Origin of the sequence: Viridibacillus sp. NPDC093762 (assembly GCF_050279675.1) — a bacterium.
In the GTDB taxonomy this organism is placed as follows: domain Bacteria; phylum Bacillota; class Bacilli; order Bacillales_A; family Planococcaceae; genus Viridibacillus.
In genome coordinates this window covers 1-57,671 of record NZ_JBNNUK010000013.1, presented here as the reverse complement: position 1 = coordinate 57,671, position 57,671 = coordinate 1, and the positions used below count along the sequence as shown (strand labels likewise).

The window sequence follows — 57,671 nt, the reverse complement described above, 5'->3', positions numbered from 1 at the left end:
CGCTATTAATAAGAAAAACCCGTTCTACTTATTGAAGACGATGGCACCGGCATACTTCACAGCTCTTGGTACACAATCATCAGCTGCGACGATTCCGATTACATTAAAGCAAGCACGTAAGGCAGGTGCTTCTGAGCGAGTAACAGGTTTCACTGTTCCACTATTTGCAACAATTCACTTATCAGGTAGTACAATTACATTAACAACATGTTCAATGGCCGTAATGATGTTAAATAATCATGCTTATACATTAACTGAAATGATACCTTTCATTTTCATGTTAGGTATTGTAATGGTTGCAGCACCAGGAGTACCGGGTGGTGCAGTAATGGCAGCGACAGGAATTCTTCAATCAATGTTAGGTTTTGATGAAACTATGGTTGCGTTAATGATAGCTCTATATCTCGCGCAAGATAGTTTTGGTACAGCTACAAACGTAACAGGTGACGGGGCACTTTCAATGATCGTTGACCGCTTCAGTAAAAAAGAACAAGCGTAGTTAGAAAATAACCATGCAATATAAAAAGGCCTTCCGAATATTTCGGAGGGCTTTTTATTATTTAAACTGAGTCAACAAAGAGAAGAAGTTATTTACAAAATTTAAGAAAACTTGTTCAGAAGGAGCTATATCACGATTAGTAGGAGAAATAATACCGACCGTTCGTGTAAACTCTGGTGAAACTAGTGGTAACTTTACAGTACGTCTAGGTGTGGAGTCATAAAAGGCGCTTTCAGGTAACAAGCTTAAGCCTATTCCAGCAGCTACTAAACCTTTTAAAGCATCCATATCTTCACCCTCTGAAGTGATTTTAGGTGTGAAACCAACAGATTTACAAGCTTCAACAGCCACTTTGTTGAGAATATAACCTTCGGGGAAAAGAACAAAATCCTCATTCCGTAAATCAGATAAATGAATGGAGTCCTTTTGTGCTAAAGAATGAGTAGCTGGCAATAAGGCTGCAATATTTTCTGTGAATAAGATCGTCGTATTGATGGCATCGTCTTTTGGTGGAAGTGGACCAAGGAACGCTAGGTTTAGTTCTCTGTTTTTCACTGCATTTATTAAATATCGGTAAGAGCCTTGGCGCAAGTGGAATGATACATTCGGGTGCTCCTTTTTAAACGCTGAAATAACAGTTGGCAACAAGAAACTTGCTAAGCTCGTAGGAAAGCCGATTTTAATCGTTCCTTTTTCTGGATCCAAGTATTCATCGATTTGCTTTTTGGCAAAATCGATTGCTTGTAAGGCTGCGATGCTATGTTCGAGAAATGTTTTACCAATTGGCGTCAGTTTGACATTTCGTCCAACTCGCTCAAACAGCTTTGTGCCGAGTTCTTCTTCTAAATTTGCTATTTGGCGACTTATCGCAGATTGAGCAACGTGTAAGTTTTCAGCAGCTTCTGAAATATGTTCAAGCTCCGCAACCGCGACGAAATAGCGTAATTGGCGTAGTTCCATTGTATATCATCTCCCATTCATCTAATTTATAGATTAATAATATATAAATTATATATTGTTTATATCAATTTGGAAAACTAAAATAAATTTAAGTCACTTTTTAAGTGAAGAGGGAGGGATTTACATGACATTTCATCAACTTCCAACAGCACAGGGATTATACTCCCCACAATTTGAGCATGATGCCTGTGGTATTGGTTTATATGCTCATCTAAAAGGTAAAGCCACACATGACATAGTAATGAATGGGTTAGAAATGCTGTGCCGTTTGGATCATCGTGCAGGGCGAGGTAGTGACGGCAAAACGGGTGATGGTGCAGGATTAATGGTCCAAATTCCGGATGCATTTTTCAGAGCGATTTGTACTGAGTGGACTTTACCTGATCAAGGACGCTATGGTGTCGGGATGTTATTTTTCACTCAAGATCATACTGAACGACAAGATATAGAGAATAAGATGAATGAATTGATTGCTGAGGAAGGCCAAGAGTTATTAGGCTGGAGGACAGTACCAATCAACACAGATCCTTTAAGTGACACTGCTAAGGAAACAGCGCCAGTTGTACGCCAAGTGTTTATTAAAGCGGCTAATGTCAGTAATTCCCTCGCCTTCGAGCGTAAGTTGTATCTAGTTCGTAAGCAAACAGAGCACTGGGCAACAAAAAATGACAAAAAGTTTTATTGTGCAAGTTTTTCGAGCCAAACATTGGTTTTCAAAGGATTGCTGACACCTCAAGAGGTGGATGAATTTTACATGGATTTGCAAGATGAGCGATTTGCATCGGCATTTTCATTAGTTCATTCACGTTACAGCACGAATACATTCCCAAGCTGGGAACGAGCGCATCCGAATCGCTACATTATTCACAATGGGGAAATTAATACATTACGTGGCAATATTAACTGGATGAAAGCACGTGAACAACAATTTGTTTCAGAAGCATTTGGGGATGATTTAGAAAAGCTTTTACCGATTGTTGACCAAAGTGGTAGTGATTCATCAATGCTTGATAACGCTTTTGAGTTTTTCGTTTTAGCAGGGCGCACGCCGGCTCATACGGCAATGATGATGATACCGGAACCTTGGACTGAGAATCCGCATATTTCAGAAGAGAAAAAAGCGTTTTATGCGTACCATAGCTGTTTAATGGAACCTTGGGATGGGCCAACAGCGATTTGCTTTACTGATGGTAAACAAATTGGTGCGATTTTGGATCGTAATGGTTTACGACCAGCACGCTATTATGTCACAAAGGACGACTACATCATTTTCTCATCAGAAGTTGGTGTAGTGGATATAGAGGAAGAAAATATTGCTTATAAAGAACGTTTAAGCCCGGGGAAAATGTTGCTTGTTGATTTAGAACAAGGACGGATTATTTCAGATGAAGAATTAAAATCAGATATGGCAGGGGAAAAGCCATATACACAATGGTTAGAAGAAAACCTTGTGACTGTGAAGACGAAAGAAGATCAACCTGAGGACATGATGGATTTACTATTCCGTCAAAAGGTTAATGGTTACACTTACGAAGATATTCACAAATATATCGTACCAATGGTAGCTGAGGGGAAAGACCCCCTTGGCTCAATGGGGAATGATACACCGCTAGCGGTATTATCAGATCGCCCACAATCATTATTTAATTATTTTAAACAGCTTTTTGCACAAGTGACAAATCCACCAATCGATTCGATTCGTGAGCATATTGTGACGTCTACAATGACGGTTTTAGGGGCAGAAGGTAACTTGCTACATCCAACAGAAAAAAATAGCCGCCGAATTTTTTTGGAAACGCCGGTCCTTTCGAACAGTCAACTACAGCAATTAATAGTAAATGATGATGAAAATTTCAAAAGTGCATTATTGCACCTTGATTTTTCAGAAGAATTAGAAAACGAATTGACTAGATTGACAAAACATGCAGATGAAGCGATTGCAAAAGGTGCTCAACTACTCGTGTTATCAGACCGGCTTTTACATGCTGAGACACCGACTATACCAGTGCTACTAGCTGCTAGCTGTTTACATCAGTATTTAGTGAAAACGGGAAATCGTACAAAGGTGAGTATTATTGTAGAGTCTGCTGAAGTTCGAGAAGTGCATCACTTTGCAACTTTAATCGGCTACGGTGTAGATGCGATTAATCCGTATTTAGCATTTGCTTCAATTTATCAAGCGATTAAAGAAGGTCATCTGTCACAAACATATGATGAGGCTGTTGCCAAATATACAAAAGCTATTGCAGATGGTGTTGTTAAAGTTATGTCTAAGATGGGCATTTCAACTGTTCAGAGTTACCGTGGTGCTCAAGTCTTTGAAGCGGTGGGTATTAGTAAAGAAGTTATTGCTAAATATTTCACAGGAACAGCTTCACAATTAAGCGGCATTGATTTAGAAACAATCGGTAAAGAGGCGCTTCGTAAGCATGCTGAAGCAGTACACTCTACTGAGCAAGTGTTGCAATCGGGCAGTGATTTCCAGTGGAGAAGCACGGGTGAGCATCATGCCTTTAATCCGAAAACGATTCATACATTGCAATGGGCAGCACGTAAAGGGGATATCGGTCTTTACAGACAATATGCTGAAATGGCAAATGAAGAGCGAATTGGTTTCTTGCGTAATTTATTTGCATTCAAAAAAGCACAACGTCGTATTCCTTTAGAAGAGGTAGAATCTGTTGCATCAATAGTAAAACGCTTTAAGACAGGTGCCATGTCATTTGGGTCATTAAGTCAGGAAGCGCATGAAACATTAGCTATTGCGATGAACAGATTGGGCGGTAGAAGTAACAGTGGAGAAGGTGGGGAACACCCTAGCCGCTATGAAATTGATGCTAATGGAGATAATCGTCGAAGTGCAATTAAACAAATTGCTTCAGGTCGTTTTGGTGTGAAGAGCCATTACTTAGTGAATGCAAATGAGTTGCAAATTAAAATGGCACAAGGGGCAAAGCCTGGTGAGGGTGGTCAGTTACCTGGCAACAAAGTATATCCATGGGTAGCTGATGTTCGTGGTTCAACTACAGGTGTAGGATTAATCTCGCCTCCACCACATCATGATATCTACTCTATTGAAGATATGGCTGAGTTGATTCATGATTTGAAAAACGCTAATCGTCATGCACGTATTAGTGTGAAACTTGTTTCAAAAGCTGGGGTTGGTACCATTGCCGCTGGTGTTGCGAAGGGTGCAGCTGACGTAATTGTTGTTAGTGGATATGACGGTGGTACAGGAGCTTCACCAAAAACGAGCATTAAGCATACCGGATTACCATGGGAGCTTGGTCTTGCGGAGGCGCATCAAACGCTGATGTTAAATGGTCTACGTGATCGCGTCATTTTAGAAACGGATGGTAAATTGATGACAGGAAAAGACGTCGTGATGGCGGCTTTACTCGGAGCTGAAGAATATGGTTTTGCAACAGCCCCATTAATCGTCCTTGGTTGTGTAATGATGAGAGCATGTCATTTAGATACATGCCCAGTTGGGGTAGCTACTCAAAATCCTGAGTTAAGAGCGAAATTCATGGGGAATGCGGATCATGTCGTAAATTTCATGCAATTTGTTGCTGAAGAAGTACGAGAGCATATGTCCATACTCGGATTCCGTTCAATGGATGAAATGATTGGCCGCACAGATGTTTTAGAAGTTAGCAACCGTGCTTTGAACCATTGGAAAGCAGGCCAATTAGATCTTTCAGCTTTATTATATCAACCTAAAGGACCTCGTACTCAGCAAGTGATGCAAGATCATAAAATTGAAGAATCTCTTGATATGCGTGAAATTCTTGGCGCGGTTGAGAAAGCAATAATAGATGAAAGTCCTATTAAACTGCACTATCCGATTAAAAACACAGACCGAGTTGTTGGCACTATTATCGGGAGTGAAATATCAAAACGTTATGGTGAAAGAGGTTTAGTTGACGATACAATTTCACTTCAATTCACAGGTTCAGCTGGGCAAAGTTTCGGTGCGTTTATACCTAGGGGAATGTCTATGTATGTAAATGGCGATGCGAATGATTACTTCGGTAAAGGGTTATCAGGAGGGAAAGTTGTCGTTTCCGCACCAATAAAAGGCGATGTTGAGAAAAACGTCATAGCCGGAAACGTTTGTTTATACGGTGCTACGAGTGGTAAAGCATTTATCAATGGCCGTGCAGGAGAACGTTTTGCAGTCCGTAATAGTGGAGCGGATATCGTTGTTGAAGGAATAGGAGATCATGGTTGTGAGTACATGACTGGAGGCCATGTTGTTATTTTAGGTGATGTAGGTAAGAACTTTGGTGCTGGTATGTCCGGTGGTATTGCATACGTATTAGTAGAAGATGAAAAAGCTTTCAAAGAAAAGTGCAACATGGAAATGATAGGATTTGAAGATTTAGAAAATGAGGAAGAAACTAAATTTGTCCGCGCATTAATTGAAGAACATATGTTGAACACAGATAGTTCAACAGCTAAAACGCTCTTAACTGATTGGACGCAGTCGGTTGTTAAATTCTTAAAAGTTGTTCCTGCAGACTACAAGAAAATGATTGATCGTATTAGTGATTTCGAGGCTGAAGGTTTATCTGCAGATGATGCAGCGATGAAAGCATTTTTAGCTACTTCTAAAAAAAAGGAAGTAGTGCTTTCCAATAAATAATGGAGGAGGGGTTCTAGATGGGGAAACCAACTGGATTTATGGAATATAGTAGAGAAAAAACAAAAGAGCAACAACCACTAGAGCGCATTAAGAATTGGAAAGAATATGCTTCAAGATTAACCGATGAAGCTCTTCAAATCCAGGGTGCTAGATGTATGGATTGTGGGACACCTTTTTGTCATATGGGAATTGAGATTCGCGGTACAGCTGCAGGTTGTCCGATTAATAATGTTATCCCCGAGTGGAATGACTTAGTGTATAAAGGTAAATGGAAGGAAGCGTTAGAGCGTTTATTGCTTACAAATAACTTTCCGGAATTCACAGGACGCGTTTGCCCCGCGCCTTGTGAAGGTTCTTGTACATTAGCAATTACAGACCCTGCAGTTGCAATTAAAAGCATTGAACGAACTATTATAGATAAAGGGTTCGAAAATGGGTGGATTCAACCACGTATGCCTAAACTAAGAACTGGTAAAAAGATTGCCGTCATTGGTTCAGGACCAGCAGGACTTGCTGCAGCGGATCAATTAAACCAATTGGGGCACTCGGTTACTATTTACGAGCGAGCTGACCGAGCTGGTGGCTTACTTATGTACGGAATTCCGAATATGAAGCTAGAAAAAGATGTTGTAGAACGCAGAATTCAATTGTTAATGGAAGAAGGCATAGAGTTTGTCTTAAATACCGAAGTAGGTAAGGATATTACGGCTGGACAGTTAAAAGCCGAGTATGATGCAATCATCTTGTGTACTGGTGCAACTAAACAACGTGCGCTTCATATGGAAGGAAGCGATTCAGAAGGGGTTCATTTAGCAATGGACTATTTAACTTCAACATCTAAGAGTTTGCTAGATTCTAATTTTGCAGATGGTAAGTTTATCAATACAAAAGGTAAGGATGTCATTGTTATTGGTGGTGGTGATACTGGTGCTGACTGTGTAGCTACTGCAATTCGTCAAAATTGCAATAGCGTCGTGCAATTCGGTAAACATCCTCAGTTACCTTTCAAGCGTGCTGCCGATAATTTATGGCCAACTGATCCTCATATTTATAAATTAGATTATGCCTATGCTGAAGCGGATGAAAAGTATGGTAAAGACCCGCGAGAATATTGCATCCAAACAAAGAAAATTGTGACGGATAAAAAAGGTCATGTGAAAGAATTACACACAATTCAAATGAATAAAGTTATTAATGATGAAGGTTACGTCTATTTTGAAGAAGTACCTGGTACTGAGAAGGTGTGGCCTGTACGACATGTTTTCGTTGCAATCGGCTTTGAAGGCGTGGAACACGCTTTGCCAGAACAATTTGGTGTTAAAGTAACGAATAACAAAATTGCTTCAATCGGGAAAGGATACGCTACTAATGTAAATGGTGTATTTACAGCAGGTGATGCACGTAAAGGTCAAAGTTTAATCGTATGGGCGATTAAAGAAGGTCGGGGTGTAGCGGAAAGTGTTAATGCATATTTAACGAAATACGCTGTTACTTAATAATAGAGTGTCTAAAAAGCCTGTTACACAGGCTTTTTTTTATGCGGAAAATAGAGTTGTATCGTAAAAAATAGTCAGTATACAATAATATTGGTCGAAAGAATATGTTTAAAAATATATAAATTCACAGAAGAATAAGGTTATCACTATAATGGGAGTGAAATCGATTCTCAATTAGAGTATCTGTATTGAAAATGAATTGATTTTTTACAAATAGCAAAGAATTGCTAGAATACTTGATATAAAGCTAGTGAACATCTACTGTTTAAAAGGGAAGTGAGAATAATTTTCAAAAGGTTTGCAAGCCACTTCTTTTTAAGTTAAGATTAGAATGATATTAAATTAGAAATGGGAAACCATTCATTGAACTTTAAATGGAGGTAATGAAATGTCAACATTAGTAATCACAGATCTTCATGTCGAAATTGACGGAAAAGAGATTTTAAAGGGTGTAAATCTAACACTTAATACAAACGAAATCCATGCAATCATGGGTCCAAACGGTACGGGTAAATCTACTTTAGCATCTGCTATTATGGGTCACCCAAAATATGAAGTAACTTCAGGTTCAATCATGCTAGATGGTGAAGACGTACTTGAAATGGAAGTAGACGAACGTGCAAAAGCGGGTCTTTTCCTTGGTATGCAATACCCATCAGAAATTTCAGGTGTAACAAACGCTGACTTCTTACGTTCTGCTATTAACGCACGTCGTGAAGAGGGTGACGAAATTTCACTGATGAAATTTATCCGTGAATTAGATAAAAAAATGGAATTCCTTGAAATGGATTTAGATATGGCTCAACGCTACTTAAATGAAGGTTTCTCTGGCGGTGAGAAAAAACGTAACGAAATTCTACAATTAATGATGATCAAACCAAAATTCGCTATTTTAGATGAAATTGACTCTGGTCTTGATATCGATGCATTAAAAGTTGTTTCTAAAGGAATCAACGAAATGCGCGGCGAAGGCTTCGGCTGCTTAATGATCACTCACTACCAACGTCTACTTAACTACATCACTCCAGATAAAGTACATGTTATGATGCAAGGTAAAGTTGTAAAATCTGGTGGAGCTGAATTAGCTCATAAACTTGAAGCTGAAGGTTATGACTGGATTAAACAAGAATTAGGTATTGAAGACGAAGAAACTGCTGAACAAGAAGCATAAGAAGGAGGACGAGCAGAATGACGGTTGAAACAAAATTGGCGGTAACCGCTCAAGACGTACGCTCCTTCTCTGAAGCGAACAATGAACCAAGCTGGTTAACTGAGCTTCGTGAAAGTGCACTAGCGAACGTAGAAACGCTACCATTGCCAAAACCAGATAAAACGAATATTACAAAATGGAATTTCACAGAATTCCCAGCACATGTTGTAGAAAGTACAACATATGCATCATTAGATGAACTTCCAAAAGAAGTGAAGTCAATTGTAGATGTTGAAAACCAACATAACATCTATATCCAACACAATAATACACCTGCATACTTGGAGCTTTCAGAAGAGCTAAAAGCACAAGGTGTTATTATGACTGATATTATCACTGCAAGTCGCGAACATAGTGACCTAGTGAAAAAATATTATATGACAGAAGGCGTAAAAGCTGATGCCCACAAACTATCTGCATTACATGCTGCATTAGTAAACGGTGGTGTCTTCGTTTATGTTCCAAAAAACGTCATCATTGAAGAACCTCTTCAAGTTGTGTTCTTACATGACAATGCAGAAGCTTCATTATTCAATCATGTATTAATTGTTGCTGAAGCAAACAGTTCAGTTACATATGTAGAAAATTATCTTTCTACTGTTGACGAAGCAACTGGACAAGCAAACATTATTGCAGAAGTTATCGTAAATGATAATGCTAAAGTAATTTTTGGAGCTGTAGATGTACTTGCAAAAGGTTTAACGACGTATGTTAACCGCCGCGGTATTTTACACCGTGATGCAACTATTGAATGGGCTGCAGGTTTAATGAATGACTGTGATACAATCTCTGAAAATATTTCGCATTTAATTGGTGACGGTTCAAATGCTGATAGTAAATCAGTAGTTGTTGGTCGCGGAAATCAAAGTCAAAACTTCACAACTGAAGTTCGTCATTGGGGTAAAGCATCTACTGGTTACATCCTTACACACGGTGTTATGAAAGATGCTTCTCGTGCTATTTTCAATGGCATTGGCAAAATCGAACACGGTGCTACTAAAGCAGATGCTGTTCAAGAATCACGTGTGTTAATGTTTAGCGAAGATGCTCGTGGTGACGCTAACCCGATTCTATTAATCGAAGAAGACGATGTAACTGCTGGACACGCAGCTTCTGTTGGACGCGTTGACCCAATTCAACTGTATTATTTAATGAGTCGCGGTATTGCGAAAGAAGAAGCTGAACGTTTAGTTATTCACGGATTCCTTGCGCCAGTTGTAAATAAATTGCCTATCGAGGGTGTTAAAAAGCAACTGACGGAGGTTATCGAAAGGAAAGTTCGCTAATGATCAAAGATGACATTCGAAGCTATTTCCCGATATTAAATCAAGAGATTAACGGGCATCCGCTTGTTTATCTTGATAGTGCTGCAACTTCTCAAAAGCCAATTCAAGTAATTGAAGCTATCAAAAATTATTACGAATTTGAAAATTCAAATGTACACCGTGGTGTTCACACACTTGGGAACAGAGCAACAGATTCTTATGAAGGTGCTCGTGAAAAAATTCGTAAATTTATCAAGGCAAACTCAACTGAAGAAATCATCTTCACAAGAGGGACTACAACTGCATTAAATATAGTTGCACAAAGTTATGGTCGTACGCATGTAGGTGAAGGCGATGAAATCGTCATCACTTATATGGAACACCATTCTAACTTAATCCCTTGGCAACAACTTGCGAAGGAAAAAGGCGCGACATTAAAATATATCGATTTAGAGTCAGACGGTACTTTATCATTAGATAAAGTGCGTGAAACAATTACTGACAAAACAAAAATTGTCTCAATGGCATATGCCTCAAATGTCTTAGGTACGATCAACCCAATCAAAGAAATTACTGCGATTGCTCATGAATATGGAGCTGTAATGGTCGTTGATGGGGCACAAGGTGTACCGCATTTTAAAACAGATGTGCAAGATTTAGATTGTGATTTCTTAGCATTCTCTGGGCACAAAATGTGCGGGCCAACTGGTATTGGTGTATTATATGGTAAAAAAGCGCTTCTCGAAAACATGGAGCCGGTTGAATTTGGTGGCGAAATGATCGATTTTGTAGGTCTTCATGAATCTACATGGAAGGAGCTACCTTGGAAATTTGAAGGTGGTACTCCAATCATTGCTGGAGCTATTGGATTAGGTGCAGCTATTGATTTCCTTCAAGAAATCGGCATGGACACGATTGAAAAACACGAACATGATTTATCGCGTTATGCTATTGACCATATGCAAACAATTAAAGGTTTATCAATTTATGGGCCACAAGATCCTGCAAAACGTTCAGGTCTTGTAACATTTAATTTAGATGATGTACATCCACATGATGTAGCAACTGTTCTAGATATGAACGGTATTGCTGTACGTGCTGGACATCATTGTGCACAGCCTCTGATGAAATGGTTACAATGTACTGCAACTGCACGTGCTAGCTTCTATATTTATAACAATGAGGAAGATATTGACCGTCTTGTTGCAGGGTTGCGCACTGCGAAGGAGTATTTTGCTGATGTCTTTGAATAATTTAGATCAACTTTACCGCTCAGTTATTATGGATCACTATAAAAAGCCAAGAAACAAAGGGGCTCTTGAAGGTAGTAATGTCACTATCGATATGAACAACCCTACTTGTGGCGACCGTATCCGTTTAACTTTACAAGTAAATAATGGCATCGTAGAAGATGCTAAATTTGATGGAGAAGGTTGTTCCATCTCAATGTCCTCTGCATCCATGATGACTCAAACAGTCAAAGGGAAGACAGTTGAGGAAGCTCAAAACCTAGCGCATATTTTCTCTGACATGATGCTTGGAAAAGACTATGACGATTCCATCGATTTAGGTGATGTAGAAGCACTTTCAGGTGTTTCGAAATTCCCAGCTCGTATTAAATGTGCAACTTTAGCTTGGAAAGCAATGGAAAAAGGCGTGCAAAACGAATCTGAAAATAAATAAATTATTGAACTCTGAACGGAGGAGAAACGATGGCTAAAAAAATGCCTGAAATTGGCGATTACAAGTATGGATTCCATGACAAGGACGTATCTATTTTCCGTTCAAAACGTGGATTAACTGCTGATATCGTTAAAGAAATTTCTAAAATGAAAAACGAGCCTCAATGGATGTTAGATTTCCGTCTAAAATCACTTGAGATTTTCTATGAAAAACCAATGCCTCAATGGGGTGGGGATCTATCTGAGTTAAACTTCGATGAGATTACCTATTATGTAAAACCTTCAGAAGCAACTCAAAAATCTTGGGATGAAGTACCTGCAGAAATCAAAGAAACATTTGATAAGCTTGGTATCCCTGAAGCAGAACAAAAATACCTTGCGGGTGTTTCTGCACAATATGAATCTGAAGTTGTTTACCATAACATGAAGGAAGAACTTGAAGATATGGGCGTTGTGTTTAAAGACACAGACTCAGCACTTCGTGAAAACGAAGAACTTTTCAAAGAGTACTTCGGTAAAACAATTCCACCACAAGACAACAAATTCTCTGCATTGAACTCAGCAGTATGGTCTGGTGGTTCGTTCATCTATGTACCAAAAGGTGTGAAACTTGAAACACCTCTACAAGCGTACTTCCGTATTAACTCTGAAAACATGGGTCAATTCGAACGTACATTGATTATTGTTGATGAAGGTGCAAGTGTACACTATGTTGAAGGTTGTACAGCTCCAGTTTATACAACAAGCTCTCTACACAGTGCTGTTGTAGAAATCATCATCAAAAAAGACGCATATTGCCGTTATACAACGATTCAAAACTGGGCTAACAATGTTTATAACCTAGTGACGAAACGAGCTGTATGTGATGCTAATGCTACAATGGAATGGATTGATGGCAACATCGGTTCTAAATTAACAATGAAATACCCAGCATGTGTCCTTAAAGGTGAAGGTGCTCGTGGTATGACATTATCAATTGCCATTGCAGGTCGTGGACAAAACCAAGATACTGGTGCGAAAATGATTCACTTAGCACCAAACACTTCTTCAACAATCGTATCAAAATCTATTTCTAAACATGGTGGTAACGTAACATATCGCGGTATTGTTCGCTTTGGTAAAAAAGCAATAAACGCTCGCGCGAATATCGAATGTGATACATTAATCATGGATAACGAATCGACTTCTGATACAATTCCATACAATGAAGTAATGAATGATCAAATCTCTTTAGAGCATGAAGCAAAAGTTTCAAAAGTATCTGAAGAGCAATTGTTCTACTTAATGAGCCGTGGTGTTTCTGAGCAAGAAGCTACAGAAATGATAGTAATGGGCTTCATCGAGCCATTCACTAAGGAACTTCCAATGGAATATGCAGTAGAAATGAATAGACTTATCAAATTCGAAATGGAAGGCTCTATCGGTTAATCAGAGCTAACTTTTAAGCTTCGGTAACTCAATTTGGATTTCCAAATTGATGCCGAAGCTTTTTTTTATACAATTAGAGTGATTATTACATAAGAAGGTAAGTGTGAATCTGTTCTAACACAGCAGAATGTTATGCTATCATAAACTAAACGTCTGTTAATGAGGGGATATGAGATGATACATATTGGTTTAACTGGATGGGGAGATCATCCAGATCTATATAGTCCGTTGTCTACAGCGCGTGATAAGTTATTTGATTACAGCGGACACTTTCCAGTTGTTGAAGTAGATACGTCATTTTATTCCATTCCGTCTGAGTCTAATGTGCAGAAGTGGATTGCAGAAGTACCAGATCATTTTCAATTTGTTGTAAAAGCTTATCAAGGGATGACAGGTCATTTGAGGCAGGTTAATCCTTATGAAACTAGAGAAGATATGTTTGAGGCATTTAAAGACGCGATTACACCTTTTCAACAAGTAGGCAAGCTTGCGATGATATTAGTACAGTTCCCACCGTGGTTTGACTGCCAATCAAAAAATGTTACTTATATTCGCTATGTGAAGCAACAATTAAAGAATTTTCCTATTGCAATTGAATTTCGAAATCGCACTTGGTATAGCGAAAAATTCATGGACGGTACATTGAATTTCTTACGTCAAGAGGGTTTAATACATACAGTTTGTGATGAGCCACAGGCAGGAGAAGGGTCAGTTCCACTAATACCAAAAGCGACAAATGAACGTGTCCTTGTTCGTATTCACGGTCGTAATGTGTATGGTTGGCGTAACCCCGGAAATAATGATGAATGGCGAAAAATTCGTTTTTTGTATAACTATAATGAAGAAGAATTAAAGGAATTACAAAAACATATTGTATCGTTACAACAGCAGGCAAAAGAGGTGTTTGTGTTGTTTAATAATAACTCAGGAAATGATGCAGCTAAAAATGCAAAACAACTGAAAAAAATGCTGGGCGTACAATATGAAGGTTTATCTCCAAAACAATTAGATTTTTTTGAAGGAGAGTCGTAATGGAATATTTTTTAATTGCTGTAATTGGGTTATGTTCTGGTCTAGTTGGAGCTTTAGTAGGTCTAGGTGGGGGTGTGATATTAGTACCCGCAACACTATTCGTAGGGCTCACACTCGGTTTAATCCCGGATATAACACCACAAAAAGTAGTAGGTCTATCTGTAGTTATGATGATTTTCACTGGATTAGCATCTACATTGTCATATATGAAATCGAAAACAATTGACTATAAAAGTGGCGTAATTTTCTTTGCTGGGAGTGTACCTGGGACGATTTTTGGTGCTTGGGTGAATAAAGGATTAGATTTGCCATCATTTAATTTATATTTTGGCATTTTATTAATTATATTAGCGACAATCTTAATTGTGAAAGATAAATTGAAACCAGTTAAATGGTTTGTAGAAAATGGGCAGAAGAGAACTTTTGTCGACCAAGAAGGTAAAAGTTTTGTTTATGGCTATCCAATTTGGTTTGCATTGTTATTAACTTTTGCAATTGGCTTTGCTTCAGGGTTATTTGGAATTGGTGGAGGATCAATGATTGTTCCTGCAATGATATTATTATTCTTATTCCCTCCCCATGTGGCTGTGGCGACATCCATGTTCATGGTGTTTTTATCGTCTATCGTCAACTCTGCTAGCCATATTTATTTAGGGAATGTTCCGTGGTTGTATACGATTCCTGTCATTCCAGGGGCTTATATAGGGGCGAAATTTGGAGCAGCACTAAATAAGCGTATTAAATCAGATACATTAGTGCTCTTTTTACGAATAATTTTATTACTTCTTGGAATTCGTTCAATCATAGCAGGACTAATCTGAATGTGAAGAGGGGATATTATGTTAGAAACAATCCATTTTTATCATACAAATGATGTCCATAGCCATTTTGAACATTGGCCTCGTACGCACAAATTTCTTGTGACACGAAAGAAGTGGCATATAGATGCAGGTGATAGTTGCTTTGTTCTTGATATAGGGGACTTTATGGATCGTTCGAATGTTTATACTGAGGCGACGTTGGGCAAAGGGAATGTGGAATTATTAAATGAAGCAAATTATGATGCCGTAACGATTGGTAATAATGAAGGTATTACTTTATCGAATAGCGAATTGAATACATTATATAAAGATGCCAAATTCGATGTCTTAGTAGCTAATTTGCACGATAATGATGGTGACATGCCTCATTGGGCAAAGCCATATAAGATTTATAATACAACAGCTGGTATAAAAGTAGGGATAATTGCAGCTACAGCACCTTTTTATTTATTTTATGGGCAACTTGAATGGCAAGTATTAGAGCCACTTACAGTATTGAAAAAACAAGTAGATGAGCTACGTGATCAAGTGGATGTGCTTGTTTGTATGTCGCATCTAGGTTTGTCTGACGATACGTTGTTAGCAGAACAGTGCACTGAAATCGATGTTATTTTCGGAGCACATACGCATCATATTTTGCATGAAGGTAAAATAGTAAATGATGTGATGTTAACTGGTGGAGGGAAATTTGGCTTATTTGTAGGGCATACAGAAATACTATTTGATACGGATCTAAAAAAAGTTGTGAAGAAAAAAACGATGCTTCATAGAACTATAGATCTTGCTGCTGTAGACAGGGAGAAAGAGATAGTAGTAGGTCTTGAACGACGAGGGCGTGAACTACTTGATGTACCTGTATTTTATACAGACCGGTATTATAATAAGGAATGGTACCATCATTCAAATCTATCAAAACTATTTGCCAAAGCGTTATTACAATTTTCAAATGCTGATTGTGCTTTGTTTAATGCAGGAATTTTCTTAAATGGACTTCCAAAAGGTAGAGTGACAGCTAATGATATTCACAGTATGCTTCCACACCCAATCAACGCTTGTGTAATTGAGCTTACTGGTGAGCGTTTAAAAGAAGTTTATATGGAAGCGCAAAATGTAGACTGGCCAAGAAGAGAAGTGAAGGGCTTAGGGTTTAGAGGTGTAGTGATGGGTAAGATGCTAAACTATCAATTTGAAGTGGATGATATGGGGCAGTTAGTAATAGATGGACGTACAGCGGATTTGAAAAAAAGTTACAAGCTTGTGACTTTAGATATGTATACTTTTGGTTATTTCTTTCCCGATTTCAAAAATACACCAAAAACATACTTGTTACCTCAATTTTTACGTGATATTCTAATTCTGTATGGACTTGAATTTTTCAAAGGGGAAAATTCAGAAAGACCTGATTAAAGTTTTATATGAGTCAATATATAGAGAATAGATTATGTTTATGAATGGGGAAATAGTATGAGGCTGATTTCAACTAAAGTGTTGCAACCTGGAATGGTGATCGGGAGAACAATTTGGAATGAGGCTGGAAGACCTTTACTACATGAAGGGGTCGTAGCATCAAATCAAATAGCCGACCGACTTTTACAATTAAATGTTCAATATGTATATATAAACGATGAAATTTCTCATGATATTAATATAGTTGAAGCTGTGCCTTTGCACATAAGGCGAAAAGCTGTTGATAAAATAACAGATTCCTTCAAAATGTTAAAAAATCAAAATAATGTAGATTTAACCTATTGTTTAGATCAACAGTCCAAACATTTTGGATGTATTATAGAGCAGTTACTTGAAAGTATCATAAATAGCGAAGAAATGATTACAGTTTTGAGTGATGCATTTATATATGATGAATATATCTATCAACACTCATTACAAGTGGCAATCTATTCGATTGCGATTGCTAGAGAGATGAAATATACATCAGATGAAATACGCCAAATTGGGATTGGTGCCATGTTACATGACGTTGGTAAGATGCTAATCCCACTTGAGATTTTAAATAAGCCTGGGCGCTTAACAAATGAAGAATACGATACAATGAAACTTCATGCAAAGTATGGCTTTGACTTATTAAGAAACTTACATACTATTTCTTTATTATCAGCACATTGTGCATTCCAACATCACGAAAGACTTGATGGTAGCGGGTATCCACGCGGATTGATTGATTTTGAAATCCACCCATATGCTAAAATTATTGCTGTCGCCGATGTATTTGATGCAGTGACATCTAATCGCGTATATCGAAAGAAAATGTTGCCATCACATGGGATGGAAATAATTAAGCAAGGTATCGGTACATTATACGATGAGAAGGTTGTAAAAGCATTTCAAAAATGCATCGCCATATATCCGAATGGAACTGTGGTTTTACTATCTGATGGTCGACGAGGAATTGTCTCAAAACAAAATCATAAATATACAGATAAACCTTGGGTTCGCATTTTTGAAAAGGATGGTGAAATATTGCCAGCAACATATGAATGTTGTTTGGAAGATGAACCGGCTGCTTACATCCATCAGGTTGAGGTGGAATACCTCGTACATAATGAATAAATATTACCCCTTAGTCATAGCCTATGATTAGGGGGAATTTTTTTGCGTTTACCAAAACAAAGACGTAGATTGTTAGTGCAAAAACGACAAAAACGCTCTCGATTATTACCACTTTTTATCTTAAGCTTTTTGGGGATGATTGCTCTCTTATTTTACCTAGTGAATGTAAGACTGATGCCGATATATTTACGATATGCAGAGGTCCAAACGAATCGAATAGCATCTGAAGTTATTAGTAAGGCTATTAACTCTAGAACTGCAAATGTTCTTGATGTCAATGATATAATAGAAGAAGTACCAGGCGAAGATACTAAAATGACAAAGTTTAATTCAGAAATTATTAATCGTGTTATGGCGGAAACGTATACGCTAGTACAAGACCATCTTGAAGATGCAGAATCAGGAAATTTAAGTAAATTGCCGAAATTCGATGATATTGAATATGATGCCAATGCAATGCAAGAAGATGGTGGCGTTGTCTTTTTTGTTCCAATTGGGCAGGCAACTAACTTGCCTTTGTTAGGGAATTTAGGGCCTAAAATCCCTATTCGTTTTCATGTTATAGGCAAAATAAATACAAATGTAGAAACGGAAATTGAGGAATTTGGTATTAATAATGCACTCGTGAAAGTACAAATTCACTTATCCATAAATGTTCAAGTCATCGTTCCATTTGCTAGTAAATCAACCACTGTAGAGCAAAGAATACCAGTTGCTATTGGTATGCTTAAGGGTACAGTGCCTAATATCTATACAACAGGTGGAGGAACGCAACCATCAGTCGAGGTACCAATTAAAATGAACTAAAAGGTATTTAATTTCCTTTTTTATTTTATTTAAATTAATATTTACTTAGTTCACGGTATAGTAAAATATTTTGACAATATTAGTAATCGAAGGTTGTTTGAAACTATTTATTATGTTACATTGACAAAAGTACTACAATATATAAATAAGCCTTATGATGGGAGACGAATCTTCAATGACATCATGTAAACCAACTAAAGAAGAACATATAAGAAAACCAGATTGGCTAAAAATCAAACTAAATACTAATGACGACTATAAAGGCCTAAAGAAACTGATGAGAGAAAAGAACTTACATACAGTTTGTGAGGAAGCCAGATGCCCAAATATTCATGAATGCTGGGGTGAAAGACGTACAGCGACATTTATGATATTAGGAGCTGTATGTACACGCGCATGTCGCTTCTGTGCAGTAAAAACAGGTCTTCCAAATGAATTAGATACAGCAGAACCAGAACGCGTAGCAGATTCAGTTGAAATTATGAACTTAAAGCATGTCGTTGTAACTGCAGTAGCACGTGATGACTTAAAAGACGGAGGAGCAGAAGTTTTTGCAGAAACTGTTCGTGCAATTCGTCGAAAAAACCCATTCACATCAATTGAGGTATTACCTTCAGATATGGGTGGAATTGAAGGAAATTTACGTATATTAATGGATACGAAACCGGATATTTTAAACCATAATATCGAGACAGTAAAACGCTTAACACCAAGAGTTCGCGCTCGAGCTAAATACGATCGCTCATTAGAGTTTTTACGTCGTGCAAAAGAAATGCAACCTGAAATTCCAACAAAATCATCATTAATGGTGGGACTTGGAGAAACAGAAGAAGAAATTATTGAAGTAATGGACGATTTACGCGCAAATAATGTAGATATAATGACGATCGGTCAATATTTACAACCTTCGAAAAAACATTTACCGGTGAAAAAATATTACTCACCATTAGAATTCGGTAAACTGCGCAAAATTGCAATGAGTAAAGGATTCTCTCATTGTGAAGCTGGTCCACTTGTGCGTAGTAGTTATCATGCCGATGAACAAGTAAATGCCGCAGCGAAACAAAAACAACTGCTAGGCGAAGAAAAAAGCGCTATCACGAATAACTAACGGATGGTGGTAACATGGTCATTGCAGAACGAATGGCGTATGATGTATTAACAGATTATCGTGAGGGTTTCCAAGAAGAAGCTTTTCTTGAACGATTTAGCGATATTTTAACAAAGTATGACTATATTGTTGGTGATTGGGGCTATGGCCAATTACGTTTAAAAGGCTTTTTTGATGACAAAAATCAAAAGGCTTCTTTCGATACGAAAATAAGTACATTACAGGATTATTTATACGAATATTGTAATTTTGGATGTGCTTATTTTGTACTAAAGAAAACCGGTAAAGCGCCGATTCCTGTAAAAGAAGCAGTGCTTGAAGAGGCAGAATCTGAAACAGTAGATGAGCCTGAGATCATTATCACTGAAACAATTCAAGAAGAACAAAAAAACATCGATTCCGTGCTATAAAAGCCGGAATCGATGTTTTTTAGTATTTTTTTGATTTGAAGTGGTTAAGTTAGAGTTATGAGGTAAGGGGTGTTATCTAGCTTCAGGCGCTAACGGCTCGAGGTGACGAGCGCCATCAGCATTAGGGTTTATCCAGCTTCAGCGGCCAGCCCCTCGAGGTCACTTCAGACCCTCAGTCAAAGGCAAAAAGCGCCTTTGATTCAGGCCTTCCAGTGCTAGTCGGGGGCCAACAGGATGATGGTCAGGTAGCCGTTGCCACAGGACGTGGCGAACTTAGGCTATCTTCCACTAAACGAGCGCCATCAGCATTAAGGTTTATCCAGCTTCAGCGGCCAGCCCCTCAAGGTCACTTCAGACCCTCGGTCAAAGGCAAAAAGCGCCTTTGATTCAGGCCTTCCAGTGCTAGTCGGGGCTAAACGGGCCGCTTCAGCATTTAAGTTACCCAATTAATTCATGTAGGTATTCTCGTAGTTCTTGTGCTTCGTCTTCGGGACGGTTGTATACTTGTTCTAAGTATCCTGGCTCTTCTAGGTCGTCTGAGCCGAGAATGGCAAAGCGGCCGAGTTGCATATCTAAAACGAGCACTTTTCCAAAAAAGCGTCCGCTTTGTAAAATAGCTAAATCATAGCGTTGCGATTCGCCTGTGAAGCTAACAAAACGAGTCTTTGTATCTTCGACATCGTCGTATAAGAAAAATCTTTCCATTGCGTGTGCAACTCCTTCCGATTCTAAAGATATGGTACTATAGAAAGGAGTAGACTATCAACTTTTATAATTTGAATGGAGGAAGTACTGTGTATTTCGTTGATCGTAAAAAAATAATAAAAAATCTTGAATATATGAATTCATTAATAGTGGTTTTTGAAGGCCAAAAAGACTGGTTATCAGATGATATCCGTAAATTAGCTTTGGAGCGTATTGCGAATACATTAATCGAAGCAATAATTGATGTGGGTAACTCCATGATTGATGGTTTTATTATGCGTGATCCTGGAAGTTATGAAGATATAATTGATATTTTAGTCGATGAAAAAGTCATTACAGCTGAAATGGATCAACCATTAAAAGAGTTAATTGGCTTACGACGAGCGCTTGTGCGTGATATTTTAGATGTAAATGATGAAGAGTTAGTAGTTGTATTAAATAATAATATGGATGCCATTAAAGCTTTTGCACCAAAAGTAGAGCATTATTTAGTGAATGAGCTAGGTCCAGTATCTGCATTCATTCCAGAGGTACAAAAATGAAAGCGTACAAAGCCTATTGTTTCGATTTAGATGGGACTGTGTATAAGGGGACTGAGCCTATTCCTTCTGCTGTAGCTTTTATACATGCATTACAAAAGAAAGGAGTAGAGCCTTTCTATATCACTAATAATGCACGTATGACGCAGAAACAAGTACAGCAGAAACTACTGAAAATGGGTATATGTGTACCTGAAGCGCATATTTTAACTTCAGCTATCGCAACTGCAAAATATATCAGCAATCATTATCCAAATGCAACAGTGCAAATGATAGGTGGAGATGGCTTAAGAGAAGCTCTACTTGCTGAAAATATAACGTTCACTTCTGAACAACCGGATGTGTTAGTGCAAGGTATTGATCTGGAATTAAATTATTCTAAAATAGAAAATGCTTGCTATGCTATACAAAATGGAGCAGATTTTGTAGCGACAAATGGTGATATTAAATTTCCAAGTGAAAAAGGTTTTGCACCAGGAAATGGATCGATTGCGGAGCTAATTCATAATGTGACAGGTGTGGAACCTACGTATATTGGAAAACCACATCCTCATATGCTAGCGATTTTACAGCAATTGAATGGCTTTGAAAAAGAGGATATGCTTATGATTGGTGATAATTATGATACGGATATATTAGCTGGTATCCGCTTTGGTATAGATACATTACACGTGAATACTGGAGTAACACCTACTGAATCTGTATTGAAAAAGGATATCCAACCCACTTACAGCATTGATAGTTTACTCGATTGGCAATTGTAAAAATAAAGTCGCAAACTATGTAGTTAATTCACATAGTTTGCGACTTTTTTGGTTAAAATAAAGGATTCTCTTCAATAAATTGATAGATTTTTTTTGTTAATTCTTCCGGCGTTTCAGCTTCAACCATTTCGCCGTTTACTAGAGCATATAAAGAATCGGAGCATCTCGTACAATAGCTTAAGCAGCCATATTCTAAAACATCTATATTTGGATCCATTTCTAGCACTTCAAATGTATCTTGGGAGCCATTTGCTAAATTACTAACACAAAACTCAACAAGCGGATTCATGTGCGCTTCACCTCACTACTCGAAATGCTACTATTTTTTTTTTCATTCGTCAATTTTCGGGTCTATATTGTGAAACTTCTCACAATCGTATATACTCTTAGTGGACAGTTTTGAAATGAATCGATATGTAATATTGTAAGAAGAAGGAGATTACTATGAGAAAATTAGTCTTATTAGGCGGTGGCTACGGTAATATGCGTATTCTTTTGCGTTTATTACCAAACAATTTACCAGAAGATGTACAAATCACTCTAGTAGACCGTGCGCCATTCCATAGCTTGAAAACCGATTTTTATGCTTTAGCTGCAGGTACAACACCTGAGAAACATATTCGTGTAAGTTTCCCTGAAAATGAGCGGTTATCGATCGTTTATGGTGAAATTGAAAAAATTGATACAGTTAACAAAGCTGTACTATTAGAAGGTGGCAATAGCGTAGCGTATGATGATTTAGTTATTGGTCTAGGTTGTGAAGATAAATATCACGGTGTACCTGGTGCGGATGAATTTTCGTACAGCATCCAAACAATGGCTAAATCACGTGAAGCTTATAACGCTCTTTGTGGCCTTCCATCTGGTTCTGTCGTAGGAATCGTAGGTGCAGGATTAAGTGGAATTGAATTAGCAAGTGAATTACGAGAAAGTCGAGCGGATCTTAAAATTAAATTATTTGATCGTGGCTCTCGTATTCTAAAAGATTTCCCAGAACGTTTAAGTAATTATGTTAAAAAGTGGTTCGATAATAATGATGTTGAAGTTATTGCGAACTCGAATATTACAAAAGTAGAACAACACATGCTACATAATCATGAAGAACAAATTCCGGTAGATGCAGTTGTTTGGACGGCGGGTATTCAACCAGTTAAGGTAGTCCGTGACTTAGGTCTAGAATCTGATCGAACTGGTCGAGTAGTAATAACTCAATATATGAATATACCAAATGATGAACATGTCTATGTGGTTGGAGATTGTGCAGCCTCACAATTTGGTCCAAGTGCACAGTTAGCTGAAGAGCAAGCGGAACATATTGTTCGTATATTAAAATTGCGTTGGAAAAATGAAGCTCTTCCGGAGAAAATGCCAGAAATTAAGCTAAAGGGCTTTATGGGTTCTCTAGGAAAGAAACAAGGTTTCGTCTATTTAGCAGATAAGACTGTAACAGGTCGTATTGCTCGCTTGATGAAATCAGGCTTGTTGTGGATGTACAAACGTCAAAACGGTTAAAAAAAGCTGTCTCACGTACAATGATAAAACATTATACAGTGAGACAGCTTTTTATTATATTTATTTATCGATCGGTTCAAAGCCTAATTTCTCAAGCTCCTTAAATACAGGCTTTAACTGAATGTAGCCCTCACCAATAATTTCATTATTAATTAATACTAATGGATAGAAAAACTCATCATCTCTTACTCGTTCTGCCCATTGATTATGGCGTACATCTTCAATTGGATTTTCTATATCAATATATGTGATTTTATAAGGTTGTTCCGGATATTTACGATCAATAGCAGCTTGTAGCCACTCATAAGTATCCTTTGAAGACGGTGCATTAACACAGCTTGCACACATGACACTAGCCCCGTATATTTCGATTGCAATTGTCTGTTCTGTCACTTACAATTCCTCCTCTCGTTTACAATACTATAATTTTCCCATATGTACTTACATATAAATATAAAGATAAACGGTAAGATTGTCACTTACAATATTAAACTATTAAAGATCATCTATTATAAAAACATTGAAATCAATCAATAGATTAGATGATATAAATAGTTTAATACATTATATATAATACAACTTTAAAAGGTGAGGGGTAGAATAGCATTTTGAGAGTGGACATTAATTAAAATATTGTTATACCATTATTTGAGCATTTTAATTACTTTCCTTTGTGTTCGTCTGATATTATAATAATTATAAGGAAAGGAGTCGATTGAATATGCAAGAACAAGTACAAGAAGTTTTAGATAAATTACGCCCATTCCTTCTTCGTGATGGAGGAGACTGTGAATTAGTTGATATAGAAGATGGTATCGTAAAATTACGTTTACTAGGCGCATGCGGAAGCTGCCCAAGTTCTACAATCACTTTAAAAGCAGGGATTGAACGCGCGTTATTAGAAGAAGTACCAGGTGTTATTGAGGTAGAACAAGTATTCTAAGCAACAACCGTATAAAGTTAAAAAAGAGCCCCCTTTTAAAGGCTCTTTTTTTCTTATAAATAAGTGTAAATAACAAAAGGTAGCATTAAATTTCGGTACGTTCAGCCATTTCCTTTTCATGTCTCATTGTTTGCCATTGTTCCTTGGCCATTTCAATGATTTTCGTTTCATTTGAAGTACGTTGTTTTTCTATAACACGAGAGAAGTAGCGAATGGCCTCTTCTCGTTCTCCTAATCTTCTTGATAATTCGGCTATTAAGTAGATAACACGAACTTCCGACATGGAAGTACCGTTATGATCGCCATTGGAGAATGCATCTATATATTGATTACGTGCAATAAGCATAAATCGGTTTTCTTGCTCTTTGTTTTCTAGCGTACGGTATAGCCAAGCTGTTCTTAATGCAAGTCCCGCTAATGTAATATGTTTTTCTTTTTTTATATTTCCACAAACAAGTGCTAATTTATATACTTGAAGTGCATCTTCTATTGTTCGTTCTTTTTTAAATGAATGTTTTTCCCAATGCAAGCTGATTTTTTTATCAATCTCTTCTGATATGCCTGGTCCAAAATACTTTGTAAAGTCTTCTGTGAAAGAAAACCCACAGTGCTCACATACAAATGCATTATATAATAGAGGGTTAACATCATTTTCGTATAACGGATGAAAATCACTTTCATTATCACTGACCTTAATAAATTTTGAGCGCACTTTAATTGTATTAAATTTTTTTTTACAATGAATGCAGTCTATTTGTTTCTCGTAATAAGGTGAAATTTCCATAATGTAGTCCTCGTTTCCTATGAATATATATAGATCGATTATACCAGATAAAAAGTCTTTAGATGTGTCGATTTTTCGAGTATGAGATGTTTTACTCCAACATAAATTATTGATATGATAGAAATATGAAAGAAGGTGACACAGATGACGCAAGTAATTGAAATTACTGAAGCTGCTGCTATCCATGTAAAAGAAATGATGCAGCACAATGAAGAAGAAGGCTCTTTTTTACGCATTGCTGTAAAAGGTGGCGGCTGTAGTGGTCTGTCATACGGTATGGGGTTTGAAAATGAAAAAGCAGAAAACGATTTAATACAAGAAGTACATGGTTTACAAATTCTTGTTTCCAGTGAAGATACACCAATCTTAAAAGGAACTAAAATCGATTATAAAGAATCACTAATGGGTGGCGGATTTACAATTGATAATCCAAATGCTATCGCTTCATGTGGTTGTGGGACTTCGTTTAGAACAGCCAAAACAGAAGGTACTCCTGAAAGCTGTTAATTAAAAAACTATATAAAAAAACCTTCTCATTTCAAAAAAATGAGGAGGTTTTTATTTATTCGTGGATACTTTATTTTTTTAAGGGAATAAATAAACTATTAGTTAGCATCAAACTAGTTGCGTATGATAAATTGACAAAAATTAATAAATAATATTAAAAGGAATAAAAAATAAAAAAACAACCCTGAAATAGTAACTTTATTCGCTCGTTTTTTCAAGAATACTCTATTGAAATCAGATAACAAAAGGTCTAATATAGTATGTAGGTATTTTGTCGAAAAATAGACACACTGATGGTGGAGATGAAGTATGTAAAATACTTCTTTTTTATTGGTCAGAGAATATAAAATTTAAAGGTGGTTTCGATTCTAGTGAATAGACCGAAAATATTAATATTGGGTGCAGGATATGGTGGCTTAACAACAGCTGTTAACTTGCAAAAGAAAATTGGTTCTAACGTAGCCGATATTACAATTGTGAACAAAAACTCATACCACTATGAGTCAACTTGGTTACACGAAGCTTCAGCAGGAACTCTATCTCCTGAGAAAGTACGTTATGACATTCAAAGTGTGTTAAATAACAAAGTTAACTTTGTTCAAGCAGCTGTTGAATCTATTGACGCTACAAATAAAAAAGTAATTACTGATGCAGGTGAAATGTCTTACGATTACCTAGTAGTAGGTCTTGGTTTCGAAGGTGAAACTTTCGGTATCGAAGGTTTAGATAAATTTGCATTCGGTATTTCTGATGTAAACGAAGCTCGTAAACTTCGCGATCATATTAACTCTCAATTCGCTGAGTGGGCATCACAAGCTCCTGCTGAAAAAGATGATACGTTATTAACAATCGTTGTTGGTGGCGCAGGGTTTACAGGTATCGAATTCCTTGGTGAATTAGCTAACCGTATTCCAGAGCTTTGCAAAGAATACGATGCACCTCAAGAGAAAGTACGCGTTATCTGTGTAGAAGCAGCTCCAACTGTATTACCTATGTTCTCTCGTGAATTAGTAGAATACGCTGTAGGTTACCTAACTAAAAAAGGTATCGAATTCTCAATCGGTACTCCAGTAGTTCAAGCTACTCCAGAAGGCGTTAAAATTAAAAAAGGTGAAGAAGAATTCGAATTCATCAAAGCTGGTACTGTAGTATGGGCTGCTGGTGTTCGTGGTTCACGCATTGTTGAAGAATCAGATATTCCATCAAAACGTGCTCGCGTTGCAGTTGATAAAGACTTACGTGTTCCTGGATTCCCAGAATTATTCATCGTTGGTGACTGTGCATTCTTAATGAACGAAGAAGCTGGTCGTCCTTACCCAACAACAGCTCAAATCGCTATGCAACAAGCAATTACAGTTGCTGAAAACCTGATTGCTCTAATCGAAGGCAAAGACACGAAAGAATTCGTACCAGCACTTAAAGGTACTGTATGTTCTCTTGGTGATTCTGACGCAATCGGTGAAGTATTCGGTAAAGAAATCACTGGTAAACCGGCTTCATTCATGAAAAAAGTAATCGATAACCGTGCACTTTACATGGTTGGTGGCGCTGGCTTAGTTCTTAAAAAAGGTAAATTCAACGTACTATAATTGTACCTTACACACTCCCTTCAGTTATTATAACTGTAGGGAGTTTTTTATTGGGAGGTAATGTCATTGAATAAACAAGACCGTTTGAAAGTTTGGTTAGGTGTATCAGGTTTAGTAGAGAATAATAATGGTGAATGGCTTGTAGTGATGAAGCGCTATGGTGGTCTTGATGGTAAATGGTCATTACCTGCGGGGTTTGTACAGCCAGCTGAAACTGCAGATCAAGCTGTAATTAGAGAAATAAAAGAAGAAACTGGGATTGATGCTACCACTCTAGGTTTAATTGGTTTGCGGACAGGCGTACTAAAAAATGATATAAGTGATAATATGGCCGTTTTTCATTTAATAGCGAACGATCCTTTACAGCCAGTTGTTGCACAATTAGATGAATTATATGAAGCACGTTGGATGTCTCCATTAGCTTTAAAAGAGGACGAGCGTACGTCGATAATGATACTAGAGTTATTAAAAACAGAAATAAGTGCTCGAAAAAGTGCTTTAGATAATTTAGAGCCAGATAATATATTTGGTTATACCTCATATAAATTGTTTTTCTAGTAATATTTGAATTATGACAAAGCTTTGAAATAAATTACTAGTCGTTGAAAGCATTGTTTCAATCATGTACACTTATGAGAGGAAAAATGGAGGTTTCGAATATATGGCTGGTTCATTTTCAATTGTACAATTGGTATTATCAATGATATTATTCCTCGTTATGTTCTTTGGTATCGGGTTCTTAATCAATATGTTACTCCGTGCTACTTGGTTCATGGCGATTGTCTACCCGATAGTTGTCATCTTCATTGTTGATGAAGTGGGTTTTTTCGATTATTTCTTTAAGCCAGGAACTGCATTCCCGGCATTAGGGGATAAACTAGTATCATTACAAATAGTTGATATTCTTATTCTAGCAAGTGGGCTTGCAGGCGCTATTATTGCAGGCTTAGTAATGAAAGCACTACGAAGAAATGGCTATCGTATGTTCTAACTTGAACGATCGATCGGCAAAAAAAAGCAGTGTCACGATTTTAAATCGGACACTGCTTTTTTACATTTTAAAAGATTGTATAGACGATAACTGAAATGAGTATACCAGTTAAACTTCCAAAGAATACTTCGCTTGGTCTATGCCCTAAAAGTGTTTTTAGTTCTTGCATTTTTTCTTCTTCTTTTTTATTATTCCAGCCTTTTGCTTCATTAACAAAAACTTGGAAATCTTTGCGTAGTTGATTTATAATGATTGCTTGTTGTCCTGCTTGATAACGTATACCCGTTGCATCAAACATAACGATAATAGCAAATACCGTGGAAGCAGCAAACAAAGGTGAATCCAAACCACTTTCAAAGCCAATAGCTGTTGTAAGGGCTGATACAGCCGCAGAATGTGAGCTTGGCATGCCACCAGTAGACGTGAAAAGTGACCAATCAATCTTCTTAGTTGCAATGAAATGAATAGGGATTTTAACAAATTGTGCAAAGATAATTGCAAAAATTGAGGAGAGCAGGGGAATATTGTGAAGCAGCTCCACTAAATCAGCACCTTTCTAGCCGAAAATAAGTTAGTAATACTATAACATAGGACAGAACATTGAAAAAACTCTAAAGAAATTCGGAATCCGAACATTTCGTTTAATGTAATATTTTTGATATAATAGAATTGATCATATAGGAATGGAGGATTCAGATGAACATCAATAAAGAAGGTCAAACATTTCAATCGGCACAAGCAGAAATATTGATTGTCGGTGTATCTAAAAATCAAGAGCAGTTAGTAGGATGGTTAGATTTCGTAGAAGTCTTTGGCAATCCTATTACAGAATGGATTAAAGAGGGAGACATTGCTACAGGTCTAAAAAAATTAACGAAAATCCCAAGCTTTATACCATCAACTCAAGTGAAGCGCATACTATTTGTTGGACTGGGAGACCGTAAAACGCTAAGCACAGATGAATTGCGTGAATCATTCGGCTTAGTTGGAAAGGAACTACATAAACTAAATTCTAAAACAGTTGCATTATGGGTAGATTCATTTGTAACCGCTGACATTGACTCGACAGAAGTAGCCATTATTGCAGCTGAAGGTGCGGGTTTAGGTTATTATAACGTACAAAATTATAAAACGACATCTAATGCAATCGAAGTGAAAATAGAAGAAGTCAGCTTCATAACGACAACAGATATGCAAGAAATAGTGGCTGGTTTTGAAGTAGGGCAAGTATATGCTGAAGCTGTAAATGAAGCACGTACTTTAGTGAATTTACCAGGTAATATATTAACGGCTACAAAATTAGCAGATTATGCGGAAGAACTTGCTAAACAATATGATTTCGAATATGAAATTTTAAATAAAGCTCAAATAGAAGAGCTAGGAATGGGTGCTATTTTAGCAGTCAATAAAGGCTCAGTTGAAGAACCGCGTGTTATTACGATTAAATACCAAGCAACTGATAAATGGGAAGATGTCATTGGTCTAGTTGGTAAAGGTGTTACATTTGATACAGGTGGCTATTCTATTAAAACTAAAACAGGAATAGTTGGTATGAAAGGCGATATGGGTGGAGCAGCTGCTGTACTTGGCGCAATGAGAATAATTGGTGAATTACGTCCAAACAAAAATGTCATCGCTGTTATTGGTTCAACAGACAATATGATCTCAGGTGAAGCTTTTAAACCAGATGATGTTATTACAACATTTAGTGGAAAAACTGTAGAGATTTTAAATACTGATGCGGAAGGTCGTCTCGTATTAGCAGATGCAGTAACTTATGCAAAACAACAAGGTGCAAACTATATCATTGATGTGGCAACATTAACAGGCGGCGTCATTACAGCTCTTGGTTACGATAAAACAGGTGTTTTAACTAATGATGAGACATTGTTTGAGACATTCCGTGAAGCTTCTGTAGAAGCAGGAGAATTCGTATGGCAATTACCTTTAACAGAAAACGATAAGAAACGAATTCGAAAAAGTGATGTAGCAGATTTAAATAACTCTCCAGGTTCTGACGGGCATATGATTTTCGGTGGTGGCTTTGTAGGCGAGTTTGTTGGTGATATACCTTGGATTCATCTAGACATAGCTGGAACATCAGATGCTCACAGTGCACATGATTTAGGTCCTAAAGGTGGTACTGGTGTAATGGTTCGTACCATTGCAACATTTGTCGAGCGTTTAGCAGAGGAAGATAAGTAGTGAAATGGGCCAAGACCTAGCTGTACTTTACTAAGACACATAGTATAGAGCAGAAAGGAGGAGGCTTATGTTTCCATTTCGCGGCGGATTTTTCGGCGGACCGTTTTTGGGAGGCTTTCTTGGAGGCTTAGTCGGATCATCCATTAGACCACGTCAACCTTATAATCAGTTTTATGGACCAAACTACGGACCTAACTTTGGGCCTAACTTTGGACCGAACTTTGGACCGAACTTTGGACCGAGTTTTGGACCGAGCTTTGGGCCGAATTATGGACCACAATGCGGACCACCCTTTGGACCTCCATGTGGTAGACCTTACTGGTAAAATAAAAAGCTTTTGTCCCATTCGTATGGAGACAAAAGCCTTTTTTCATTCTTTTTCTTTTATAGAAGCTTCTTTCATTTTGCGTTCATATTCTGGTTTTAATTCATCCTTCACAGTGCCTTTCCAAGCTTTTACACCTGAAAAGTATGCTGCACGAGCTATAACATGGCCACCAACAGGACCTGTGATGAACAAAAATAAGATACCTAGTAAAATACGAGGATTAAAATGATCTTCTATTAACCAAAAGTGTAAGAACACGCCGATTAAAATACTCATAACACCTAATGTAGCGCTCTTAGAAGCCGCATGTGACCGCGAATATACATCAGGTAGTCTAATAAGGCCAATCGCAGTTACCATGATAAATATAGCCCCAAAAGAGATTGTTAAAACGATTAATATATTAGCGAGAATTGTCACGTTCTATGATCTCTCCTTTTTCTATAAACTTAGAGAAAGCTACAGTACCGATAAAGGATAGAATCGCTAACAGTAAAATAATATCTAAATAGAAACTTGTTTCGATGAAAATGGAAAACAAACCAACTAGAGATATGATAGATACACCTATAGAGTCAAGTGCTATCACACGATCTGGAACAGAAGGTCCTTTTACAAGGCGGTAAACTAATCCGATTAGTGATAGTGTCACAATGACAATAATAGCCCAAATAAAGTACGTCATGAACGACTCACCTCCAGTATGGCCTTTTCAAAGGAATTTTTGATAGAGTCAACTGCTGAATCAACATCGTCAATATCAATTGCATGAATATAAAGTGTTTTCGAATCATCAGACACATGGACAACAATCGTGCCAGGAGTCAATGTTATTAAACTGGACAACAATGTGATTTCCCAGTCTTGTTCTAGTTCAGTTTGCATAGCGAAAAATGCTGGACTCATATCAAGCTTAGGTTTAATAATGACCATAAATACTTGGAAATTAGCGAGTATCAGCTCTTTCATAAACAAAACTACTAGTTTAATCACTGACCAAAATCGACTAATATAAAGACGACTCGTGAAGAAATTTCGCATAATATAAATCATGATCATACCTAATATGAAACCTACTACAAAGTTACTTGAAGCGAAGTTAGTAGACAAGAACATCCATATAAATGCGATAAAGAAGTTTAATAAGATTTGAAAAGCCATCGTCATCTACTCCTTTAACACGGCATCTGTATAAACAGATGGATTATTTAATATATTTCCTGCATCTTGCATAAATGGTGTAATCCATTCTGAACCAACGCCATAAAATACAGTTAGCACTACTAGAATAGCAGTAGGGATAAACATCATTCGATAGTAACCTTTATCCACAGGTTGTAATGGACCTTTCTCTTTGCCCCAAAATGCATAGATGAAAATGCGAATTACAGATAGTAATACAACTAAGCTGGATAATAAAATCCATAAACTCCCCCATAGATTACCTGCTTCAAAACCTCCACGAACGATTAATAGTTTACCAATAAAACCGCTTAATGGTGGGATACCAGCAAGTCCAAATGCTGCGATTAAGTAAAACCAACCTAAAGCAGGGTGGGTTTTCATAAGACCGCCCATTTTTCGTAAATCTGAGGTGCCTGTGACAGCAATGATGATGCCAACTAAGAAGAATAGTGCTGCTTTAATTAGCATGTCATGGATTAAATAAAACATTGCGCCCATTAACGAATTGTCATTCATTTGAGATACCCCAAATAAAATAACACCGACAGCAATAATAATGTTATAAATAATAATTTTCTTCACATCGAAGTATGCTAATGCTCCAATACAGCCAGCGAGAATCGTTAGTACAGATAAAATCATTAGTAGTTCATGCGTAAAGCTCATATCATGTACGAAGAATAACGTATATGTACGAGTTATAGCATAAACGCCAACCTTTGTTAATAACGCTCCAAATAGTGCAAGTACAGGAATAGGAGGAGCGGAATATGAAGATGGTAACCAGAAAAACAGTGGGAAAATGGCTGCTTTTAAACCAAATACAATTAAGAATAAAACAGCAATGACGGTGATAATACCTGGCTGCTGAATGTCCGCAATTTTCACAGCAATATCAGCCATATTTAGCGTTCCTACAACCGAATATAAATAAGCTACTGTAATAACAAAAATAGCAGATGAAATTACATTGACTAAAATATACTTAATGGACTCTCGTAATTGTGCCTTTTCCCCACCAAGAACGATTAACAGGTATGAAGACATTAACAACACTTCGAAGAAAACGAATAGGTTGAAGATATCACCTGTAGTAAAGGCACCATTCACACCGGTCAGCATAAATAAAATACCTGGGTAGTAGAAGAACGATTCACGTTCTTTACCTATCGCTGCAATGCTATACCATACTGTAAAGAAGGTAATTATAACAGATGTTAGGACTAGTAATGCAGATACCATATCTGAAACCATTGTAATCCCGAATGGAACAGGCCAGTCCCCAAATGTTACAACTTGCGGACCTTCGTTTTTTACTTTAAATAACAAGAAAATAGCAGCAACTACTGCAATTGATAAACCTGTCATTGCTCCAGTTCGTTGAAAACGAATATTTTTTGGTGCAAACATCAACAACATTCCAAAGAAGAACGGGATGATGATCGGCAACAATAAGAAATTACTCATCATCTTCATCAGTTCCTCTCATTAAATTCATATCATCCGTGCCAAGCTCTTGATAAGCTCTATAAGCTAGTACTAAGAAGAAAGCAGTAACACCAAAGCTAATAACAATCGCTGTTAAGATTAATGCTTGTGGGATGGCATCAGCCATATCTGTAACGCCTTCTGATAAAACTGGAGGTGCGCTACCGCCTAAACCACCCATTGTTAAAATAAGTAGGTGAGCACCGTGGCTAAGAAGGCCAGTACCAATAATAATGCGAAGTAGACTTTTAGATAGCATTAAGTAGACAGCTGCCATGAATAGAAAACCAATGGCAATGGACATAATGACTTCCATCAATCATCCCCTCCAATCGATTGAATGATTGTCAATGTAACACCAACAACTACTAGATAAACACCTGTATCAAAAAGCATTGCCGTATGCAATTCGGTATCACCAATTAGTGGTAGGTAGAAATGATCGAAATAATGCTTGAAGAAAGGTTTACCCAAAAACATACCTATTGAAGCAGTTCCGAGTGCTAATACTAAACCACTTGCAGTCATAATTGTATAGTTGATCGGTAATAATTTTTGAACAGTTTTTATATCGTAAACTAACAGTAAAAGTACGATGGCGCTTGAAGTAAGTAATCCTCCAACAAATCCACCACCAGGTGCAAAGTGACCAGCTAAAAAAATATGAATTGAAAAGAGAAAGATGATAAAAAATACGACATGCGTAGTCGTTTTTAAAATGACATCATTTGTTTTCATGCTCATTCTCCTTTCTACTTAGGCGGAGTTTAATCATACCTAAGATAGCCATACCAGCAATAGATAACACCGTTATTTCAAATAATGTATCGAATCCACGGTAGTCTACTAAGATCACGTTTACGATATTACCACCACCGGCTAATGTATTGACGGTTTCTTTGTAATACTCCGTAATAGAAGGTACAAGCTTTTGAGATTGTGCAGACAAAGCAACGAGTGTCACCATTACACCAACACCTAATGAGATGATAAAGTTGTTTAAGCGGAATCGAATTCGCTCTTCATGTCGACTAAGTTTCGGTAAATGGTAAAACGCAAGTAAGAATAATGCTACTGATACCGTTTCAATAACGAGTTGTGTTAAAGCTAAATCTGGTGCGTTAAAGATAACGAAGAACAGCGCTACCGTATAACCTACGGCTCCTAACGCAATGATGGCTGTTAAGCGTGATTTTGAGAACAAAACAGTCATAGTGCTAATAATTAGGACAAGAATCAAAATAATCTCATATACATGAATTGGTGCTGTACCTTCCATTGAGAAACTAAAAGCATCTTTTACGAATAAAGTACTAATAGTAATGATAACGATGAAAGAGAACATATAGACTAAGTAATTGCGAATTGAACCAGTCATATAAAGTTTTGAAATAAAATTTAAATCCTTATCTAAGAATGTCATGAATCGGTCGTATAAACGATTTATTGACAGCCAATCTGGTACGATTTTGTATAACTTTTGCCATTTTGGAATCGTTAAGAAAAGCAAGAAACCAACAACGAAAATACCAATGGTCATAAATAACTCAGGTTGAAAGCCATGCCAAGCAGAAATATGGATTGGAACAGCACTAGCTGTGTCATATAAGAATGGTTGGATGGCTAGCACAGCTGGTTTTACAAAAACGTCGCCAATTATATTTGGGATAAAGAATATGATTACCACAAGTGAAGCTAAAATTATTGGTGAAACAAGCATACCAATCGGTGCTTCATGGGCTTTTTTGGGTAATAATTCTGGTTTATATTTACCGGTAAATGTTTTGAATACAAAATAGAAGCTATAAACGAATGTAAAGACACTAGCTATCCAAGCAACGATAGGGAAAATAGTTCCCCAAGTATCCATTGCAAAAAGATTGAAATCTTTTATGGCAAGCATAGATGTTAAGAACATTTCTTTACTTAAAAATCCGTTAAATGGTGGAATACCGGCCATTGAGAAACTGCCGATTGCTGCGACTGTAAAACTAATAGGCATCAGACTCATTAATCCACCAAGCTTGCGAATATCACGTGTACCAGTTTCATGGTCAACAATACCTGCAATCATAAATAGACTACCTTTAAATGTCGCGTGATTTATAAGGTGAAAGATAGCTGCAAAGGCAGCAAATTTAAATACAGTATCCTGCGCTTGATCAACATGGAATGCAACAGCTCCTGCACCAAGCAAAGACATAATTAGTCCTAATTGACTGACAGTTGAAAAAGCTAATATGCCCTTTAAATCTGTTTGCTTTACAGCAAAGAAAGAACCCCAGAATAATGTAAATAAACCGACTCCCATAACGAGCCACACCCAAGTCTCAGAGCTAGCATAAATAGGTGTTAAACGCGCTACTAAATATATACCTGCTTTAACCATCGTCGCAGAGTGAAGATATGCACTAACCGGTGTAGGCGCTTCCATTGCATCAGGTAACCAAATGTAGAATGGGAACTGTGCAGACTTTGTAAATGCTCCTAAAAGAATAAGTACTAGTGATAAGGTGAACCAATCATGTGAAGCAAGTGTTGGAGCTTGTGCGATGAGTTCACGAATGGAGTACGTTTCACCCATGATGGATAAAAGAATGAAACCTCCTAACATCATGAGGCCACCAAATACAGTAATCATCATCGATTTTAAGGCACCAAATCTAGAACGATCACGGTCATACCAATAGCCAATCAATAAGAAAGAAGAAATAGATGTTAACTCCCAAAATAGATATAAGCTAATTAAGTGGTCTGATTGTACAACGCCGAGCATGGCACTCATGAACATTAACAAATAGACATAAAAATTATGTAATTGCTCACGTGTACGATCTAAGTAGAAGATAGAATATAGAACGACTAATGCACCTATTCCCGTAATCAGAAGCGAAAATAATAGGCTTAAGCCATCAATATAGGAGATAAATGAGATATCAAGTGATGGAACCCAATTGACCTTTGAAACAATGGCTTCTCCATGCATCACTCGCGAAATATAAGAGGCATAAATGGCTGCTAACACAACTGGAACAATTAATACAAACCAGCCAGTATGGATTCCTCTTACCTTCTTAAAAAGAACAGGTATAAAGATTGCAGCGATAATTGGTATGAATATAAATAATACTTGTACCAAACAAATCCTCCTTCCAAAAAAGTCTTAATTTGCAGTCAACAAATCATATTATAGCTCATTATAGATCCATTTGCATGGCAAAATCTTTATTGTTACCCTTGATAGTATTGGTATTTATTCGATATTATAAATAGGAAGTAAATAATAAAATAATCGAGGAATTTAGATGAAAAACCCTTATGTTTATGGATATTTACCGCTGATTACGATCATTCTATTTAGTTTAACGTTTGGATTGTATACAGTAACAGAATCCATTGAAGTCTTCAAATCTATTGGTGTATACACAGGTATGCGCGAGTTTTTATCAGAAATACAGTTACGTGTATTTTTGTTAATTGTTTTTGCACTTTGCTATTTTATGTTGTTCTCTGCGTTAAAGTTGATTGGAGAGACAATTCATGAATTAGCAATGCTGTTTTTTTCAAAAGATCTAGATGGTAAAACAGTCGCTGAAGCAAGAGGGGGAAATGTTATTTTCTTCTTTGGAGCCATAGCTTCTGCTTTTGGCATTCAATCGTTCATGTTATTAATGGTTATTTTCTTACTCACTGTTCTTACATACTTTATTTATGTCATTTATAAAATTAGTAATCATATGACGTTTGGTTCAACGATTGGTGTTTTAATATTTGATATTTTACTTTGGAGTATCTTAATAACTTTAATTGTTTATGTCATTTATAAATTGTATAACGGTATTTTAGCAAGTTTACCAATCTAAATGTTGGGAACATAAAAAGCTGTCAGAGGGATAACTAACCCTCGACAGCTTTTTGATTTATTGCATAATATTAGAGAATATACGATGGTGAATTTTGGCGTTTTCAAGCCAGTACATATTTCTAGGACGGTCAAACCCAATCCAAACTGCAGAAGTATAGCGATCTGTTAAGCCGGCAAGCCAATAATCACGATAATCATTAGTAGTACCTGTTTTAGCACCTACATAGGGAGCGTTAATATGAATACCAACTCCCGTTCCATTTTGAACAACGTCCGTTAATAATGTTCGCATATGCTGGACGGTACTAGGTGACCAAACTTGTTTTTGCTTTTGCTCCCACTTATATCGAAGCTTACCATCGCGACTTTGTACTTGACGAATAGCATGGACAGGCTCGTAATCCCCATTAATAAAGCTAGTATAAGCATCAGCTAATTCTAAAGTCGTAACACCATGTGTTAATCCACCTATAGCGGCAGGATAGATGTGATCTGCTTTTGATATTGAATTAAATTGAAATGGCTTCAAGAAGGAAAATGCTTTGTCAGCACCAATTTGATGAAACAAACGCATAGCAACAGTATTGTAACTATTTCGGAAACCTTGTTGAAGAGTTACATTGCCAATCACTTGACCTCCATAGTTTTGAGGGCAATAAGAGCCGATACAGAAAGGCTGACCGCTCACAATTGTATTAGGTGTTGCTGATGTGATTTCAAAATAAGGTGCATAATCAATTAATGGCTTAAATGCAGAACCTGGCTGACGTACTCCCTGAAATGCTCGATTATAATCAAATTTCTCATACCCCTTACCACCATAAATACTAACAATTTCACGACTGTTATTATCAATAACAACGGCTGCTGCTTGTAGATCTTGAGTATAGGAAATAGCTTGATCGATTGCATTCTGATCTGCTGTTTGCTTCTTAGGAGATAGGGCAGTATCGATAATCAGACCATCATTTAACAAAGTATTAACCCTTTTTGTCAGCTTATTATTAATGCCTCTTTTTTCAGCAGTTGTTTTAGCTGCTTTAAGTTGCTTTGTAAATCCTTCTTTGTCGGCGATTAATGATCGCAATTCACTTAATACGTACGTACTATAAGCAGGGTAAAGTTGTTTTTTCTGCTTGATAGAAAGTGTTATTTTTTCTTTTTTAATTTTCTTTCCTTGTTTTGCTGTTAGAATTTCCTTATCTACTAATTTATTGATAAGGCGTTCCTGTCTTTTCTTCGTATTATCAAAATGTTTGACAGGGTCATATAAAGAGGGGTTATTTGGAATGGCAGCTAAAAACGCCATCTCAGCTTTTGTTAGATTATTTACTGGGCGTTGAAAGTAATAAGTTGATGCGCCACCAATACCATAAACGCCATTACTAAAGTACATTTCATTTAAATACATATTTAATATTTCATCTTTAGAAGCTTTTCTTTCTAACTCATATGAATAGAAAATTTCAAGTACTTTTCGTTCATAAGATTTTTCCTCTGATAAATAACGCATGCGAACAAGTTGTTGTGTGATGGTACTCCCACCTTGCGAAGATTCACCACTTGATGAGTTTGCAACAACAGCACGTGCAATGGCACTTAAGTCAAAGCCAATATGTTCATAGAAATGCTCATCTTCACTATATAAAAATAGTTCTTGAACAAACTCTGGAATATCCGCAAGTTTCATAGGTTTGCGCCATTCCGTATATTCCTCTGAAAAGGTATCTTTATTTTGATCTCTTAAGACAGTTGGAAGGAGTGAGTTTGTCTCATCTAATTGAATGGAAGATGTGAATTTTTTATCCAAAGTATTAGCTGTATTCTTCTCTATTGAAATTTGATTGATTAGAAAAAACAGTAGAGGAATACAGAGGATAATAATAAGACTACCAACTAATTTTCTCAATGATACCCCCCTTAATTTAACTTTTCTGTATGTATAGTAAGGTTAAAGAAATGAAAACGCTCATAAAAAAGAATAGCACATTTTACAAGAAGGCTGTAAAAAAATATAGTAATTCACTGCCGTAATCTAATAAAAATATGCTATCCCAATTTACGATTCCAAAATGTCTTCTAAATGCTGTTTTGGATATTTACGCGTCCATCTTAATATAATGAAAGCTATTAAAAATAATGAGCCTGTGACGTAGAAAACAGAAGAAATCCCGATATAGCCACTAACGATTCCTCCAAATGTTGGACCAATAATATTCCCTAGGAAACGAAAGCTTGTATTATAGCCCATGACTTCACCCTGGATATCTATAGGTGCTTCGCGACGTATTAGAGCCGTAGTAGTAGGAATTAGACCACCAACTGCAATCCCGAATAACAATCTCAGTCCCATCAATTGCCAAAGTGATGTCACAAACGCTTGTGGAATGATGAAAATAACAGCTATTGCTAAAAGAATGGTTAACACTTTTTCATATCCTATTTGGTCACCAAGCCGACCCCAAAATCTTGCGAATAATAAGTTCCCGACTCCCGCAGCACTAAAGGTCAGTCCAGCTAGAAAGGCCACTTGCCCACTAGTTGTTAAATCGGATACATAAAGAGAAAGTAAAGGCTGAATACTGAAATTTCCGATTTGAATAAGACTAGTAATCATCATGACGTTAAATAATAATCGATGATGGAATATGCCTTTTAATACTGCTAGTCGAGAGTATACAATTGAATTTTTCTTTTTCACTTTTTGGATTTCACGGACACCGAATATGATAAGTAGGGCGGCAGTTGCGATGGAAATCGAAGTAATAATAAACGTATACTGAAAACCGAATTCATCTGCCAACAAACCACCGACAACCGGACCGAAAAGTGTCCCCGTTACACTCCCCATTTGTAGAGTACCTAGGGTTTTCCCTGCAACTTCTTTTGGTGTTTGTCTACTTATAAACGCAAGAGATGTCGGGATGAATCCAGTTACAATACCCATGAATAAGCGTAATAAGAAAAACTGTTCTACACTTTGTACATGTCCCATAAAGAAAATACTTATCGATATGCCAAAGCCATTAATAATTAAAATTGGTTTATAACCATACTTATCTGCAACTCGGCCCCAGATAGGTGACATTAAAAAAGCAGACACGAATGTGGCACCAAAGATTAAACCTGCCCATTTTTGGACATAACTTTCGGTGAAATTGCCCATCGTTTCAATGTATAATGAAAGAAAGGGCATAATCATAGTAGTTGTTCCTGCAACTAACAAGTTAGCAAACCATATAATGATAAAATTGCGTTTTTGCTGTGGATTCATTTGAGCACTTTCTTTCGCTGTATTATTTGGTCTATTCGTAGTATAAAGCATTATGAATATTGAATGAAGCTCTTCAAATGCTAATGGTAGAGTTTTTAACTGAAAAATAGTGTGAATTATGATAGACTATGACGAGGTATCCAAGTAGTATACGCAACCTCAAAGTGTTGGAGTTATTAAGGTTGCGATGGTGGGATAACCCCACTTTAAAAATTACTTTTATTTTCCCATTAAAAAGGGTAACTAAACATTCACGATTTTAAAGGAGAGTATATCATGTATCCACAATTAACAACTGAAGTACAAGCAAACGAAGCATTAGTAGAAATGAAAACGACTTTAGGTTCAATCAAGATTAAATTATTCCCAGAGCATGCCCCTAAAACAGTTCAAAACTTTTTAACTCACGCTGAAAATGGTTATTATGACGGTATCATTTTCCACCGTATTATTAAAGACTTCATGATTCAAGGTGGAGACCCAACTGGTACAGGTATGGGCGGAGAAAGCATTTATGGATCAACTTTCGAAGATGAATTTTCAAATGACTTATTCAACATTCGTGGTGCTTTATCAATGGCTAACGCTGGTCCAGGTACAAATGGAAGCCAATTCTTCATCGTTCAAATGCCATCAGTTCCTGCTAACATGATCGGACAAATGAAAGATGCTGGCTATCCAGAAGAAATTATCGCTGCATATACAGAAAACGGTGGTACACCTTGGTTAGACCACAAACATACTGTATTCGGTCAAGTTGTAGAAGGTATGGACATCGTTGATAAAATGGCTGATGTAGAGAAAGATATGCGTGACAAACCACTTGAAGATATTTCAATTCAATCAATCGAAGTTCTTCAAAAATAATAATTGGAGTGTTCTCAGATGAAAACTTTGGTATTAAATGAGTTTCTCTATTTTCCTGAAGACAAATCGGAGTATCTTCCGGCAGCAATTGAATTAGCAATTATTTTAGTTCTTTGTGTCGCTGTGTTTTTTACAGTTAAAAAATTGGCAAAAAAACAAGAGCTTAAAACAAAAGTGCTAGAGGAAGAAATTCTTCAAAATCGTCAACAAGACGTAAAACAAAACCAGTCGAATTAGATTCGACTGGTTTTTCTTTACTTATTTAAATGCTTTTATAAAACGTACAATGCCATCTTGTACTGTTGCTTTTGAACAAGCTACATTCATACGAACGAATCCGCGACCTGATTCCCCGTATTTAGAACCTGGATCTAAAGCTAGTTGCCCAGTATGTAACAAGCGTTCCATCACTTCATGTTCTTCTAAACCAGTTTCACGGTAGTCAATCCATAACAAGTATGTACCTTGAGGTTTTGCAATTTTAATACCAGGAACTGCAGCTGGAATCTGCTCAATAACAAGATCCATATTAGCTGACACATATAACAACAACTCAGTTAACCATTCTTCACCTTCAGTATATACGGCTCTCAGTGCATCAATAGCAAAGATGTTAGGTCCCATTTGACCATGTGAAGCAGCATTTTGTAATAGTTTATCTCGCATAGAATCGTCAGAAACAATCATCATAGCTACTTGTACACCTGCTAAGTTAAATGTTTTCGTTGGTGCCATACAAGTAATAACACGAGCAGACTCTTCACCAGCAATTTTTGCGAGAGGAATATGCTTTTGACCATCGAGTATTAAGTCTGCGTGAATTTCATCTGACAAAATCAGTACATTATATTTTGCACAAATTCGAAGCATCTCTCGTAAATCGCCCTCACTCCAGACGATTCCCCCTGGATTGTGTGGGTTACATAAAATGAATAACTTCACTGCTTCTTTTGCTGCACTTTTTTCAAATGCTTCAAAGTCTAGTAAATAATGACCATCTTTTTCTACCATTACACACTCTTCCATCTCACGTTTTAACGCAAGCGGAACATTAGTAAATGGAGGATAAACAGGCGGAGTGATTAAAATCTTGTCTTTGGGTTTTGTATAAGTTTCAACAATTGATGCAATAGCAGGGACAACACCACTATGATAGAGCACCCAATCCTTTTCAATTGTCCAATTATGTCGCTTTTCAACCCAATTGACGAACGTTGCAGTTGTTGCATCATCTGCAACTGAATAACCTAACACAGGGTGCTCCAAACGCTCACGGATGGCTTTAGTTACTACTTCAGGAGCAGCAAAGTCCATATCTGCAACCCACATTGGTAAGATATCTGCTGTATCTTCAATTTGGTAAATTGCCTCCATCATATCCCATTTTAAAGAGTTTGTATCTCGTCTATCAATCACTTGGTCAAATCTACTCAAGCATATCCCTCTTTTCTTTTTTTATATCTATGTTATCATAACCATTAAAGATGAAAAGTAAATAGGTGAAAAAATATGGAGAATATTGCAATGAATAGAAAGGCTATACATATTCTTTCAGAGTGGGACCCTTTTGAAATGGAGAATTTCACTTATGATACAGAAGCAGCCGATGTCGTAGCGGAATTACAGCATATCGATGATCCAACTGTACTAGGTAAGAAAATTCAAGAAATTTACGAGCAATCATTCGAAAAATGGATTCCTATCGAAGAATGTATCGGAATTTCATATAAGCTATTAGCAGTAAAATTCGAAGCCAAATGCATCTTATAAACGAAAAAGCCTTATTGCTCGATGAAAATCGAGCAATAAGGCTTTTTTTACTTAATGAAATTGTAAACCGTCAGTTAAGTTAGACAAAGGTACTTCCAATGCATTTGAAAGCTTGAAAATTGTCTCTTTTGAAGGAATATCTTCTCCAGATTCATAGCGCCCTAATTTCTCTGCACCAACACAAACTTGTAAAGATAATTCCTCGAGTGAAATATTACGTTCACCACGAAGTTGGCGAAGCTGAGTATGAAAATCTTGATTCATCATAATAAATAAAGCACTCCTTTCAAATCGTCTACAATAATAATTAAATTATAACACGGCTTGAGTGAAGAGATTTCTAACGTTAGTGACAGAAAAATGACGTTATCTAAAGAATACGCTTTGGATAAAGACAATAACAATTGCAATTGGAGCGACGAATCGAACAAGAATACGCCAAGTTTTGAATATCCAATCTTTTGTGTTCAATTCAGCAGCAGCGTCTGCTTTTGAAATTTTATAACCTGCGAAAATAGCGACAAGTAATGCGCCTATTGGCATACCAATATTATTCGTAAGGAAATCAGCTGAATCAAAAATCGATAAACCGAAAATTTTAACATCGGACAATACACCAAAAGATAATGCACTAGGAATACCAACAATGAAAATCCCAAAGCCGCATAGCCATGAATATTGCTTACGTTTATCATATTTTGAACCCATCGCAGTTGCTACAACAATTTCTAACATAGCAATTGCAGACGTCACAGTCGCGAATAATAATAAGATAAAGAAAATGATCATAAACAATGAGCCGAAAGGAATTTGCTGGAATACAGCAGGTATAATAATAAATACTAGACCTGGACCTTGGTCAGGGGAGTAACCTAGAGCAAACACTGCAGGGAAGATTACTAAACCTGCTAATAGTGAAATACCGATATTCATCCCTGCAACATTTATTGCTGAGCTCCCTATTTTCGTTTCTTTTGATAAGTAAGAAGCATAAGTCAGCATAGCTGAGACCCCGACACTTAAGGAGAAGAATGCTTGTCCTAAAGCCATCAATAATGTTTTACCTGTGAAATATGACCAATCAGGTACGAACATAAATTTAATGCCCTCAATTGCACCATCTAATGTTAAAGAACGTATAACTAATACGATAAAGAAAATAAATAGTAGTGGCATCATCCATTTACTTGCTTTTTCAATTCCGTTTTTCACTCCACCCTGTACAATCCAGACAGTAAGGAATAAGAACACAGCTTGGGCAATGACAACTTCCCAAGGATTAGAAGTTATAGAGGCAAATAGCTCTCCATAATAATCTTCACCACTACCAGATAATTCAAAAGAAATTGCACGAACAATATAACTTAATATCCACCCACCAACAACACTGTAGAAGGATAAGATAATAGCAGAAAATATAAAACCTGCCCAACCAGTTAAAAACCAGCGTGTACCTGGAGCTTGTTTTTTAAATGAGGAAACAGCATCTGTTTGACCACGTCTACCAATCATAAATTCAGCCACTAGTATTGGCAGCCCAATAATTAATGTACATATAATAAATAGCAATATAAAGACACTACCGCCATTAGTACCAGCCATATACGGAAACTTCCAAATAGCCCCTAAACCGATGGCGCTACCAGCTGCCGCTAAAATAAACCCTATCTTTGACGCAAATTGATCCCTGTTTGACACTTTTTATGTCCTCCTTTTAGTAAGGATTTTTTTATTCTACCTCAATCAATTAGAAAAAAGTATAGGATTTTGTGAAACAAAATTGAAAGTTCTATCGTATCACCAACAGGACAACAGAGAGCGAGGGGGAACAATGCTAGATAAGGAACTAATCGCTAAAGCGCAAAGTGGTGATTTAGAATCATATAGTTTACTTATGCAGCTCCATCATAGAACCGTTGAAAAGTTTGCTTTTCAATGTGGAGTTCATACACATGACATACCAGATGTAACTCAAGAAGTATTTATAAAGCTATACCGCTTTTTGCACCAATTTAATCACGAGAGATTCACAACTTGGCTATATAAAATCACTTTAAATGCAACGCGCGATTATTATCGCAAGGAAACGCGTGAAGTGGCCAAGGAACATAGATTGACACAAAACAGTTCGAAACATACATACACACCTTCAGCTGAAGAGCGAATTTTAGTCTTTGAAGAGGACCAGAAACTACATCAAGCCATTTTGCAACTTGATGAAAAATACCGCCATCCTATCGTGCTCTACTACTTTCATGAACTAACATACGAACAAATAGCTGATGTATTAAATATATCGTTATCATCAGTCAAGACGCGTCTTCTGCGTGCTAAAGAGCAGTTGAAAAGGGAGTTATCAAAGATCGGAGGTGCCAATAGTGGACGATAAACAATTTGAAGATCGTATGAAACTACTGAAAAAATCCTATGACAAGGTGCCTTCGCAATTTCAATTGGAAAAAATAGTTGGGCAAATTGAAAGTGAAAATCAACAATTACAAACTATAGAGCAAATAAAAAAGCCAAGAAAAAATAGACAAAAACTAATTGCTTGGGCTATCAGTATCGCGAGTATTTTTATACTAAGTATTTTAGGTGCTACCTTCTTATTTGAAAATAAAAAACAAATGCAACAGGGAAGTGATGGACAATATACATTCGCAGAAGTATTTGAGGACATTGAAAAAGATTATCCAGTGGCGAGAGAAAAGAATCGTAAGCTTTTGAAAATGAAGGAAAAAGATTTTGTAGAATTAGGTTTTGTAAACTCGGCCGATTCAAGGTATGACTTTTATAAAAAACTATCGAAAGATGAAGACAGGAAAATGCTTTATTCAGAAAATCAAAAAGATGAATATTACAAGGAAGCTATGAGAAGTATTCAGCTACCTCAACAATTGCTGTATACAACAATGGCTAATGAAACAACACTTACAGACACGGAAGCAAGGGTGTATATATCTGAATATTACGACCGTTCCAGAGACCTTATAAATTACTACAATAATTTATTTATGGAACATAGCGAAGATTTAGATTTTGTAAGAGAAGACGGTAATCTGGAGTGGAAGAGGCTATTCATGAACAAGGATAAACTTCCGCAGATATTGCAAAATGCTATCGATAGTGCAGAGATTCAAAATTTGGGTTTGAAAATCGTGTACAACAATGTGATTTTTGGTTTTAATTCAGATGTAACGACTGCGAAGCTGGAGGGTACAGTCACGGCACGTCTACTAGATTATTTTACTATTTTGCATGGAAAACCATTTACTTATGGTGGCGATTTAGTTCATTCAATTGATGAAACAGTTTTTTTAATAAATACAATAGAAAAAACATGGAGTTTGGCGGATCAGCAATTATCTTTCTTTGATGAGTTAAAAGGTGATTATACGAATGCGGTCTACTCCTTATTAAAAGGTTCAAATAGTAATCCCGTTATGGATGCTACCGGTAAGGTGAATAAGGAGTATCGTGATGCTTGGTTAAATTTATTAGAGAATGATCCGAAATTTGCACCAACACTAGTTTATTTAAAGCCAATTGTGGATGAGTTTGAAGCATCAAATTGGACTTCATCAAAGCATTGGGAAAACCTCCAATTTAGTGACATTGAGGATGCAGTCAATCATTCACTATATGAGTCATTTATAAGTACTTCTGATGCGAATTATTCAGAAATAGAGAAAACGATAGGCACCAATTTTGAATCCCGTATCCATTCATATTATAAATTATTTTCAGAGACTCATAATCAGGCTGTGTTAAAGGATGCCAAAGCACTTGAAGTTGTTGGATTATACTATTACAGTTTTATGAAGGGGGATTATGATACAGTGTATGAACTTTTCGTAAAAGGAGAGAAGTATGGAGTACCATCAAAGGAAAAACTTGAAGGTATATCGTTTGGTGAATATTTGGGAAAGAATACTCGTCTAAGTGAAATATTTGAGAGAATGACTTTTGTTCAGCTTGAAACGGATAGAGATGATGATGTACAGGGGGTTGCTCGCATTGTAAGGAAAAAAGAAGACGAGATAGATTTACTTAATGTATGTGAGTTCAGACTAATCAAAGAAGAAAATGGTTGGCGTATCCCATTAAATCCAACAAAGTGATTTTTTGCCCATACTATACCACTATGTTATAATTTAACATGAATATAGTGTATATATAGCTACAGAAGGTAGGAAGGGCTTATGGCAGACAAATATGTAGTAGGAGATGTGTTAACTGGTAAGATAACAGGAATACAACCCTATGGTGCTTTCGTTGCTCTTGACGAAAATACCCAAGGACTTGTGCATATTTCTGAAATTACGTACGGCTTCGTAAAAAACATTGTAGAACTTTTATCGGTTGGTCAGGAAGTACAAGTAAAGGTACTTGAAATCGATGAAAATGCGAGCAAAATCAGCTTATCCATTCGTGCACTGCAGGAACGCCCCCCGATGAAACGCAAAGAAAACGCGCCAAGAAAATCTTTACAAGCGCGTGTAGACGAAAAAGATGCAGTTGGTTTCAATTCATTAAAAGAAAAGTTACAAGATTGGATCGATCAATCCGGTATAAAAGGTTAAATGAAAAGGGTTCACATTAATGTGAACCCTTTTTTTATTTCTTCATTTTTCGAATACGATATTGTAAATTTTGTCTGCTCATCCCAAGTGCATTGGCTGTTTTCGTGATATTTCCTTCATACATATTCAATGCTTTTTGCAAATAGTATTCTTCAGCTTCTCGTAAATACTCATCAAGCGGTAGTAGTTCTTTCGTATTTTGTACGACAAAATAGGATGCATCGTGTGAAGTGTCCCGCAATGCTTGTACCTTCCATTTGAAATGGAGTGGCAGCATTTCAAATGTGATCAATTCCTCTGTCGTAACCATTGAGACAATTTCCTCAAGCAGAATTTCTAATTCCTTTAAATTGCCCGGCCAATCATACAGATGGAAAAGTTCATTGACCTCATTAGACAAGTCTTGAATATTAGAACCGAAACGTTGACGATGAAGTTTCAGGAAGTTCTCTATAAATGGTTTAATATCGTCTCTTCTTGAATGGAGTGGAGGCACATTAATCGTGACGGATGCGAAAAAGTAATAGAGTTCTTTTAACAGTTGGCCTGAAGCAATTAAATCTATAGGATCTCCACCAATACTAGCGATAAACATATGGTTTTTCATATGGTTCTCTTCTAATAGCTGTAATAACTTTTCCTGTAACGTTAAAGATAAAAATTCAATACGTTCGCAGAATATCGTGCAATTTTGAAGTGAATTCGTACTTTCATATAGTTTTTCTAAAATGGCTGAATCTGAACGCTGACAGAAAATTGTGATGAAATGTTGATTCACAGGATCTAAATTATGATGGATACCTTCAGCAATTAAGTCTTTACCAGTACCAGATTCCCCGATTAAAAGTACAGGAAGTCGTGCTGTTGCAGCTTTTTCGGCTGTTTGAATAACTGCCTTCATAGGTGGAGAAACAGCGGTAATACTAGAAAAAGTAATAGGCTCTCCATAACGTCTTAGCGGTTGGTAAACGAGCTTTTCAAGTGTAGTAATATCACGAGCGAACTCTATGGCCCCGATTAGTGCATCATTTTCAAAAACAGGAAATGTATCATTAATCGTGGTAATTTCCTGGCCATTATGATTCCAATAGGTTTGTTTTACATTAAGTACTTTTTTGCCAGTTTGTAAAACTTGAAGTAACGTACTTTCCTCTTGCTCAAATTGAAAGAGTTCTAAAATAGAACGGTCTAGAACATCCTTCAAATTCAAACCCTCAATATCTTTCATTTTGTCGTTATAAATAATCGTTTGCCCTTGGGCATTTACTGCATGGATGCCAACGGAAGCATGTTCTGTTGCATGGCGGTAAAAGGGTGTTAAGTCGTTGTCAATTGGTTTCATTTTTTATCACCTTGAAATTTTTTTATAATTTTAAATATTTTTTACTTGAAAAACGCAACAATCTTTTGCATTATTATAAGTGTAAACAATTTATAAATGCAAATTATTTTTGCACTCACATCACAAGGGAGGATTACAAATGATTCCGTACAAACATGAACCATTTACAGATTTCTCTAAAGAAGAGAACAACACAGCTTATTTAGAGGCTTTAAAAAAGGTGGAAGGATATCTTGGGGAAGAATATCCGTTAATCATCGGTGGAGAACGTATTACAACGAATGATCAAATCGTTTCATATAATCCAGCAAATATAGAAGAAGTTATCGGCTCAGTTTCAAAAGCTAACAAAGAATTAGCTGAGAAAGCGATGCAAGTAGCAGATGAAGCTTTTCATACATGGAAGAAAGTAAAACCTGAAATTCGTGCAGATGTATTATTCAAAGCAGCGGCGATTATTCGTCGCCGTAAGCATGAGATTTCTGCACTTTTAACAAAAGAAGCAGGTAAACCTTGGAATGAGGCTGATGCTGATACAGCAGAAGCAATAGACTTCTTAGAATATTACGGTCGACAAATGTTACGACTAAAAGACGGTCAACCAGTTGAAAGTCGCCCAGGTGAATTCAACCGTTATGACTATATTCCATTAGGAGTAGGTGTAGTCATCTCACCTTGGAACTTCCCATTCGCAATTATGGCAGGTACAACAGTAGCTGCTGTAGTAACAGGGAACACAGTACTTTTAAAACCAGCATCTACAACTCCAGTAGTTGCTTATAAATTCGTAGAAATTCTTGAAGAAGCTGGATTACCAGCAGGCGTTGTTAACTACATTCCAGGATCAGGTGCAGAAGTAGGAGACTATTTAGTAGATCATCCGAAAACACGCTTCATTAGTTTCACTGGTTCTCGTGATGTGGGCTTACGTATTAACGAGCGCGCTTCAAAATTAAATGAGGGTCAAATTTGGCTGAAACGTGTAATCGCTGAAATGGGCGGTAAAGATACTATTGTTGTTGATAAAGAAGCAGATTTAGAACTTGCTGCACAATCAATCGTAAAATCAGCATTTGGCTTTAGCGGTCAAAAATGTTCAGCATGTTCAAGAGCTGTCATTGTAGAAGATGTTTATGATGAAGTAGTATCTCGTGTTGAAGAATTGACAAAAGGCTTATCAGTTGGAGATCCAACAGATTTATCAAACTTCACTGGACCAGTAATCGATGCTGCTGCATTCGAAAAAATTACTAGCTACATTGAAATTGGTAAAGAAGAAGGCCGAATTGTTGCCGGAGGCACTGCAGATAATTCAAAAGGATTCTTCGTAAATCCAACAGTAATTGTTGATGTGACTCCAGAAGCGCGTGTGATGAAGGAAGAAATATTCGGTCCAGTAGTAGCTATAGCAAAAGCTAAAGACTTCGATGAAGCATTAGCTATTGCAAATGATACTGAATATGGATTAACAGGTGCAGTCATTACAAAAAATCGTATGAATCAAGAAAAAGCACGTGAAGATTTCCATGTAGGGAATTTATACTTCAACCGTGGTTGCACAGGAGCAATCGTAGGTTACCAACCATTCGGAGGCTTTAACATGTCTGGAACAGATTCTAAAGCAGGCGGACCGGATTATTTACAATTGCATATGCAAGCAAAAACAACTTCGGAGACACTTTAATAAGTACGTATCACAAAGGTTTTAATGAGAAAAACAAAAAGGCAGACTATTGTACATATGTCTGTCTTCTATAAAGAAAATAGTGAACGTTAGAAAGCCTACGTTAATATTTTAGGGGGATTAATAATGACAAAGACACATGAGATTATTAAGCAAACAGAAACATTTGGTGCACCAAACTATTTGCCACTGCCAATCGTTATTTCAGAAGCAGAGGGAGTATGGGTAAAGGATCCAGAAGGAAATAAATTTATGGATATGCTTTCAGCTTATTCTGCTGTAAACCAAGGACATCGCCATCCAAAAATCATTCAAGCATTAAAAGATCAAGCAGACCGTGTGACATTAACATCTCGTGCTTTCCATAGTGATCAACTTGGGCCTTGGTATGAGTTAGTTTGTGAAGTAACTGGAAAAGAAATGGCATTACCTATGAATACAGGTGCAGAAGCTGTAGAGACTGCATTTAAAGCAGCGAGACGTTGGGCTTACGATGTAAAAGGTGTAGCAACGGGTCAAGCAGAAATCATAGCATGTAATGGGAACTTCCATGGTCGTACAATGACTGCAGTATCTCTGTCTTCAGAAGCAGAGTATAAAAGAGGCTTCGGACCAATGTTACCTGGTATTAAATTAGTAGATTACGGTGATTTAGATGCTTTAAAAGCAGCTATTACACCAAATACTGCTGCGTTTTTAGTAGAACCGATTCAGGGAGAAGCAGGTATTGTTATTCCACCAGCAGGTTATTTAAAAGCAGCACGAGATTTATGTCTTGAAAATAACGTATTATTTATCGCTGATGAAATTCAAGCAGGTTTAGCTCGTACAGGGAAAATGTTTGCATGTGAGTGGGAAGATGTAAATCCTGACATGTACATTTTAGGTAAAGCTTTAGGTGGGGGAGTTTTCCCAATTTCATGTGTTGTCGCTAGTAAAGAGATTTTAGGTGTCTACAATCCAGGATCACACGGTTCTACATTTGGAGGTAATCCAATTGCATGTGCTGTTTCGATTGCAGCATTAAATGTGTTAAAAGAAGAAAAGCTTGCTGAACGTTCATTAGAGCTAGGAAATTATTTCATGGATGAGTTAAAGAAAATTGATAATGATGCGATAAAAGAAGTGAGAGGACGCGGTTTATTCATTGGAATGGAGTTAAATGAATTAGCACGTCCATACTGTGAGAAGTTGATGACACTAGGTTTATTATGTAAAGAGACACATGATACAGTGATTCGTTTTGCACCACCACTAATTATTTCAAAAGAAGAATTAGATTGGGCAATTGAAAAAATCAAAAAAGTCTTTACAAAATAAGCTGAAATATATCCCATAATCACTGGAACTATGTTACAATGTTTGCGATATACAGTATAAAAAAACATTATGAATAAAGAGGCGAGAAAATCAATGGCAGAAAATCTTAACCTGTTTACATCAACACAGGCGGTTATTCACGAAGCTCTTCACAAGCTAGGCTACGATGAGGGAATGTATGAACTTTTAAAAGAGCCACTACGCATGCTAGAAGTACGTATACCAATTAAAATGGATGATGGCAAAGTGAAAGTCTTCACAGGCTACCGTGCACAACATAATGATGCAGTAGGCCCTACAAAAGGTGGCGTGCGCTTCCATCCTCAAGTTTCTGAAGATGAAGTTAAAGCGCTTTCAATGTGGATGACTTTAAAAGCAGGTATTGTTGATTTACCTTATGGTGGTGGTAAAGGTGGTATCATATGTGATCCACGTCAAATGTCTATGGGAGAAATTGAAAGACTAAGTCGTGGCTACGTTCGTGCTATTAGCCAATTCGTTGGACCAACAAAAGATATTCCTGCTCCAGACGTTTTCACGAACTCACAAATCATGGCATGGATGATGGATGAATATAGTCGTATTGATGAATTCAACTCTCCAGGTTTCATCACAGGTAAACCTATTGTATTAGGTGGTTCACAAGGTCGTGACCGCGCAACTGCACAAGGTGTTACAATTGTGATTGAAGAAGCAGCTAAACGTCGTAATATTGACATTAAAGGTGCACGTGTTGTTATCCAAGGATTTGGTAACGCAGGTAGTTTCCTAGCTAAATTCATGAGTGATTTAGGTGCTAAAGTTATTGGTATCTCTGATGCTCACGGAGCTTTGCATGATCCAGAAGGTCTGGACATTGATTATTTACTAGATCGTCGTGACAGTTTTGGTACTGTTACAACTCTTTTTGAAAATACAATCTCTAATAAAGAACTACTTGAACTAGATTGCGATATTTTAGTTCCTGCTGCGATTGAAAACCAAATTACTGCGGACAATGCGCATAATATATGTGCAAGTATTGTAGTAGAAGCAGCAAATGGCCCTACAACTTCAGAAGCGACTAAAATTTTAAATGACCGTGGCATTCTACTAGTACCAGACGTACTAGCAAGTGCTGGGGGCGTTACAGTTTCATACTTTGAATGGGTTCAAAACAACCAAGGCTATTACTGGTCAGAAGAGGAAGTAAATGAAAAACTTCTTAAGAAAATGGTTGATGCATTTGATAATGTTTATACAGTTGCAACAACGCGTGGTATTGACATGCGTTTAGCAGCCTATATGGTAGGTGTACGCAAAACTGCGGAGGCTTCACGCTTCAGAGGTTGGGTATAATAGCTAACTTGAAAAGTAAACCCCAAGGGCATGTTAATGTTCTTGGGGTTTTTTGTGCATATTGATAATTACATTGTACGAGCAACTTGAGGTTCTGAACGCTCTATTTCTTCTGATGGTCTAAAGAGTATCCACAAATTCACTAGACCAGCAATTCCTAAAATAGTATAGACGATTCGCGATACCACACTAGCTTGTCCACCAAAAAGACTTGCGACAACATCAAATTGAAATAAGCCAATAACACCCCAATTTAAAGCACCGATAATAGTGAAAAATAAGGCCGTTCTTTGTAAAACGCTCATCATAACACCTCCTCTAATAGCTAGAGTGTGTTGTGAAGTCAGAAATCATACGAGTTTTTATTTAATAAAGTAAATGCTCTTACTAGGTAGCTCTAAACAATTCAATTGACCGCCAAAAACGGCGCCACCATCAATACCGATAATATTATTTTGTCCAAAATAAACATCATGATTATTTTCACTTTTGTGCAAATTGGAAGTGGGCGTATGTCCAAATACTACTGTTTTACTGCCTGTATAACCGTTATGAAATTCTTCTCGAATCCAAATAAGTGTTTCTTTTTCGGTTTCACTTACAGGGATATGAGGATCAATACCTGCATGCACGAATATATAATCTTCGTCTTCTATATATGTATGTAGATTTTTTATGAATGCCAAATGCTCATCAAGCTGGGCAGATTGTAATTGTGGAACAGTGAACTGCTCACCTTCCCAACTTCCTTGAATCTCTTCCTTAGAAAAGCCGTAGCTAAGTAAGGTTTCTTTTCCGCCACATCGTTCAGTCCAATGTTTCCAAGCGTATTCAGTTTGTTCCATAAAAGCTTTTTCCATTAAATTTTCATGATTACCAATTAAAACAATTGCTCCGTTTTGCTGTAATTTCATGACTAAATCTAACACATCGGCAGAATTAGGTCCTCGATCAATATAATCACCAAGTAAAACTAATCTGTCTTCATCTGGAGAATAATTTGCAAGAGTTAAAAGATCTTGGAATTTTTCGAATTCACCATGTATATCGCTAATTAGTATTGTTTTTTGCATTTTCATCACTCTTTTCAATTGGTTAAGTATAAAAGGGACGCACGTTACTAAAGCGCTGGTAACAATGCGTCCCGATTTTTTCTTTTACTTCATATTATTTGGGTGATCGTCAATGTGATTCCAATTTGTAATACCATCATCTTCGTCGAAGGCGATTGTCACTTTTGAAACTTTAGTTTGAGATAATAAAATCTTCATCAAGTGGTCCCGAATATCATCAACCTCAGCAAAAGTGAGAGTAGGGTCTATTTCAGCAAGAACCTCTACGTGTAAAAACTCACCTTCCTTTACTACCTCTAACTTTTGTATATCGCGCACATTTTTATCTTCCCATAATAAATGTGCGATATGGTTTAGCATTTCTTCATCCGTTTCACCAATTACTCCACGAGCATTTTCTAAAAATATCACACCAACTACGTAGAACATCATGAGACCAATTAGAATTGAAGCAATACCTTCAGCTTGCAAGAATCCAGTAAAGTGCGCGATTATTACAGCTACAAAAGCCAAAATTCCACCTGAAGTTGCTACTAAATCTTCCATAAAGACAAGTTTTGTTGCAGGTTTTGCTCGGTTTAAAAGGGGAAAGGCTTTCGGTAGGGCCGAAAAAAAAGTAGCTGACTCATTTGACTCATGAATAATTTCTTTCGCAGCTTTCATTAATACAAGACCTTCTAATATAATGCCAATTGCTAAAACGCTTAAACTGATCCACAGCCCATTCGAAGTAGCAGGGTGAGTAATTTGATGCCAGCCTTCTTTAATTGTTTCGTAAGATAATATTCCTACTATAAGAACAGCGCCTAAACATACTAAGTTAACAACACGCCCAAAACCTTTTGGGAATTGTCGAGTAGGTGCTTTTTTAGATAAAGCAGAGCCTATGAAAACAAAGAATTGATTGGCAGAATCACCTAGTGAATGCATCATTTCTGCAAACATTGCAACGTTTCCTGTAAAGAAGAAAGCGACTCCTTTTAACACTCCTAAAAACAAATTGACTAAAGCCGCTAATAGCGAGGGTTTATTTCCTTTTTTTAATAAGTTCCAAACATTAACCATAAAATGCCTCCTCTAAGACAGGATTTCAATTTCAATTTCTTCTATATAAGATTGTTCACGGATACTGTTATACAATGAAATAGTATCTTTTTTGGGAAGAGATGAAAAGCGTAAATCAACTTCATGCTTATATTCATTATTCTCTAGACGAATATCTTTAATACGCATATTATCTACATCCATATCATTCTTCTGTAAAAATAGTAATATATCATTGATATGTTGTATATCTTTGACGCCTATTTTCAGAGATACTTCACGCATACGCAGACGTTTTGGTCCAAATTTCATAAAAATAGGCGCAAGGACTTCTACACCAATCATAACAATAACAACAGCAATAATAGCTTGCCCATAAAATCCAGCTCCAACAGCGATGCCAATTCCTGCTGCACCCCAAATCATAGCTGCAGTTGTTAAGCCGCTTATATTATCATTACCTCTGCGTAAAATGACCCCAGCACCTAAAAAACCAATGCCACTTACTATTTGAGCCGCTAAGCGAAGAGGATCCATAGTGACATTTATACCTGGTACCGGTTTAGCATTATAAACCGATTCAATAGAAATGATTGTTAATAAACAGCTAAATGTAGCAATAACTAAACTTGTTTTCAATCCAACAGGCTTTCTTTTCAATTCTCTTTCAATACCAATGACTAAACTCAATGTAGCGGCAACAATCAATTTAATAAACATTTCATGAGTTAAAGTGTTATCCAGTAAGAAATTCAAATTAGTATTCCTCCTTTATTTCATTTTCCTTATTTCGAACATATCTACTCAATTCAAATATAGAAACATCTAGTATTCGTATTGTACACTATGGATATGGAAAATTTACCTTTTATAGAAATTGTTAATCGTAGAAAAAATAATAACGATTCATATATTCCGATTTTTATCGGTGTTTTCCTAAATTCTGACCTTACTAGTTATGTTACGCTTGTAGGTCGTACAGATTACAGCTTCATAATTTTTATCGAATGGTTTTTAGAGTTTGTTTATTTCTTCAACATTATTTATGAAATATAAGCATGAAATACCCTGATTAAAAAGAAGTAATTGGATGTATGTAGAGTGTTTCGATCCATTCTACGCTTTGAAACAATAAGTTACACCTATGTAGCAAGTTCAACAGTAATAAACTTTGCTTTTTTAGGAATGTGATTTTATTCTAAAACGCAATAATTTGATTGTATTGTAATGATAGACTATGTACTAATAAGTAGGGAATGAAGATTTAAATGTAAGTAGTTCAGGTTTTTTGGTAATTTGCTTGCATTGGGGGCTTGTATATTTTCAACTGGGTATTTATAATTCGTGAAAGGCATTCGCCAAATGTTACATATACAATGAATATTTAGTTGGCTAATGCGATTGCTTTATTCGTCTATCTTCTTATATAAGAAGAACCATGTTGACAATCTTTAATTGATTCGTGTTACTTTGCTATAGTAGTTATAGTACCCAATTTGTTAATTTTTTTTATGAATCTTTATAATAGGCGAGTATGAAAGTGATTTCAATAGTGGACCAATTTGAAACAATTGGAGCGGTAATTATAAAGTACATTCTAATTAATGAAATAACTAATGCATTCTAAAGTAATAGGTAACGTGATTGTAACAGCATGTATTATGCTATGTGAAATTAATGAAAAAAGATTATAAAGTTATTTTAAAAAAACTGTTGATTTTTAAAATAAGATGATGTATAGTAATAAATGTCGTTAAGACGTGCTACGAATTATGAATATAACATCTTAAAAAACTTTTTCAAAAAAGTATTTGACAAAGAAAACAGATGATGATAAGATATTGAAGTCGCTTATGAAACGGCAACGAAATGAACCTTGAAAACTGAACATGCAAGACGTTAATCAATAAATGTTTTTGAACATCAACTCTGTTGGTGAATCAAAACAAAAATAGATATCATCTTCGGATGATACGCTAGCAAAGCTAATGAGCTTTCAAACTACTTTTATGGAGAGTTTGATCCTGGCTCAGG

General features: G+C 36.7%; 58 protein-coding genes (1 of these 58 running past the window's edge). 35 read left to right on the top strand and 23 right to left on the bottom strand.

Annotated elements, in window-relative coordinates; genetic code table 11:
- Positions 1–499 carry the end of a dicarboxylate/amino acid:cation symporter gene (locus ACQKM9_RS15540; protein WP_427735252.1) on the top strand. Its footprint begins 668 nt before the window's first position, so 499 of the gene's 1,167 nt are visible here — the last part of the coding sequence; the start codon falls outside the window, past its left edge; it ends in the stop codon at positions 497–499.
- Between the two features lie 57 nt (positions 500–556).
- Here ACQKM9_RS15540 and ACQKM9_RS15535 read toward each other — a convergent pair whose 3' ends face one another.
- On the bottom strand, positions 557–1,459 hold the full coding sequence (locus ACQKM9_RS15535; protein WP_427735251.1) for a LysR family transcriptional regulator: 903 nt from the start codon (positions 1,457–1,459) through the stop codon (positions 557–559).
- Between the two features lie 124 nt (positions 1,460–1,583).
- On the opposite strand from ACQKM9_RS15535, the gene gltB reads away from it, so the two are divergent.
- The 14 genes from gltB (at position 1,584) to ACQKM9_RS15465 (ending at position 19,937) form a co-directional block, all read left to right on the top strand.
- Positions 1,584–6,107 carry a glutamate synthase large subunit gene (gltB, locus tag ACQKM9_RS15530; RefSeq protein WP_427735250.1) on the top strand — a complete coding sequence of 1,508 codons (4,524 nt, stop codon included), beginning with the start codon at positions 1,584–1,586 and terminating at the stop codon, positions 6,105–6,107.
- 17 nt (positions 6,108–6,124) lie between these two features.
- On the top strand, positions 6,125–7,603 hold the full coding sequence (locus ACQKM9_RS15525) for a glutamate synthase subunit beta (protein WP_427735249.1): 1,479 nt from the start codon (positions 6,125–6,127) through the stop codon (positions 7,601–7,603).
- A gap of 388 nt (positions 7,604–7,991) precedes the next feature.
- A complete protein-coding gene (gene sufC / locus ACQKM9_RS15520; protein WP_053418641.1) occupies positions 7,992–8,774 on the top strand; it encodes a Fe-S cluster assembly ATPase SufC in 783 nt (260 codons plus the stop codon).
- Between the two features lie 17 nt (positions 8,775–8,791).
- Positions 8,792–10,099, top strand: a complete 1,308-nt coding sequence (sufD, locus tag ACQKM9_RS15515; RefSeq protein WP_427735248.1) for a Fe-S cluster assembly protein SufD — start codon at positions 8,792–8,794, stop codon at positions 10,097–10,099.
- Positions 10,099–11,331: a cysteine desulfurase gene (locus ACQKM9_RS15510; RefSeq protein ID WP_427735247.1), complete on the top strand. Its 1,233-nt coding sequence runs from the start codon at positions 10,099–10,101 to the stop codon at positions 11,329–11,331. Before sufD ends, ACQKM9_RS15510 begins: the two co-directional genes overlap by 1 nt.
- Positions 11,318–11,761: a Fe-S cluster assembly sulfur transfer protein SufU gene (gene sufU / locus ACQKM9_RS15505; RefSeq protein ID WP_427735246.1), complete on the top strand. Its 444-nt coding sequence runs from the start codon at positions 11,318–11,320 to the stop codon at positions 11,759–11,761. The genes ACQKM9_RS15510 and sufU overlap by 14 nt, the downstream gene beginning before the upstream one ends.
- A gap of 29 nt (positions 11,762–11,790) precedes the next feature.
- Positions 11,791–13,188, top strand: a complete 1,398-nt coding sequence (gene sufB, locus ACQKM9_RS15500; protein WP_427735245.1) for a Fe-S cluster assembly protein SufB — start codon at positions 11,791–11,793, stop codon at positions 13,186–13,188.
- Between the two features lie 174 nt (positions 13,189–13,362).
- Complete coding sequence (locus ACQKM9_RS15495) at positions 13,363–14,220, top strand: DUF72 domain-containing protein (protein WP_427735244.1); 858 nt, start codon at positions 13,363–13,365, stop codon at positions 14,218–14,220.
- On the top strand, positions 14,220–15,041 hold the full coding sequence (locus ACQKM9_RS15490) for a sulfite exporter TauE/SafE family protein (RefSeq protein WP_427735243.1): 822 nt from the start codon (positions 14,220–14,222) through the stop codon (positions 15,039–15,041). The genes ACQKM9_RS15495 and ACQKM9_RS15490 overlap by 1 nt, the downstream gene beginning before the upstream one ends.
- An 18-nt stretch (positions 15,042–15,059) precedes the next feature.
- On the top strand, positions 15,060–16,448 hold the full coding sequence (locus ACQKM9_RS15485) for a bifunctional metallophosphatase/5'-nucleotidase (protein WP_427735241.1): 1,389 nt from the start codon (positions 15,060–15,062) through the stop codon (positions 16,446–16,448).
- 57 nt (positions 16,449–16,505) lie between these two features.
- Complete coding sequence (locus ACQKM9_RS15480; RefSeq protein WP_427735240.1) at positions 16,506–17,609, top strand: HD-GYP domain-containing protein; 1,104 nt, start codon at positions 16,506–16,508, stop codon at positions 17,607–17,609.
- A gap of 42 nt (positions 17,610–17,651) precedes the next feature.
- The gene (gene yunB / locus ACQKM9_RS15475) at positions 17,652–18,416 is read left to right on the top strand and encodes a sporulation protein YunB (RefSeq protein ID WP_427735239.1); all 765 of its coding nucleotides are present in this window, start codon (positions 17,652–17,654) and stop codon (positions 18,414–18,416) included.
- 175 nt (positions 18,417–18,591) lie between these two features.
- The gene (gene lipA, locus ACQKM9_RS15470; protein WP_427735238.1) at positions 18,592–19,527 is read left to right on the top strand and encodes a lipoyl synthase; all 936 of its coding nucleotides are present in this window, start codon (positions 18,592–18,594) and stop codon (positions 19,525–19,527) included.
- A gap of 14 nt (positions 19,528–19,541) precedes the next feature.
- On the top strand, positions 19,542–19,937 hold the full coding sequence (locus tag ACQKM9_RS15465) for a YutD family protein (protein ID WP_427735237.1): 396 nt from the start codon (positions 19,542–19,544) through the stop codon (positions 19,935–19,937).
- A gap of 438 nt (positions 19,938–20,375) precedes the next feature.
- Here ACQKM9_RS15465 and ACQKM9_RS15460 read toward each other — a convergent pair whose 3' ends face one another.
- Complete coding sequence (locus ACQKM9_RS15460; protein ID WP_053418631.1) at positions 20,376–20,642, bottom strand: DUF3055 domain-containing protein; 267 nt, start codon at positions 20,640–20,642, stop codon at positions 20,376–20,378.
- An 89-nt stretch (positions 20,643–20,731) separates the two neighbouring features.
- Here ACQKM9_RS15460 and ACQKM9_RS15455 point away from each other — a divergent pair, with 89 nt between their 5' ends.
- Both ACQKM9_RS15455 and ACQKM9_RS15450 read left to right on the top strand, forming a co-directional pair.
- Positions 20,732–21,184, top strand: a complete 453-nt coding sequence (locus ACQKM9_RS15455; protein ID WP_427735236.1) for a DUF86 domain-containing protein — start codon at positions 20,732–20,734, stop codon at positions 21,182–21,184.
- Positions 21,181–21,945: a TIGR01457 family HAD-type hydrolase gene (locus tag ACQKM9_RS15450; protein ID WP_427735235.1), complete on the top strand. Its 765-nt coding sequence runs from the start codon at positions 21,181–21,183 to the stop codon at positions 21,943–21,945. The genes ACQKM9_RS15455 and ACQKM9_RS15450 overlap by 4 nt, the downstream gene beginning before the upstream one ends.
- Positions 21,946–21,997: 52 nt before the next feature.
- Here the strand turns inward: ACQKM9_RS15450 and ACQKM9_RS15445 are convergent, their stop codons facing one another.
- On the bottom strand, positions 21,998–22,234 hold the full coding sequence (locus tag ACQKM9_RS15445; RefSeq protein ID WP_427735234.1) for a YuzB family protein: 237 nt from the start codon (positions 22,232–22,234) through the stop codon (positions 21,998–22,000).
- A 155-nt stretch (positions 22,235–22,389) separates the two neighbouring features.
- Here ACQKM9_RS15445 and ACQKM9_RS15440 point away from each other — a divergent pair, with 155 nt between their 5' ends.
- Entirely contained in the window at positions 22,390–23,457 is a 1,068-nt protein-coding gene (locus ACQKM9_RS15440) for an NAD(P)/FAD-dependent oxidoreductase (protein WP_038188575.1), read from the top strand.
- Between the two features lie 60 nt (positions 23,458–23,517).
- Here the strand turns inward: ACQKM9_RS15440 and ACQKM9_RS15435 are convergent, their stop codons facing one another.
- Entirely contained in the window at positions 23,518–23,850 is a 333-nt protein-coding gene (locus tag ACQKM9_RS15435; RefSeq protein ID WP_427735233.1) for a YuzD family protein, read from the bottom strand.
- Between the two features lie 328 nt (positions 23,851–24,178).
- Here ACQKM9_RS15435 and ACQKM9_RS15430 point away from each other — a divergent pair, with 328 nt between their 5' ends.
- Positions 24,179–24,400: a NifU family protein gene (locus tag ACQKM9_RS15430; protein ID WP_038188571.1), complete on the top strand. Its 222-nt coding sequence runs from the start codon at positions 24,179–24,181 to the stop codon at positions 24,398–24,400.
- Positions 24,401–24,485: 85 nt separating this feature from the next.
- Here the strand turns inward: ACQKM9_RS15430 and ACQKM9_RS15425 are convergent, their stop codons facing one another.
- A complete protein-coding gene (locus ACQKM9_RS15425; RefSeq protein WP_427735232.1) occupies positions 24,486–25,184 on the bottom strand; it encodes a DUF2225 domain-containing protein in 699 nt (232 codons plus the stop codon).
- 144 nt (positions 25,185–25,328) lie between these two features.
- On the opposite strand from ACQKM9_RS15425, the gene ACQKM9_RS15420 reads away from it, so the two are divergent.
- The 4 genes from ACQKM9_RS15420 to ACQKM9_RS15405 all read left to right on the top strand — a co-directional run bounded on the left by ACQKM9_RS15420 (position 25,329) and on the right by ACQKM9_RS15405 (position 28,271).
- Positions 25,329–25,691, top strand: a complete 363-nt coding sequence (locus tag ACQKM9_RS15420; protein WP_427735231.1) for a HesB/IscA family protein — start codon at positions 25,329–25,331, stop codon at positions 25,689–25,691.
- A gap of 371 nt (positions 25,692–26,062) precedes the next feature.
- Positions 26,063–27,280, top strand: a complete 1,218-nt coding sequence (locus ACQKM9_RS15415) for an NAD(P)/FAD-dependent oxidoreductase (RefSeq protein WP_427735230.1) — start codon at positions 26,063–26,065, stop codon at positions 27,278–27,280.
- A 60-nt stretch (positions 27,281–27,340) separates the two neighbouring features.
- The gene (locus ACQKM9_RS15410; RefSeq protein WP_427735229.1) at positions 27,341–27,838 is read left to right on the top strand and encodes an NUDIX domain-containing protein; all 498 of its coding nucleotides are present in this window, start codon (positions 27,341–27,343) and stop codon (positions 27,836–27,838) included.
- A gap of 103 nt (positions 27,839–27,941) precedes the next feature.
- On the top strand, positions 27,942–28,271 hold the full coding sequence (locus tag ACQKM9_RS15405; RefSeq protein WP_427735228.1) for a YuiB family protein: 330 nt from the start codon (positions 27,942–27,944) through the stop codon (positions 28,269–28,271).
- A 67-nt stretch (positions 28,272–28,338) separates the two neighbouring features.
- Here the strand turns inward: ACQKM9_RS15405 and ACQKM9_RS15400 are convergent, their stop codons facing one another.
- Positions 28,339–28,812 (bottom strand): divergent PAP2 family protein, encoded by a 474-nt coding sequence (locus ACQKM9_RS15400; RefSeq protein WP_427735227.1) that lies wholly within the window; start codon positions 28,810–28,812, stop codon positions 28,339–28,341.
- 155 nt (positions 28,813–28,967) lie between these two features.
- Here ACQKM9_RS15400 and ACQKM9_RS15395 point away from each other — a divergent pair, with 155 nt between their 5' ends.
- Both ACQKM9_RS15395 and ACQKM9_RS15390 read left to right on the top strand, forming a co-directional pair.
- Positions 28,968–30,476 (top strand): leucyl aminopeptidase, encoded by a 1,509-nt coding sequence (locus ACQKM9_RS15395; protein WP_427735226.1) that lies wholly within the window; start codon positions 28,968–28,970, stop codon positions 30,474–30,476.
- A gap of 67 nt (positions 30,477–30,543) precedes the next feature.
- A complete protein-coding gene (locus tag ACQKM9_RS15390; protein WP_427735225.1) occupies positions 30,544–30,801 on the top strand; it encodes a penicillin-binding protein in 258 nt (85 codons plus the stop codon).
- A 45-nt stretch (positions 30,802–30,846) separates the two neighbouring features.
- Here the strand turns inward: ACQKM9_RS15390 and mnhG are convergent, their stop codons facing one another.
- Genes mnhG through ACQKM9_RS15355 form a run of 7 tightly spaced genes read right to left on the bottom strand, consistent with a single transcriptional unit; the run spans position 30,847 to position 36,616 of the window.
- On the bottom strand, positions 30,847–31,224 hold the full coding sequence (mnhG, locus tag ACQKM9_RS15385) for a monovalent cation/H(+) antiporter subunit G (protein ID WP_038188527.1): 378 nt from the start codon (positions 31,222–31,224) through the stop codon (positions 30,847–30,849).
- Complete coding sequence (locus tag ACQKM9_RS15380; RefSeq protein WP_427735224.1) at positions 31,208–31,489, bottom strand: Na(+)/H(+) antiporter subunit F1; 282 nt, start codon at positions 31,487–31,489, stop codon at positions 31,208–31,210. Before ACQKM9_RS15380 ends, mnhG begins: the two co-directional genes overlap by 17 nt.
- Entirely contained in the window at positions 31,486–31,965 is a 480-nt protein-coding gene (locus ACQKM9_RS15375) for a Na+/H+ antiporter subunit E (protein ID WP_427735223.1), read from the bottom strand. Before ACQKM9_RS15375 ends, ACQKM9_RS15380 begins: the two co-directional genes overlap by 4 nt.
- A 6-nt stretch (positions 31,966–31,971) precedes the next feature.
- Positions 31,972–33,456 (bottom strand): Na+/H+ antiporter subunit D, encoded by a 1,485-nt coding sequence (locus ACQKM9_RS15370; protein ID WP_427735298.1) that lies wholly within the window; start codon positions 33,454–33,456, stop codon positions 31,972–31,974.
- Complete coding sequence (locus tag ACQKM9_RS15365) at positions 33,449–33,793, bottom strand: Na(+)/H(+) antiporter subunit C (RefSeq protein WP_427735222.1); 345 nt, start codon at positions 33,791–33,793, stop codon at positions 33,449–33,451. Before ACQKM9_RS15365 ends, ACQKM9_RS15370 begins: the two co-directional genes overlap by 8 nt.
- Positions 33,793–34,215: a Na(+)/H(+) antiporter subunit B gene (locus ACQKM9_RS15360; RefSeq protein ID WP_427735221.1), complete on the bottom strand. Its 423-nt coding sequence runs from the start codon at positions 34,213–34,215 to the stop codon at positions 33,793–33,795. The genes ACQKM9_RS15365 and ACQKM9_RS15360 overlap by 1 nt, the downstream gene beginning before the upstream one ends.
- The gene (locus ACQKM9_RS15355) at positions 34,202–36,616 is read right to left on the bottom strand and encodes a Na+/H+ antiporter subunit A (protein WP_427735220.1); all 2,415 of its coding nucleotides are present in this window, start codon (positions 36,614–36,616) and stop codon (positions 34,202–34,204) included. Before ACQKM9_RS15355 ends, ACQKM9_RS15360 begins: the two co-directional genes overlap by 14 nt.
- Positions 36,617–36,782: 166 nt before the next feature.
- On the opposite strand from ACQKM9_RS15355, the gene ACQKM9_RS15350 reads away from it, so the two are divergent.
- On the top strand, positions 36,783–37,340 hold the full coding sequence (locus ACQKM9_RS15350; RefSeq protein WP_427735219.1) for a DUF5366 family protein: 558 nt from the start codon (positions 36,783–36,785) through the stop codon (positions 37,338–37,340).
- Between the two features lie 57 nt (positions 37,341–37,397).
- Here ACQKM9_RS15350 and ACQKM9_RS15345 read toward each other — a convergent pair whose 3' ends face one another.
- Positions 37,398–39,251, bottom strand: a complete 1,854-nt coding sequence (locus ACQKM9_RS15345) for a transglycosylase domain-containing protein (RefSeq protein ID WP_427735218.1) — start codon at positions 39,249–39,251, stop codon at positions 37,398–37,400.
- A 150-nt stretch (positions 39,252–39,401) separates the two neighbouring features.
- Entirely contained in the window at positions 39,402–40,616 is a 1,215-nt protein-coding gene (locus tag ACQKM9_RS15340) for an MFS transporter (RefSeq protein ID WP_427735297.1), read from the bottom strand.
- A gap of 276 nt (positions 40,617–40,892) precedes the next feature.
- Here ACQKM9_RS15340 and ACQKM9_RS15335 point away from each other — a divergent pair, with 276 nt between their 5' ends.
- The gene (locus ACQKM9_RS15335) at positions 40,893–41,483 is read left to right on the top strand and encodes a peptidylprolyl isomerase (protein ID WP_193740827.1); all 591 of its coding nucleotides are present in this window, start codon (positions 40,893–40,895) and stop codon (positions 41,481–41,483) included.
- Between the two features lie 18 nt (positions 41,484–41,501).
- The gene (locus tag ACQKM9_RS15330) at positions 41,502–41,720 is read left to right on the top strand and encodes a hypothetical protein (RefSeq protein ID WP_427735217.1); all 219 of its coding nucleotides are present in this window, start codon (positions 41,502–41,504) and stop codon (positions 41,718–41,720) included.
- 21 nt (positions 41,721–41,741) lie between these two features.
- On the opposite strand, the gene ACQKM9_RS15325 is transcribed toward ACQKM9_RS15330, so the two are convergent.
- Positions 41,742–42,917, bottom strand: a complete 1,176-nt coding sequence (locus tag ACQKM9_RS15325) for a MalY/PatB family protein (RefSeq protein WP_427735216.1) — start codon at positions 42,915–42,917, stop codon at positions 41,742–41,744.
- Positions 42,918–42,992: 75 nt separating this feature from the next.
- Here ACQKM9_RS15325 and ACQKM9_RS15320 point away from each other — a divergent pair, with 75 nt between their 5' ends.
- Positions 42,993–43,253 (top strand): DUF1871 family protein, encoded by a 261-nt coding sequence (locus tag ACQKM9_RS15320; protein ID WP_427735215.1) that lies wholly within the window; start codon positions 42,993–42,995, stop codon positions 43,251–43,253.
- 51 nt (positions 43,254–43,304) lie between these two features.
- Here ACQKM9_RS15320 and ACQKM9_RS15315 read toward each other — a convergent pair whose 3' ends face one another.
- Positions 43,305–43,520: a helix-turn-helix domain-containing protein gene (locus tag ACQKM9_RS15315; protein ID WP_427735214.1), complete on the bottom strand. Its 216-nt coding sequence runs from the start codon at positions 43,518–43,520 to the stop codon at positions 43,305–43,307.
- Between the two features lie 99 nt (positions 43,521–43,619).
- A complete protein-coding gene (locus ACQKM9_RS15310; RefSeq protein ID WP_427735213.1) occupies positions 43,620–44,951 on the bottom strand; it encodes a sodium-dependent transporter in 1,332 nt (443 codons plus the stop codon).
- A gap of 133 nt (positions 44,952–45,084) precedes the next feature.
- Here ACQKM9_RS15310 and ACQKM9_RS15305 point away from each other — a divergent pair, with 133 nt between their 5' ends.
- From ACQKM9_RS15305 to yugI, 3 genes are all read left to right on the top strand, one after another.
- Positions 45,085–45,642, top strand: a complete 558-nt coding sequence (locus ACQKM9_RS15305) for an RNA polymerase sigma factor (RefSeq protein WP_427735212.1) — start codon at positions 45,085–45,087, stop codon at positions 45,640–45,642.
- A complete protein-coding gene (locus ACQKM9_RS15300; protein WP_427735211.1) occupies positions 45,632–47,374 on the top strand; it encodes a hypothetical protein in 1,743 nt (580 codons plus the stop codon). Before ACQKM9_RS15305 ends, ACQKM9_RS15300 begins: the two co-directional genes overlap by 11 nt.
- An 81-nt stretch (positions 47,375–47,455) precedes the next feature.
- Positions 47,456–47,836: a S1 domain-containing post-transcriptional regulator GSP13 gene (yugI, locus tag ACQKM9_RS15295; RefSeq protein ID WP_427735210.1), complete on the top strand. Its 381-nt coding sequence runs from the start codon at positions 47,456–47,458 to the stop codon at positions 47,834–47,836.
- A 34-nt stretch (positions 47,837–47,870) separates the two neighbouring features.
- Here the strand turns inward: yugI and ACQKM9_RS15290 are convergent, their stop codons facing one another.
- Complete coding sequence (locus tag ACQKM9_RS15290) at positions 47,871–49,178, bottom strand: sigma 54-interacting transcriptional regulator (protein ID WP_427735209.1); 1,308 nt, start codon at positions 49,176–49,178, stop codon at positions 47,871–47,873.
- Between the two features lie 139 nt (positions 49,179–49,317).
- On the opposite strand from ACQKM9_RS15290, the gene pruA reads away from it, so the two are divergent.
- The 3 genes from pruA (at position 49,318) to ACQKM9_RS15275 (ending at position 53,520) form a co-directional block, all read left to right on the top strand.
- A complete protein-coding gene (gene pruA, locus ACQKM9_RS15285) occupies positions 49,318–50,862 on the top strand; it encodes an L-glutamate gamma-semialdehyde dehydrogenase (RefSeq protein WP_427735208.1) in 1,545 nt (514 codons plus the stop codon).
- Between the two features lie 126 nt (positions 50,863–50,988).
- Positions 50,989–52,182: an ornithine--oxo-acid transaminase gene (locus tag ACQKM9_RS15280; RefSeq protein ID WP_427735207.1), complete on the top strand. Its 1,194-nt coding sequence runs from the start codon at positions 50,989–50,991 to the stop codon at positions 52,180–52,182.
- A gap of 93 nt (positions 52,183–52,275) precedes the next feature.
- Positions 52,276–53,520 carry a Glu/Leu/Phe/Val family dehydrogenase gene (locus ACQKM9_RS15275; protein ID WP_427735205.1) on the top strand — a complete coding sequence of 415 codons (1,245 nt, stop codon included), beginning with the start codon at positions 52,276–52,278 and terminating at the stop codon, positions 53,518–53,520.
- Between the two features lie 68 nt (positions 53,521–53,588).
- Here ACQKM9_RS15275 and ACQKM9_RS15270 read toward each other — a convergent pair whose 3' ends face one another.
- The 4 genes from ACQKM9_RS15270 to ACQKM9_RS15255 all read right to left on the bottom strand — a co-directional run bounded on the left by ACQKM9_RS15270 (position 53,589) and on the right by ACQKM9_RS15255 (position 56,393).
- Positions 53,589–53,825, bottom strand: coding sequence for a DUF378 domain-containing protein (locus tag ACQKM9_RS15270; protein WP_427735204.1), 237 nt, complete (start codon positions 53,823–53,825; stop codon positions 53,589–53,591).
- 57 nt (positions 53,826–53,882) lie between these two features.
- On the bottom strand, positions 53,883–54,593 hold the full coding sequence (locus ACQKM9_RS15265) for a metallophosphoesterase family protein (protein ID WP_427735203.1): 711 nt from the start codon (positions 54,591–54,593) through the stop codon (positions 53,883–53,885).
- An 84-nt stretch (positions 54,594–54,677) separates the two neighbouring features.
- On the bottom strand, positions 54,678–55,658 hold the full coding sequence (locus tag ACQKM9_RS15260) for a cation diffusion facilitator family transporter (RefSeq protein ID WP_427735202.1): 981 nt from the start codon (positions 55,656–55,658) through the stop codon (positions 54,678–54,680).
- 12 nt (positions 55,659–55,670) lie between these two features.
- Positions 55,671–56,393, bottom strand: coding sequence for an MgtC/SapB family protein (locus tag ACQKM9_RS15255; RefSeq protein ID WP_427735201.1), 723 nt, complete (start codon positions 56,391–56,393; stop codon positions 55,671–55,673).
- Between the last annotated feature and the right edge of the window lie 1,278 nt (positions 56,394–57,671).

Excerpts from the sequence above, each read along its gene's own strand:
- ACQKM9_RS15525 (WP_427735249.1), top strand. The coding sequence starts at position 6,125 with ATGGGGAAACCAACTGGATTTATGGAATATAGTAGAGAAAAAACAAAA.
- sufB (WP_427735245.1), top strand. The coding sequence starts at position 11,791 with ATGGCTAAAAAAATGCCTGAAATTGGCGATTACAAGTATGGATTCCAT.
- ACQKM9_RS15380 (WP_427735224.1), bottom strand. The coding sequence starts at position 31,489 with ATGACGTACTTTATTTGGGCTATTATTGTCATTGTGACACTATCACTA.
- ACQKM9_RS15430 (WP_038188571.1), top strand. The coding sequence starts at position 24,179 with ATGCAAGAACAAGTACAAGAAGTTTTAGATAAATTACGCCCATTCCTT.
- ACQKM9_RS15330 (WP_427735217.1), top strand. The coding sequence starts at position 41,502 with ATGAAAACTTTGGTATTAAATGAGTTTCTCTATTTTCCTGAAGACAAA.
- ACQKM9_RS15395 (WP_427735226.1), top strand. The coding sequence starts at position 28,968 with ATGAACATCAATAAAGAAGGTCAAACATTTCAATCGGCACAAGCAGAA.
- ACQKM9_RS15405 (WP_427735228.1), top strand. The coding sequence starts at position 27,942 with ATGGCTGGTTCATTTTCAATTGTACAATTGGTATTATCAATGATATTA.
- lipA (WP_427735238.1), top strand. The coding sequence starts at position 18,592 with ATGACATCATGTAAACCAACTAAAGAAGAACATATAAGAAAACCAGAT.
- ACQKM9_RS15370 (WP_427735298.1), bottom strand. The coding sequence starts at position 33,456 with ATGAGTAATTTCTTATTGTTGCCGATCATCATCCCGTTCTTCTTTGGA.
- ACQKM9_RS15340 (WP_427735297.1), bottom strand. The coding sequence starts at position 40,616 with ATGAATCCACAGCAAAAACGCAATTTTATCATTATATGGTTTGCTAAC.
- ACQKM9_RS15350 (WP_427735219.1), top strand. The coding sequence starts at position 36,783 with ATGAAAAACCCTTATGTTTATGGATATTTACCGCTGATTACGATCATT.
- sufC (WP_053418641.1), top strand. The coding sequence starts at position 7,992 with ATGTCAACATTAGTAATCACAGATCTTCATGTCGAAATTGACGGAAAA.
- ACQKM9_RS15265 (WP_427735203.1), bottom strand. The coding sequence starts at position 54,593 with ATGCAAAAAACAATACTAATTAGCGATATACATGGTGAATTCGAAAAA.
- ACQKM9_RS15465 (WP_427735237.1), top strand. The coding sequence starts at position 19,542 with ATGGTCATTGCAGAACGAATGGCGTATGATGTATTAACAGATTATCGT.
- gltB (WP_427735250.1), top strand. The coding sequence starts at position 1,584 with ATGACATTTCATCAACTTCCAACAGCACAGGGATTATACTCCCCACAA.
- ACQKM9_RS15305 (WP_427735212.1), top strand. The coding sequence starts at position 45,085 with ATGCTAGATAAGGAACTAATCGCTAAAGCGCAAAGTGGTGATTTAGAA.
- ACQKM9_RS15490 (WP_427735243.1), top strand. The coding sequence starts at position 14,220 with ATGGAATATTTTTTAATTGCTGTAATTGGGTTATGTTCTGGTCTAGTT.
- yugI (WP_427735210.1), top strand. The coding sequence starts at position 47,456 with ATGGCAGACAAATATGTAGTAGGAGATGTGTTAACTGGTAAGATAACA.
- ACQKM9_RS15365 (WP_427735222.1), bottom strand. The coding sequence starts at position 33,793 with ATGGAAGTCATTATGTCCATTGCCATTGGTTTTCTATTCATGGCAGCT.
- ACQKM9_RS15510 (WP_427735247.1), top strand. The coding sequence starts at position 10,099 with ATGATCAAAGATGACATTCGAAGCTATTTCCCGATATTAAATCAAGAG.
- ACQKM9_RS15315 (WP_427735214.1), bottom strand. The coding sequence starts at position 43,520 with ATGATGAATCAAGATTTTCATACTCAGCTTCGCCAACTTCGTGGTGAA.
- ACQKM9_RS15485 (WP_427735241.1), top strand. The coding sequence starts at position 15,060 with ATGTTAGAAACAATCCATTTTTATCATACAAATGATGTCCATAGCCAT.
- ACQKM9_RS15275 (WP_427735205.1), top strand. The coding sequence starts at position 52,276 with ATGGCAGAAAATCTTAACCTGTTTACATCAACACAGGCGGTTATTCAC.
- ACQKM9_RS15535 (WP_427735251.1), bottom strand. The coding sequence starts at position 1,459 with ATGGAACTACGCCAATTACGCTATTTCGTCGCGGTTGCGGAGCTTGAA.
- ACQKM9_RS15420 (WP_427735231.1), top strand. The coding sequence starts at position 25,329 with ATGACGCAAGTAATTGAAATTACTGAAGCTGCTGCTATCCATGTAAAA.
- ACQKM9_RS15480 (WP_427735240.1), top strand. The coding sequence starts at position 16,506 with ATGAGGCTGATTTCAACTAAAGTGTTGCAACCTGGAATGGTGATCGGG.
- sufU (WP_427735246.1), top strand. The coding sequence starts at position 11,318 with ATGTCTTTGAATAATTTAGATCAACTTTACCGCTCAGTTATTATGGAT.
- sufD (WP_427735248.1), top strand. The coding sequence starts at position 8,792 with ATGACGGTTGAAACAAAATTGGCGGTAACCGCTCAAGACGTACGCTCC.
- pruA (WP_427735208.1), top strand. The coding sequence starts at position 49,318 with ATGATTCCGTACAAACATGAACCATTTACAGATTTCTCTAAAGAAGAG.
- ACQKM9_RS15280 (WP_427735207.1), top strand. The coding sequence starts at position 50,989 with ATGACAAAGACACATGAGATTATTAAGCAAACAGAAACATTTGGTGCA.
- ACQKM9_RS15460 (WP_053418631.1), bottom strand. The coding sequence starts at position 20,642 with ATGGAAAGATTTTTCTTATACGACGATGTCGAAGATACAAAGACTCGT.
- ACQKM9_RS15260 (WP_427735202.1), bottom strand. The coding sequence starts at position 55,658 with ATGGTTAATGTTTGGAACTTATTAAAAAAAGGAAATAAACCCTCGCTA.
- ACQKM9_RS15440 (WP_038188575.1), top strand. The coding sequence starts at position 22,390 with ATGAGAAAATTAGTCTTATTAGGCGGTGGCTACGGTAATATGCGTATT.
- ACQKM9_RS15360 (WP_427735221.1), bottom strand. The coding sequence starts at position 34,215 with ATGAAAACAAATGATGTCATTTTAAAAACGACTACGCATGTCGTATTT.
- ACQKM9_RS15425 (WP_427735232.1), bottom strand. The coding sequence starts at position 25,184 with ATGGAAATTTCACCTTATTACGAGAAACAAATAGACTGCATTCATTGT.
- ACQKM9_RS15320 (WP_427735215.1), top strand. The coding sequence starts at position 42,993 with ATGGAGAATATTGCAATGAATAGAAAGGCTATACATATTCTTTCAGAG.
- ACQKM9_RS15270 (WP_427735204.1), bottom strand. The coding sequence starts at position 53,825 with ATGAGCGTTTTACAAAGAACGGCCTTATTTTTCACTATTATCGGTGCT.
- ACQKM9_RS15450 (WP_427735235.1), top strand. The coding sequence starts at position 21,181 with ATGAAAGCGTACAAAGCCTATTGTTTCGATTTAGATGGGACTGTGTAT.
- ACQKM9_RS15390 (WP_427735225.1), top strand. The coding sequence starts at position 30,544 with ATGTTTCCATTTCGCGGCGGATTTTTCGGCGGACCGTTTTTGGGAGGC.
- ACQKM9_RS15445 (WP_427735234.1), bottom strand. The coding sequence starts at position 22,234 with ATGAATCCGCTTGTTGAGTTTTGTGTTAGTAATTTAGCAAATGGCTCC.
- ACQKM9_RS15410 (WP_427735229.1), top strand. The coding sequence starts at position 27,341 with ATGTCATTGAATAAACAAGACCGTTTGAAAGTTTGGTTAGGTGTATCA.
- ACQKM9_RS15335 (WP_193740827.1), top strand. The coding sequence starts at position 40,893 with ATGTATCCACAATTAACAACTGAAGTACAAGCAAACGAAGCATTAGTA.
- ACQKM9_RS15290 (WP_427735209.1), bottom strand. The coding sequence starts at position 49,178 with ATGAAACCAATTGACAACGACTTAACACCCTTTTACCGCCATGCAACA.
- ACQKM9_RS15375 (WP_427735223.1), bottom strand. The coding sequence starts at position 31,965 with ATGGCTTTTCAAATCTTATTAAACTTCTTTATCGCATTTATATGGATG.
- ACQKM9_RS15495 (WP_427735244.1), top strand. The coding sequence starts at position 13,363 with ATGATACATATTGGTTTAACTGGATGGGGAGATCATCCAGATCTATAT.